The sequence below is a fragment of the Streptomyces sp. NPDC048196 genome (assembly GCF_040652715.1).
GTDB classification, from domain to species: Bacteria; Actinomycetota; Actinomycetes; order Streptomycetales; family Streptomycetaceae; genus Streptomyces; species Streptomyces siderophoricus.
Window position 1 is genome coordinate 57,672 of the sequence record NZ_JBEZMM010000016.1, and the last position, 57,671, is coordinate 115,342.

Annotated in this window: 45 protein-coding genes (2 of these 45 cut by a window edge); 31 read left to right on the forward strand and 14 right to left on the reverse strand. The window is 71.2% G+C overall.

The features are described from left to right. The 7 genes from AB0E02_RS18270 to AB0E02_RS18300 form a co-directional block, all read left to right on the forward strand. Positions 1–1,368 carry the end of a putative T7SS-secreted protein gene (locus tag AB0E02_RS18270; RefSeq protein ID WP_362140495.1) on the forward strand. 3,393 nt of this gene lie to the left of the window's left edge, so 1,368 of the gene's 4,761 nt are visible here — the last part of the coding sequence; its start codon lies off the left edge, out of view; its stop codon occupies positions 1,366–1,368. A 113-nt stretch (positions 1,369–1,481) separates the two neighbouring features. Next, positions 1,482–1,832: a barstar family protein gene (locus AB0E02_RS18275; RefSeq protein WP_362140498.1), complete on the forward strand. Its 351-nt coding sequence runs from the start codon at positions 1,482–1,484 to the stop codon at positions 1,830–1,832. 507 nt (positions 1,833–2,339) lie between these two features. Further along, the gene (locus tag AB0E02_RS18280; protein ID WP_362140500.1) at positions 2,340–4,619 is read left to right on the forward strand and encodes an MMPL family transporter; all 2,280 of its coding nucleotides are present in this window, start codon (positions 2,340–2,342) and stop codon (positions 4,617–4,619) included. 72 nt (positions 4,620–4,691) lie between these two features. Further along, complete coding sequence (locus AB0E02_RS18285) at positions 4,692–5,348, forward strand: hypothetical protein (protein WP_362140503.1); 657 nt, start codon at positions 4,692–4,694, stop codon at positions 5,346–5,348. Between the two features lie 285 nt (positions 5,349–5,633). Further along, positions 5,634–5,840, forward strand: a complete 207-nt coding sequence (locus AB0E02_RS18290) for a hypothetical protein (RefSeq protein WP_362140506.1) — start codon at positions 5,634–5,636, stop codon at positions 5,838–5,840. A gap of 124 nt (positions 5,841–5,964) precedes the next feature. Then, positions 5,965–9,051 (forward strand): AAA family ATPase, encoded by a 3,087-nt coding sequence (locus AB0E02_RS18295; RefSeq protein WP_362140654.1) that lies wholly within the window; start codon positions 5,965–5,967, stop codon positions 9,049–9,051. 109 nt (positions 9,052–9,160) lie between these two features. Beyond that, the gene (locus AB0E02_RS18300) at positions 9,161–9,622 is read left to right on the forward strand and encodes a hypothetical protein (protein WP_362140509.1); all 462 of its coding nucleotides are present in this window, start codon (positions 9,161–9,163) and stop codon (positions 9,620–9,622) included. Here the strand turns inward: AB0E02_RS18300 and AB0E02_RS18305 are convergent. From AB0E02_RS18305 to AB0E02_RS18315, 3 genes are all read right to left on the reverse strand, one after another. Beyond that, a complete protein-coding gene (locus AB0E02_RS18305; RefSeq protein WP_362140512.1) occupies positions 9,615–9,794 on the reverse strand; it encodes a DUF6191 domain-containing protein in 180 nt (59 codons plus the stop codon). The genes AB0E02_RS18300 and AB0E02_RS18305 overlap by 8 nt on opposite strands. A gap of 86 nt (positions 9,795–9,880) precedes the next feature. Further along, positions 9,881–11,065: a PQQ-dependent sugar dehydrogenase gene (locus AB0E02_RS18310; RefSeq protein WP_362140514.1), complete on the reverse strand. Its 1,185-nt coding sequence runs from the start codon at positions 11,063–11,065 to the stop codon at positions 9,881–9,883. Positions 11,066–11,217: 152 nt separating this feature from the next. Further along, on the reverse strand, positions 11,218–12,249 hold the full coding sequence (locus AB0E02_RS18315; protein ID WP_362140517.1) for an aldo/keto reductase: 1,032 nt from the start codon (positions 12,247–12,249) through the stop codon (positions 11,218–11,220). A gap of 89 nt (positions 12,250–12,338) precedes the next feature. On the opposite strand from AB0E02_RS18315, the gene AB0E02_RS18320 reads away from it, so the two are divergent. The 8 genes from AB0E02_RS18320 (at position 12,339) to AB0E02_RS18355 (ending at position 23,914) form a co-directional block, all read left to right on the forward strand. Beyond that, positions 12,339–13,301, forward strand: coding sequence for a 2-hydroxyacid dehydrogenase (locus AB0E02_RS18320; RefSeq protein WP_362140520.1), 963 nt, complete (start codon positions 12,339–12,341; stop codon positions 13,299–13,301). Between the two features lie 323 nt (positions 13,302–13,624). Further along, positions 13,625–16,522, forward strand: a complete 2,898-nt coding sequence (locus AB0E02_RS18325; protein ID WP_362140657.1) for an EAL domain-containing protein — start codon at positions 13,625–13,627, stop codon at positions 16,520–16,522. 208 nt (positions 16,523–16,730) lie between these two features. Beyond that, positions 16,731–18,599, forward strand: a complete 1,869-nt coding sequence (locus AB0E02_RS18330) for an acetolactate synthase large subunit (protein ID WP_362140523.1) — start codon at positions 16,731–16,733, stop codon at positions 18,597–18,599. 28 nt (positions 18,600–18,627) lie between these two features. Then, positions 18,628–19,152, forward strand: a complete 525-nt coding sequence (ilvN, locus tag AB0E02_RS18335) for an acetolactate synthase small subunit (RefSeq protein WP_006602925.1) — start codon at positions 18,628–18,630, stop codon at positions 19,150–19,152. A gap of 111 nt (positions 19,153–19,263) precedes the next feature. Then, entirely contained in the window at positions 19,264–20,262 is a 999-nt protein-coding gene (ilvC, locus tag AB0E02_RS18340; protein WP_362140527.1) for a ketol-acid reductoisomerase, read from the forward strand. 269 nt (positions 20,263–20,531) lie between these two features. Then, positions 20,532–22,124, forward strand: coding sequence for a phosphoglycerate dehydrogenase (gene serA, locus AB0E02_RS18345; protein WP_362140529.1), 1,593 nt, complete (start codon positions 20,532–20,534; stop codon positions 22,122–22,124). A gap of 299 nt (positions 22,125–22,423) precedes the next feature. Further along, positions 22,424–23,074 carry a PRC-barrel domain-containing protein gene (locus AB0E02_RS18350; protein WP_362140533.1) on the forward strand — a complete coding sequence of 217 codons (651 nt, stop codon included), beginning with the start codon at positions 22,424–22,426 and terminating at the stop codon, positions 23,072–23,074. A 252-nt stretch (positions 23,075–23,326) separates the two neighbouring features. Continuing rightward, positions 23,327–23,914: a TetR/AcrR family transcriptional regulator gene (locus tag AB0E02_RS18355; protein WP_362140536.1), complete on the forward strand. Its 588-nt coding sequence runs from the start codon at positions 23,327–23,329 to the stop codon at positions 23,912–23,914. 96 nt (positions 23,915–24,010) lie between these two features. On the opposite strand, the gene AB0E02_RS18360 is transcribed toward AB0E02_RS18355, so the two are convergent. Beyond that, positions 24,011–25,285 (reverse strand): helix-turn-helix domain-containing protein, encoded by a 1,275-nt coding sequence (locus tag AB0E02_RS18360; protein ID WP_362140539.1) that lies wholly within the window; start codon positions 25,283–25,285, stop codon positions 24,011–24,013. A gap of 205 nt (positions 25,286–25,490) precedes the next feature. On the opposite strand from AB0E02_RS18360, the gene AB0E02_RS18365 reads away from it, so the two are divergent. The 5 genes from AB0E02_RS18365 to AB0E02_RS18385 all read left to right on the forward strand — a co-directional run bounded on the left by AB0E02_RS18365 (position 25,491) and on the right by AB0E02_RS18385 (position 31,235). After that, complete coding sequence (locus tag AB0E02_RS18365; RefSeq protein ID WP_030802314.1) at positions 25,491–26,417, forward strand: proline dehydrogenase family protein; 927 nt, start codon at positions 25,491–25,493, stop codon at positions 26,415–26,417. Between the two features lie 72 nt (positions 26,418–26,489). Beyond that, complete coding sequence (pruA, locus tag AB0E02_RS18370; RefSeq protein WP_362140542.1) at positions 26,490–28,121, forward strand: L-glutamate gamma-semialdehyde dehydrogenase; 1,632 nt, start codon at positions 26,490–26,492, stop codon at positions 28,119–28,121. Between the two features lie 359 nt (positions 28,122–28,480). Further along, entirely contained in the window at positions 28,481–28,612 is a 132-nt protein-coding gene (locus AB0E02_RS18375; RefSeq protein WP_261955507.1) for a hypothetical protein, read from the forward strand. A 184-nt stretch (positions 28,613–28,796) separates the two neighbouring features. Continuing rightward, entirely contained in the window at positions 28,797–29,837 is a 1,041-nt protein-coding gene (locus AB0E02_RS18380; RefSeq protein ID WP_362140545.1) for a 3-isopropylmalate dehydrogenase, read from the forward strand. A gap of 309 nt (positions 29,838–30,146) precedes the next feature. Then, positions 30,147–31,235 (forward strand): branched-chain amino acid aminotransferase, encoded by a 1,089-nt coding sequence (locus AB0E02_RS18385; protein ID WP_362140548.1) that lies wholly within the window; start codon positions 30,147–30,149, stop codon positions 31,233–31,235. Positions 31,236–31,335: 100 nt separating this feature from the next. Here the strand turns inward: AB0E02_RS18385 and AB0E02_RS18390 are convergent, their stop codons facing one another. Then, a complete protein-coding gene (locus tag AB0E02_RS18390) occupies positions 31,336–32,790 on the reverse strand; it encodes a cytosine permease (RefSeq protein ID WP_362140551.1) in 1,455 nt (484 codons plus the stop codon). A 276-nt stretch (positions 32,791–33,066) separates the two neighbouring features. Between AB0E02_RS18390 and ureA the strand changes: the two genes are divergently transcribed. The 7 genes from ureA (at position 33,067) to cimA (ending at position 40,915) form a co-directional block, all read left to right on the forward strand. Beyond that, a complete protein-coding gene (ureA, locus tag AB0E02_RS18395; protein WP_362140553.1) occupies positions 33,067–33,771 on the forward strand; it encodes an urease subunit gamma in 705 nt (234 codons plus the stop codon). Continuing rightward, positions 33,768–35,456 carry an urease subunit alpha gene (locus tag AB0E02_RS18400; protein WP_362140556.1) on the forward strand — a complete coding sequence of 563 codons (1,689 nt, stop codon included), beginning with the start codon at positions 33,768–33,770 and terminating at the stop codon, positions 35,454–35,456. The genes ureA and AB0E02_RS18400 overlap by 4 nt, the downstream gene beginning before the upstream one ends. Positions 35,457–35,520: 64 nt before the next feature. Next, the gene (locus AB0E02_RS18405; protein WP_362140559.1) at positions 35,521–36,561 is read left to right on the forward strand and encodes an agmatine deiminase family protein; all 1,041 of its coding nucleotides are present in this window, start codon (positions 35,521–35,523) and stop codon (positions 36,559–36,561) included. A 36-nt stretch (positions 36,562–36,597) separates the two neighbouring features. Continuing rightward, positions 36,598–37,215: a TetR/AcrR family transcriptional regulator gene (locus tag AB0E02_RS18410; RefSeq protein WP_362140562.1), complete on the forward strand. Its 618-nt coding sequence runs from the start codon at positions 36,598–36,600 to the stop codon at positions 37,213–37,215. 104 nt (positions 37,216–37,319) lie between these two features. Beyond that, positions 37,320–38,648: an MFS transporter gene (locus tag AB0E02_RS18415; RefSeq protein ID WP_362140565.1), complete on the forward strand. Its 1,329-nt coding sequence runs from the start codon at positions 37,320–37,322 to the stop codon at positions 38,646–38,648. Positions 38,649–38,746: 98 nt separating this feature from the next. Next, positions 38,747–38,989 (forward strand): hypothetical protein, encoded by a 243-nt coding sequence (locus tag AB0E02_RS18420; RefSeq protein WP_362140568.1) that lies wholly within the window; start codon positions 38,747–38,749, stop codon positions 38,987–38,989. Positions 38,990–39,274: 285 nt separating this feature from the next. Further along, complete coding sequence (gene cimA, locus AB0E02_RS18425; RefSeq protein WP_362140571.1) at positions 39,275–40,915, forward strand: citramalate synthase; 1,641 nt, start codon at positions 39,275–39,277, stop codon at positions 40,913–40,915. 95 nt (positions 40,916–41,010) lie between these two features. Here the strand turns inward: cimA and AB0E02_RS18430 are convergent, their stop codons facing one another. Further along, complete coding sequence (locus AB0E02_RS18430) at positions 41,011–41,619, reverse strand: YceI family protein (protein ID WP_362140574.1); 609 nt, start codon at positions 41,617–41,619, stop codon at positions 41,011–41,013. A 261-nt stretch (positions 41,620–41,880) separates the two neighbouring features. On the opposite strand from AB0E02_RS18430, the gene AB0E02_RS18435 reads away from it, so the two are divergent. The 4 genes from AB0E02_RS18435 (at position 41,881) to AB0E02_RS18450 (ending at position 47,348) form a co-directional block, all read left to right on the forward strand. Beyond that, a complete protein-coding gene (locus AB0E02_RS18435; protein WP_362140577.1) occupies positions 41,881–44,304 on the forward strand; it encodes a polysaccharide lyase 8 family protein in 2,424 nt (807 codons plus the stop codon). 253 nt (positions 44,305–44,557) lie between these two features. Further along, positions 44,558–46,141 carry an acyl-CoA carboxylase subunit beta gene (locus AB0E02_RS18440; RefSeq protein ID WP_362140579.1) on the forward strand — a complete coding sequence of 528 codons (1,584 nt, stop codon included), beginning with the start codon at positions 44,558–44,560 and terminating at the stop codon, positions 46,139–46,141. A gap of 54 nt (positions 46,142–46,195) precedes the next feature. Next, the gene (locus tag AB0E02_RS18445; RefSeq protein ID WP_030416120.1) at positions 46,196–46,402 is read left to right on the forward strand and encodes an acyl-CoA carboxylase epsilon subunit; all 207 of its coding nucleotides are present in this window, start codon (positions 46,196–46,198) and stop codon (positions 46,400–46,402) included. A gap of 289 nt (positions 46,403–46,691) precedes the next feature. Next, positions 46,692–47,348 carry a DUF4360 domain-containing protein gene (locus AB0E02_RS18450; RefSeq protein WP_362140583.1) on the forward strand — a complete coding sequence of 219 codons (657 nt, stop codon included), beginning with the start codon at positions 46,692–46,694 and terminating at the stop codon, positions 47,346–47,348. Positions 47,349–47,456: 108 nt separating this feature from the next. Here the strand turns inward: AB0E02_RS18450 and AB0E02_RS18455 are convergent, their stop codons facing one another. From AB0E02_RS18455 to AB0E02_RS18490, 8 genes are all read right to left on the reverse strand, one after another. Beyond that, positions 47,457–48,035, reverse strand: a complete 579-nt coding sequence (locus tag AB0E02_RS18455; RefSeq protein WP_073447656.1) for an ATP/GTP-binding protein — start codon at positions 48,033–48,035, stop codon at positions 47,457–47,459. Then, the gene (locus AB0E02_RS18460; protein WP_030416118.1) at positions 48,016–48,555 is read right to left on the reverse strand and encodes a DUF742 domain-containing protein; all 540 of its coding nucleotides are present in this window, start codon (positions 48,553–48,555) and stop codon (positions 48,016–48,018) included. Before AB0E02_RS18460 ends, AB0E02_RS18455 begins: the two co-directional genes overlap by 20 nt. A 138-nt stretch (positions 48,556–48,693) precedes the next feature. Then, complete coding sequence (locus AB0E02_RS18465) at positions 48,694–49,107, reverse strand: roadblock/LC7 domain-containing protein (RefSeq protein ID WP_018087204.1); 414 nt, start codon at positions 49,105–49,107, stop codon at positions 48,694–48,696. Between the two features lie 10 nt (positions 49,108–49,117). Beyond that, on the reverse strand, positions 49,118–52,207 hold the full coding sequence (locus AB0E02_RS18470) for a nitrate- and nitrite sensing domain-containing protein (RefSeq protein WP_362140587.1): 3,090 nt from the start codon (positions 52,205–52,207) through the stop codon (positions 49,118–49,120). A gap of 403 nt (positions 52,208–52,610) precedes the next feature. Further along, positions 52,611–53,204, reverse strand: a complete 594-nt coding sequence (locus AB0E02_RS18475) for an ATP/GTP-binding protein (protein WP_310724004.1) — start codon at positions 53,202–53,204, stop codon at positions 52,611–52,613. Then, a complete protein-coding gene (locus AB0E02_RS18480; protein WP_030416114.1) occupies positions 53,185–53,595 on the reverse strand; it encodes a DUF742 domain-containing protein in 411 nt (136 codons plus the stop codon). Before AB0E02_RS18480 ends, AB0E02_RS18475 begins: the two co-directional genes overlap by 20 nt. 104 nt (positions 53,596–53,699) lie before the next feature. Further along, positions 53,700–54,113: a roadblock/LC7 domain-containing protein gene (locus AB0E02_RS18485; protein ID WP_018087204.1), complete on the reverse strand. Its 414-nt coding sequence runs from the start codon at positions 54,111–54,113 to the stop codon at positions 53,700–53,702. Positions 54,114–54,122: 9 nt separating this feature from the next. Then, positions 54,123–57,671, reverse strand: the 3' portion of a protein-coding gene (locus tag AB0E02_RS18490; protein WP_362140590.1) for a nitrate- and nitrite sensing domain-containing protein. 72 nt of this gene lie beyond the right edge of the window; only the last 3,549 of its 3,621 coding nucleotides appear in the window; the start codon falls outside the window, past its right edge; it ends in the stop codon at positions 54,123–54,125.

Genomic DNA, 57,671 nt, shown 5'->3' on the forward strand with positions numbered 1-57,671 from the left:
CCCCACACCGCCGCCGCAGAGGTGGAACAGGTCCTCTCCCGCTCCTACACCTACCGCCCCGACGGCCACCTCACCGCGATCGACGACTCCCACACCGGCCGCCGCACCTTCGACCTCGACCGCGCCGGCCGCGTCACCGCCGTCCACGCCACCGACTGGACCGAGACCTACGCCTACGACGCCGCCGGCAACCAAACCCACGCCACCTGGCCCGACCGCCACCCCAACCCCTCAGCCCGAGGCGAAAGGTCCTACCAGGGCACCAACATCATCCGCGCGGGCCGCATCCGCTACGAACATGACGAACTGGGGCGGGTCACCCTCCGCCAGAAGACGCGCGTCTCCCGGAAACCGGATACGTGGCGTTACACCTGGAACGTCGAAGACCAGCTCGAGTCAGTCATCACCCCGAATGGCAGTGTTTGGAACTACTGGTATGACCCGCTCGGTCGTCGGATAGCTAAGCAGCGAAGTTCTCCAGAGAAGTGTGTTCAGGAAACCGTGGAATTTTCCTGGGACGGCACAAATCTCGCCGAACAAACCACGAGAGTAATTGGTTCCCGTGCTTTCGTCACGCTTAGCTGGGATCACGAAGCCCTACGCCCTGTCAGTCAGACCGAGCGGAAGATGTCAGTCGATGGAGCTCAGGGAGAGCTCGATCGCCGCTTTTTCTCAATTATTGTCGATATTGTTGGCGCCCCCACTGAGCTTGTTGATGAGTCCGGCAGCGCGGCTTGGCGGTCCCGCATGAGTCTTTGGGGTAGTGCTACCTGGGCACGTACGAGTATCGCCTGCACCCCCTTGAGATTTCCTGGTCAATACTTCGACCCTGAAACATCCCTCTTTTACAACCTTCATCGTATATATGATCCTACGACGGCCCGCTATATTACTCCCGACCCCGTTGGCCTCAGTGCTGCACCCAATGCCGTCACATACGTTCCTAACCCTCATATGTACGTTGACCCTCTTGGATTGTCTGGGTGTACGGTACCTAAGCCGGGAACTCACCTAGGTGATCCAAGTAAGCTGGGGGGCTGGGTTCCCGCAAAAGTCCCCGAGGAGGCTATGGAGGCCATTAGTGACGTAAAGAAGTACGGGCGTGACGCTACAGGCTGGGGAGCGCAGTGGCATGGGCCGAATCTAAGCATGGAGACATTCCACAATACGGGAAGGAATGGTGCGCATATGCTTCCCTCGGTCACCCCTTCGGGGGAGCCTATACGCTACAGCGAATATGGAGCCCCTGCGGCGCGAGACAATCCTAAGCCTGGCGGAGAAAGGATTGTCTTTGGGAGTGACGGATCCATCTACTACTCGCCTACTCATTATCAGACCTATATTGTTGTGGAGAGTCCAAATTGGTGAACGCGGGAGACTCCTGGTTTCAGGTCAGGCCGTGGCTTCATTTGGTAACCCCAGAATCGGGGGTCGCTGTGAGGGAGATTCTCCCGTTGCCGGGTACCACGTTCGCGGCATGGATGAACGGCGGCGACATGGGGGACTCAGACGCACTGTTTGAACAATTTTGGAACGGTTTCAAGTTGCCCGATTACTTCGGATGGAATTTTCCTGCCTTGAATGACTGTCTTCGTGATTTGCGATGGCTGTCTGCGGATCAGTACCTCCTCCTGATTGGAGATGCGGGAAAGATCCTCTCTGAAGATTTTGAAGCAAAAATCGAATTTTTTCGCGTACTGCTGCGGGTTGGCGAGAAGTGGGGGATTGTGAAGGCTGCTGAGAATGTTGAAAGGCCTAGGTTTCGAGTGATCCTTGAATGTGGCGAGCGGGAATTCGCAGGCGTGCGCTCAGCCTTTCACGAAGTGATTTAGTTGCGAGCGCATATCAATTTTTGAGGAATGTTGGTTAGCTCTGCGGGCTGTCGGGGCGCGTAACCCAGCCGATGCGAGCGTGAACTGATGAGAAAATGACGGTCTATGATCTACCGGCATTAGGTCTCGTACCGGTAGAGTGCTTGTTGCAGGGGTGTTTGACTTACACGAAGCTTGGCTTTGCCTTGCATGGGGAGCGACGGGGGAAGCTTTAGCTGTCGCGGCCCGATTGTGGAAGCGGTTTTTCAGGCGTCCTCACAAGTGGCTCGGAGCGGCCGGGCTCGAAGAGGCGGGCCGTGAAAGTGCCGGGTCGGGCTCGCATCCAATGGTCATCTGTGAGGAGCCCCACAAACACCTCAAACGATCTTTTCCGGGTGTCACTCTGCTCTGATGGGGCCCGGTGGCGTGCCAAACAGGCGCGTGGAGGCTCTACGTCCCCGTTCATCGCGCTCGGCACCACCCGTACCCGGGAGATTTCGACGCACAACCCGGGAAGCGATCAACGTCGTGACCGCTCTGGCTCGGTGGTGTCTCAGGCGCCGCATCGTGGTGATCGTTCTTTGGCTTGCCGTGTTTGTGGGCGTGGGTGTGGCCGCGGGGGTGTGTGGGACCGCGTACTCCACTGACTACGAGGTGCCGGGGACCGAGTCCGGGCGGGCGACCGCGCTGATGGAGAAGGCGTTCCCTGGAGAGACCGGCGACAGCGACACCATCGTGTGGCACACCGATCACGGCACCGTGCGGGCCGGTGCGGTGGAGAAGACCATGCGGCAGACCCTGGAGAGGGTCGACGGGTTGCCCGGGGTCGCGGAGGTGCACGGTCCGTACGGCAAGGCCGCCCGGGAAGCGCACGGGTCCCGCGGCGCGCGGCAGATCAGTGGGGATGGGCGGACCGCCTACGCCGCGCTCGTGTTCGCGCGGTCGACCGATGATCTGGACGCCGGGCAGGTCCGGAAGGTCGTCGAGGTCGCCCGGTCCGCTGCCGGCAACGGCCTTCAGGTGGAGCTCGGCGGGGCCGGGATCGCGGTGACCGAGGCGCCGAGGGCCCAGTTGCCGGAGCTCATCGGGCTCGGGGCGGCGGCCGTGGTGCTGTTCCTCGCGTTCGGGTCCCTGGCGGCGACCGCCCTGCCCATCGTCACCGCGGTGGCCGCCGTGGGCACCGCCTCGGCCGGGATCGCGTTGCTCAGTCATGCCATGATCGTGGCCGACTTCGCGCCGATGCTCGGGAGCCTGATCGGGCTCGGGGTGGGGATCGATTACGCGTTGTTCATCGTGACGCGGCATCGGAAGGGGTTGAGGGCCGGACTGCCGGTCCGAGAAGCCGCTGAGCGGGCTGTGGCGTCGTCCGGGCGGGCGGTGGTGTTCGCCGGGGCGACCGTGTGTATCGCGTTGCTCGGCATGCTCATCCTGCGGCTCAGCTTCCTGAACGGGGTGGCGTTGGCTGCCTCGCTCACCGTCGTGCTGACCGTGGCCGCGTCCGTGACCCTGTTGCCGGCCCTGCTGGGGCTGATCGGGATGCGGGCGCTCGGGCGGCGGGAGCGGCGGAGGCTGGCCGGGGAAGGGGTACGGGACGAGCGGCGCGCCGGGATCGCCGCCCGGTGGTCCGGGTTCGTCGAGCGGCACCCCAAGCTGCTGGGCACGGTCGCGGCCGCCGTCATGCTCACCCTCGCGCTGCCCACGTTCGGACTCCATCTCGGGACCTCCGACCAGGGCAACAATCCGGCCACCTCGACGACCCGTAAGGCGTACGACCTGATGGCGCGGGGAGGGTCTGGTGACGGGCCCGGGGGTGGCTTCGGGCCAGGAGCCAATGGGCCATTGACGCTGGTCGGCACGCTCGACGGCGCCAAGGACCGGATCGCGTTCGACACGCTGCCGCGGCAGCTGCGCGGCATCCCCGGGGTGGCGCAGGTCAGCGGGCCGGAATTCGACGGGAGCCGCAGCACCGGGGTGCTGACCGTCGTCCCGGACAGTTCGCCGCAGTCCCGGCAGACCTCCGACCTGGTGGAACGGCTGCGGACCGAGGTGCTGCCGACGGCCGAGCGCGGCACCACGATGCGGGTGGCGGTCGGCGGGGTCACTGCCGGCTACGACGACTTCGCGTCCGTGATCGTCGGCAAGTTGCCGCTGTTCATCGGCGTCGTCATCGCGCTCGGGTCGGTGCTGTTGCTGCTCGCCTTCCGGTCGCTTGCGGTGCCGCTCAAGGCCGCGCTGATGAACGTGGCCGCGGTCGCCGCGTCGTTCGGGGTCGTGGTTGCGATCTTCCAGTGGGGGTGGGGGAGCGAGCAGCTGGGGCTGGGCAGCGCGGGGCCGATCGAGCCGTTCCTGCCGGTGATCATGGTGTCGGTGCTCTTCGGGCTGTCCATGGACTACCAGGTGTTCCTGGTGTCGCGGATGTACGAGGAGTGGCAGCTGACCGGGGACAACCGCCGGGCCGTGCGGGTGGGCCTGGCGGAGACCAGCCGGGTGATCAACTCGGCGGCGGTCATCATGATCGCGGTGTTCGCGGCCTTCGTGCTGAGCGGCGACCGGACGATCGCGATGTTCGGGATCGGGTTGGCCTCCGCCGTCGCCCTGGACGCGTTCGTGCTGCGTACGCTGCTGGTGCCGGCACTGATGCACATGCTGGGCGGCGCCAACTGGTGGCTGCCGTCCTGGCTGGCGCGGTGGCTGCCGCGGATCAGCATCGAACCACCTGTGGGGCAGGAGGGCGAGATGCCCGAGTTGTTCGACATGTCGGGCCCGCCCGGTCCCCGGGACGGCGACCGGCCGCTGGTGGGGGCGTAGGGGAGGCCCTCGGCCTGCCCGCCCGCCGCCGTTCTCATCTCGTTCTCAGACGCGGCACCTACGGTCGCGCCCATGGGTACGACCAGGACGACCGACACGACCGACACGACCGCCACGACCGCCACGACCGATACGAGCGCCACGACCGCCACCGCCGAGAAGCGAATCGACGACGAGACCGTGCCGGCGCAGGCCGTCGCCACGGAGGGAGGGACGGACGCCGAGGCGGCCCCGGAGGACGCGACGGCCGCCGATGAGGCGACTGCGGACAGGGCCGCGCACGAGGCCGAGGACACCGAGCCGGCCGACGAGGATGTCGACGCTGCCGCTCCGCCCGCCACCGGCATCGCCGCCGGTGCCGGTGCGGTCGTCGCCGCCGGGCTCGGCCTCGCCTCCGTCACCGGCACCTGGCTCGGCACGCTGATGGCCGAGCGGCAGACGTTGATGGGGCAGATCAACCTCCAGGCCGGTAAGGCCACCGACCAGATCTCCGCCATGTACGGCACCCCCTGGCACACGACCGCCCTGGTCAACGGCGTCTTCGCGGTGCTGGCTGCACTGGTCGCCGCGGTGGTGCTGACCCGGCCGCGCGCCGCCACCTGGGTGCGGGCCGTCGCCTGGGGCGGGCTGGCCCTCGGGGTGCTCGGGCTGCTGATCTCCGCGGGCATGTACCTCGACCTGTTCGCGAGCATGCCCACAATTCCCAAGGGCACCCGACCCGGCGCCTGAGGCCCGGCCGGCTGTCCGGCACCGCTAAGGCCCCTGTGCCTTAGGCACCCGCCCCGGTGTCTAAGGCACAGGGGCCTTAGCGCTGTCCGGGGTAGGGACGGGTGGTGCCCTGCGCGCCGCCCGTACGCCGTTTCCCGGGCGCGGGCCGTATTTCCTAAGCACCCCCGCGCCCGAAGATCGGGCAGTCTCCCGATGTGGCGGGGCCCCCTTGGAGACGAGGCTTGAGCACGTCAACGAGCCCGCACCACCGGGGCTCAACCGGCCCACACCACAAGGGAGAACGAGATGCACAGCTTCGAACTGGAGCTCCGGGTCCGTCAGGACGAGCTGCGCCGCGAGGCCGCCCGGCAGCGTCTGGCGCGCGAGGCGATCGAGGGGCGCCGGGCCGCGCGTGCGGCCGCCGCCCACTCCGGGAGCGACGAACCCGAGGGGCGGGTGAGTAGCAGCCGGACCTGGGCCCGCCGGTGGCGGGTACGCCGTGCCGCCGCCTGAGCCGGCCGGGCGGGGCGGGTACGCCGTGCCACTGCTGGAGTCGGCCGGCACCCGGCCCCCCTCCGCCCCACCCGCCGTCCAGCACCTGATCACACCCCCTGCCGCAATGTCGGACCCCTGTGCGATGCTCAAGCGCGTGGAGACCAGGTCCGTCAGTCCCGTGTTCGTCGGTCGAGCGCCCGAGCTCGCCGCGCTCGATGACGCGCTCGCCCGCGTCGCGGCGTCCGGCGAGCCGCAGGCCCTGCTGATCGGGGGCGAGGCCGGGGTCGGAAAGACCCGGCTGATCGAGGAGTTCGGCGAGGCCGCGCGAGCCCGGGGCGCGCTGGTCGCGCTCGGCGGCTGTATCGAGATCGGCTCGGAGGGGCTGCCCTTCGCGCCGTTCTCCGCGATCCTGCGCACCCTCAACTGGCATCTGCGGGACGAGCTCGCCGCCGCGGTCGCCGGTCAGGAGGGCGAACTCTCCCGCATCCTGCCCGAATTGGGAGAAACGCCCGGCGAGAATCACGGGGAGGAGATCGGCCGGGCCCGGCTCTTCGAGCTGACCGCCCGCCTCCTGGAGCGCCTCGCCGCGGAGCGCACCCTCGTCATCGTCATCGAGGACCTCCACTGGGCCGACCGCTCCACCCGCGAACTCCTCGCCTACCTCCTGCGGGCGCTGCACGACGCCGGCGTCCTGCTGGTGGCGACGTACCGCTCCGACGACATCCACCGCCGCCACCCGTTGCGCCCGTTCCTCGCCGAGATCGACCGGATGCGCACGGTCCGGCGGGTCGAGCTGGACCGCTTCAACCGCGAGGAGGTCCGCTCCCAGCTCGCCGGCATCAACGGCAGCGCACCTGAGGAGGACACCCTCGACCGGGTCTTCAAGCGCTCGGAGGGCAACGCCTTCTTCGTCGAGGAGCTGGCCCGCAGCCTCACCGACGGCTGTCTGCACGGCCTCAGCGACCCGCTGCGCGATCTGCTGCTGGTGCGCGTCGAGGCGCTGCCCGAGGACGCCCAGCGGGTGGTCCGTACGGCCGCCGAGGGCGGCTCCACGGTCGAACACGAACTCCTCTCCGCCGTCTGCCAGATGCCCGAGGACGACCTCATCGAGGCGCTGCGGGCCGCCGTCGGCAGCAACACCCTCGTCCCCACCGACGACGGCACGGGCTACCGCTTCCGGCACGCCCTGGTCCGCGAGGCCGTCGTCGACGACCTGCTGCCCGGCGAGCGCACCCGCCTCAACCGCCGCTACGCCCAGGCCCTGGAGGCCAACCCCTCCCTGGTCCGCGCCGATGCCTGCGCGACCCGGCTGGCCAGCTACTGGTACAAGGCCCATGACGCCGCCAAGGCGCTGCCCGCCGTCCTCGCCGCCTCCGTGCAGGCCCGCCGCCGCCATGCCTACGCCGAGCAACTGCGGCTGCTGGACCGGGCCCTGGAGCTGTGGGACGACGCCCCGCCCGAGGTCCGTCAGGGAGTGCGCCCGGTGGACTACGCCGAGGCGTACCCGGCCTGCGGCTGCGACGACGATTCGCTGCGCTTCCTGGACCTGCTCGCCGAGATCGCGGTGGCCGCCCGGCTGTCCGGCGACAGCGAACGCGCCTTCACGATCACCAAGCGCGCCCTGCGCTCCCTCCGCGAGGAGAACGACCCCCTGCGCACGGCATGGTTCCTGGTGCAGCGTTCCCGGCTCTGCCAGGGCACCGGCCGCGGCAACGGCTGGGAGGACCTCGGCCGGGCCCAGGAGCTGATGCGCGGCCTGCCGCCGTCGTCCGTGCACGCCGAGGTGACGGCCGCCGTCGCCAGCTGGGCGGTGCTGCACGAACCGGGCCCGGGCACCTTCGCCACCGCCGAACGCGCCGTGGAACTCGCCCAGTTGGTCGGCGACGAAGAGGCCGAGCTGAATTCCCGGCTGACCCTGGCCGGGCTGCGGACCGACTCCGGCGAGGTCGACGAGGGCCTCGCCGACCTCCGGGCCGCCCTCGACCGCGCCGTCGACCGCGGCTACTTCACCGCCATCGGCCGCGGCCACGTCAACCTCCCCTCCTTCCTGGAGGGCGTCGGCCGCTCCCGGGAGGCCGTAGAGGTCACCGAGCAGGGCATCGAACTCACCACCCGCTACGGCCTCAAGGACAAGGCCTGCTGGGTGATGGCCAACCGCGCCGAATCGCTCCAGTCGCTGGGCCGCTGGGAAGAGGCGCTCCAGGCCGCGGCCGACTCCCGCCGGCTCGCCCAGAACGCCCGCTCGATCGCCCTGGCCGCCAACCGCCGCACGGACCTCGCCCTCGGCACGGGCGACTTCGACGTCGCCGAGCGCGAACTGGCCCTCGCCCGCGAGTACTACGGCACCCACGACCCCCAGCCGCAGCACGCCATCCCGCTCGCCCAGCACGCCCTGCGGATCGCCGCCCACCAGGGCCGCATCCTGGACGCCCGGGCCATCCTCACCGAAACCCTGGACGCCGGACTGCCGCCCGGTATCCAGCGCTACGCCTGGCCCCTGCTGTGGTGGGCCACCGCCGCCGAATCGGACGCCCGCGGACTGCCGGCCGCCGGGCCCGGCCGGGCCGCCGTCCTCGCCCGCATCCGCGACGCCGCCAAGAAGCTGGCCCGCGCCTGCCCGATATGGGAGGCGTACGCGATCGCCGTCGAGGCCGAACTCCGCCGCGCCGAGGGCCGCGAGACCCCCGACCACTGGGCGGCGGCGGTCGCCGCCCTCAAGCCGCTGGAGCGCCCGTACGAGCTCGCCCGGGCCTGCTACCGCTGGGCGGAGTCACTGCTGCACGGCACCGAGCGGGCCACCGCCGGGCTGGACGGCCGCACCCCGCGTGAGGCCGCCGTCCTGCTGCTCGGCCAGGCGCACACCGCCGCCACGGCCATGGGCGCCCGCCCGCTCGCCGAAGAACTCGCCCTGCTCGCCCAGCGCGCCCGCATCCCGCTGCCCGGCCTGATACCGGCGGCGGACACAGCGGCCGCCGGCGCCGGGCACGGGGCACCCGCCGACCCCGCGCCCGCCGAATCCCTCGGCCTGACCCCGCGCGAACGCGACGTCCTGCGCCTGGTCGCCGAGGGCCGCAGCAACCGCCAGATAGCCGACGCGCTGTTCATCTCGCCCAAGACGGCCAGCGTCCATGTCTCCAACATCCTCGCCAAGCTGGGCGTCTCCGGCCGCGGCGAGGCCGGCGCGGTGGCCCACCGGCTGCGCCTGTTCGGCGAGCCGGCGGCGTCCTGACCCGCCCGGCAGCCGTGCCGGGCCCCTCGGCACGGGCCCGGAGCCCCCGCTGGGATACTCCGGGTGCGGATGCCGGCAGGCGGCGGCGCGTTCGGGATACGGGGACGGTATGAGGAAGTCACGCGCCGTGCTGCGGCGGGGGCTTGTGTTCGGGCTGCGGGCCGGGGCGATCCCGTCGGGCGTCTGCGCCGTGTTGTGGGCGGTCACCATGGTGATGCGGTACCTCTACGGCTCGGGTGGCAGCACGCTGGAGGACCCGGCACTGGCCGCGGTCGCCGTGCTGGGCTCGCTCGCCGTGGGCGCCCTGATCGGCGCGGCCATCGGTCTGCTACTGGCCTACGCCCCGCTCCGGCTGGTCGCCTCCGGGCCGCTGCGGGCGCTGGTGTGCTTCGTGCTCGGCGGCACGCTCTCCTCCGGAGAGGTCGTGGTGATGACCGAGGCGACCGACGGCGGCTACGGGCCGATCTTCGTGGCCCTGCTCGCCATGCCGGTGGTCGGTGCGGTCGCCGCGGCCCGCAGCCGGGACATCGCCGCGGCCCGGATCGGCGCCGCGGGCAGGCCCCTCACGTAGCGCGGTCGCCGCCCCGTCCCGTCCGGATGACGACGGTCCCCGAGGAAAGGTCTATCGGGCCCTTCCCCGGGTCGCCGTCACCGATGTCGTCGACGACCAGCGACATCTTCTGCCGCTCCTCGTCGGTGTGCTTACGGCCCGGCGCGAACAGTTCTTCCACGATGTTGAACACGGTGCCTGTCCCCTCTTCGGTGTGACGCGCACCCGTCCCCTGCCACCCGAGTCTAGGCAGGACACGCGAAAAGGGGACCAGAAGGATCAGCTCACCTTGAGGCGGAGAATCCGGTCATCTCCCTTACGGGGCGTGCCGCGGCCATCGGTGTTGCTGGTGACCAGCCACAACGTGCCGTCACCGGCCGCCACCACGGTCCGCAGCCGCCCGTAGGTGCCCTTGAGGAACGCCTGCGGGGCCGCCACCGGCTTCGTCCCGTTCAGCGGGATGCGCCACAGCCGCTCACCGCGCAGCGACGCCATCCAGATGGAGCCCTTGGCGTAGGCGATGCCACTGGGCGAGGCGTCGTCGGTCTTCCACACCTCGACCGGATCGACGTAATCCGGGCCGCCCTGGCCGGACTTGGCCTTGCCCTCGATCTCCGGCCAGCCGTAGTTCTTCCCCGGCTCGATGAGATTGAGCTCGTCCCAGGCGTGCTGCCCGAACTCCGAGGCCCACAGCCGGTGGTCGGAATCCCACGCCAGCCCCTGCACATTGCGGTGGCCGTAGTCGTACACCACCGAATCGGCCGAGGGGTTGCCGTGCGCCGGCTCGCCGTCCGGCGTCATCCGCAGGATTTTGCCGCCCAGCGAGCTCTTGTCCTGCGCCAGCCCGGTGTCGCCGGTCTCGCCGGTGCCGGCGTAGAGCATCTTGTCCGGGCCGAACGCGATCCGCCCGCCGTTGTGGATCTCGCCCTTGGGGATGCCCCGCAGGGTCGTGTCGGGCGCGCCCAGCTGGTCGCCCGGCGGGCGCTTGTCGTCGTAGATCATGCGGGCGATCCGGTTGTCGGACGCGGTGGTGAAGTACGCGTAGACCTGGTGGTCGGTGCCGAAGTCCGAGGACACCGCGAGGCCGAGCAGCCCGCCCTCACCGCCCGGGGCCACGCCCGGCACCGAACCCAGCTCGGTGGTCTTCCCGCTGTCCACGGCGATCCGGACGATCTTGCCGGTGTCCCGCGAGCCCACGAGCAGGTCCCCGCCCGGCAGCACCGCCACGCCCCACGGGGACTTCAGCCCGGTGGTCAGCGTCTTCGTCACCTTCACCGAGCCCTTGGCGGGCGGCGCGACGGGTGACGGGGTGGCGCCCGGCGAGGTGGCGCGGGCCGAGGCGCCGGGACTCTTCGCCGTGGCGGGGGCACCCCCGCCGGGGGGCTGCGCGCCACCGTTCGAACAGCCCGCTGCCAGAAGCAGCGAAGCGGCGGCCAACACGGCGGTCTGGGAACGGCGTTGCACGGCAGGGGTCCTCTCGTCGTCCGGGCGAGCACAAGAACACCACATCGGGCCGCCGGACGCGGCGAACCGGCCCGTACCCGTACGCCCGGCGGACCGGCCCGTACGCCCGGTGGACCGCCCCGTACGCCCGGCGGACCGGGCCTGCCGGCGGGCTACCAGGACTGCCGGGCCGGCGGCAGCGCGGCGATCTCCGCCAGGTCCTCGCGGCCGAGCACCAGAGCGGCCGCCTTGGCGTTCTGCGCGGCCCAGCGCTCCTTCTTCGTACCGGGCACGGGGACGACATGCCGGCCCTGGGCCAGCACCCACGCCAGGGCCACCTGCCCCGGCGTCGCGCCGTACCGGGCACCGACCCGCCGTAGCCCGGCCACCAGCGGCTGGTTGGCGGCCATCATCTCGGCCGTGAAGCGCGGATGGCGGGCCCGCAGGTCCTCCCGTTCGAAGCCCTGCCCCGGAGTGAGCGTGCCGGTCAGATAGCCGTTGCCCAGCGGCATCGCCGCCAGGAAGCCCACCCCCCGCGACTCGCACCACGGCAGCAGCGCCTCCAGCGCCTGGCGCGACCACACCGACAGCTCGGCCTGCACACTGCTGACCGGGAACACCTGCTGGATGCGCTCCAGTTGGGCCAGCGTGCCGTCGTACGTCCGGGACCGCGGCCGGGCCCCGGCCGGCCGCCGCTCCGCACGGACCGCACGCGGCTGCCGCACCGCCCGCGCGCCCACCGCGCACAGCCCCAGCGACCGCACCTTCCCGGCCGCGACCAGCTCCGCCATCGCCCCCCAGGTCTCCTCGACGGGCACCTCGGGGTCGGCCCGGTGCAGCTGGTAGAGGTCGATCCGGTCCGTCTGCAGCCGGCGCAGCGAGGCGTCACAGGCGCGTTTGACGTAACCGGGCCGCCCGTTGGCGACGATGTGCTGCTCGCCCACGAGCAGCCCGACCTTGGTCGAGACGAACGCGTCCTGGCGGCGCTCCTTCAAAGCCCGTCCCACCAACAGCTCGTTGGTGAACGGTCCGTACATGTCGGCGGTGTCCAGCAGGCTGCAACCACGGTCCAGCGCGGTGTGCACGGCCCGCAGGGACCCCTCCCCGTTGCGCTGCGACTCGGTGTACCCCCAGCTCATCGGCATACAGCCGAGACCCACGGCGCCCACTTCCAGAGCCGCCGCACCGATTGTCCTGCGCTCCACCTGGTTGTGCCTCCGTCCCCTCGCCCCCGATCAAGGGCACGGACCAAACTAACGTCTGAGCAGAACATCCCTTCGCATAGCCTCGGGCCATGGCAACCGCAGACCAGCGCACCGAACCGAACGACGTCTGGCTCCCGATCCCGCCCGACGAGATCGAGGGCCTGCCCGGCGGCCTCCACTACGTCCACTGGGACGCCGGCCCCGAGTACCCGGCCGATCCGGCCCGGTGCGTCTTCTACGCCGTCCCCTACATGAAGGGCGCGGAGGTCAGCCTGCGGCCGCTGGCCCGCATGAGCCGGGTGCGGGTGGTGCAGACCCTCACCGCCGGTATCGAGCACATGCTGCCCGGGCTGCCGCAGATGCCGGCCGGGGCCCAGCTGTGCAACGCCCGCGGACTGCACGACGCCAGCACCGCCGAACTCGCGCTCACCCTGATACTGGCGGCGCTGCGCGACGTCCCCGGCTTCGTCCGGGCCCAGGACGCGGGGGAGTGGCGGCCGGGCTTCCGGCCCGCCCTCGCCGACAAGTCGGTCCTCATTGTGGGCTATGGTTCGATCGGCAGTGCCATCGAGGACCGGCTCACGCCTTTCGAATGTGCGCGGGTGGTGCGCGTCGCACGCACCGCGCGTGACACTGTGCGCGGCCCCGTGCACCCACTCTCCGACCTGTCCGCCCTCCTGCCCGACGCGGACGTCGTCGTCCTCGCCACTCCGCTCACCGACGAGACGCGTGGCCTGGTCGGACGCGATTTCCTGGCGCGGATGAAGGAGGGCGCACTCCTCGTGAACATCGCGCGCGGGGCCGTCGTCGACACCGAGGCACTGCTCGCCGAGCTCGAATCCGGACGGCTGTGCGCGGCGCTCGACGTCACCGATCCGGAACCCCTGCCCGCCGGGCATCCGCTGTGGCACGCTCCGGGCGTGCTCATCACTCCACACGTCGGTGGTCCCAGCTCTGCCTTCCTGCCCCGCGCGAAGCGGCTGCTGCGGGACCAGTTGGCGCTTTTCGCGGCCGGCGAACCCCTGCGGAACGTCGTCGCGACCGCCGACTGAAACGGGGCGCGGATGGCGCTACGGGGCCGTACGACTGCGGTGGGTATTCACCACCCCGCACGCCGTCACGCTCCGTAGATACCCTATGTCGCTGAGTGACGGAACTGGTGTATCGTCCGAGCGGGGACGGCGCCGGGACAGCCGCGGCGCGATGCAAGATCCGGAACGCAAGGGGGGCGACGGGCGATGTACGGACGATGGACGATCCGCGAGAGGCGGGATCCACGAGCGCCCGCGGGGACGCGGCGGGGCCACCGGCCGCCCCGCGCGAGGCGCCGTCCGGCGCGGGACCACGGGAGAGTGCGGTGAGCGCCCCCGGGGCGATGCTCTCCAGGCCACCGACGCCGGCCGGCGGTCCACCGAGCCCGGTGCCGCAGGTCGTCCTGGCCGTGGTCTGCGGCGGCTACGCCCTCGGAGCCGCCTTCGGCTGGGGATCCACCGAAGTCGCCCTGTTCATGGGGGACTTCGGACTCAGCTTCGCGGCCCTGGTCGCGGCCGTCTCCTGCGGTCTGTACGCCCGCCGGCGCCGCAGCCGGCTCCGGCCGGCCTGGATGCTGTTCGCCGCCTCCTCGGGAATGGCCGGCATCGGCAACGGCGTATGGGGCTGGTACGAGGTCATCCTGGGCACGACCGTGCCCAGCCCCTCGCCGGCCGACTTCTGCTTCCTGCTGTTCGCGCCACCGGCCATCGTCGGCCTGCTGGTGCTCGCCAAGCGCCCGGTGAGCCGGGCCGGCTGGGTCTGCCTGGGCCTGGACTCCTGGCTGATCGCCGGCTCGCTGCTCACCCTCTCCTGGAGCCTCGCACTCGCGCACACCGCCCACTTCCAGGGCCGCAGCGTGGCGCAGAGCGCCCTGTCACTGGCCTATCCACTGCTGGACATCGTGCTCGTCAGCATGGTCCTGGTCCTGCACTTCCGGCGTTCCTCGGTGCACCGCTCGGCCGTCAACACCGCCATCGCCGCGCTCGCGCTCACGGTGCTGTGCGACGCCCTGTTCAGCTCCCCGCTGCTGCGCGAGCACTACCGCTCCGGGCAGATCCTGGACGCCGGGTGGTTCGCCGGTTCGATGCTGCTCGCGTATGCGCCCTGGGTCGCCCGCCGGGCCGAGGAGGAGGAGCCGGACGAGGCGGCCGAGCCCGCCGCCGTCCGCGTCCCGCACGGCAGCCGTCCGCTCGCCGGCTCGCTCGCCGCGCTCACCCCGTACCTCGCCGCCGCCGTCTGCACCCTGGGCATCCTCACCAACGTTCTCGACGGGCGGCGGATCGACCGCGTGGTGCTCTTCACCGGCTGCACGGTCGTGCTCGCCCTGGTCGTCCGCCAGGGCATCATGCTGCTCGACAACATCACCCTGACCCATGAACTCGCCCAGAAGGAGAACCACTTCCGCTCCCTGGTGCAGGGCTCCAGCGACGTCATCATGATTGCCGCGCCGTCCGGCGTGCTGCGCTACGTCAGCCCGGCCGCCGCCGGCGTCTACGGCCGCGACGCGGAGGAACTGATCGGTTCCGAACTCGCCACGCTGATCCACCCCGAGGACCTCGGACGGGTGGTGCACGAGGTCCGCCGGTTCCTCGCCGCCGATCCGCAGGACGAGCCGACCACCCGCATCGAATGCCGCTTCCGGGCCGGCGGCCAGCGCTCCGGCGTCGACGGCTGGCTGAACGTCGAGTCCACGGTCAACCGCCACCACGGCGGCCTGATCTTCAACTCCCGCGACGTCACCGAACGCGTCCGGCTCCAGGCTCAGCTCCAGCACAACGCCTCGCACGACACGCTCACCGACCTGCCCAACCGCGCGCTGTTCACCGAACGCGTCACCCAGGCCGTCACCGGCCGGCGGGCCAGCGACCACGACACCGCCGTGCTCTACATCGACCTCGACGGCTTCAAGCAGGTCAACGACACCATCGGCCACCAGGCCGGCGACGAACTGCTGATCCAGGCCGCCCGCCGGCTCGCCGAATCGGTTCGCGCCGGCGACATAGCGGCCCGGCTGGGCGGCGACGAGTTCGCCGCGCTGATCACCGGCGACGGCACCCGCGACCGCGCGGCCCGCGAGTTCCGCATCCACGAGATCGCCGACCGGCTGCGCATCAAGCTCTCCGAGCCGTACCGCATCGACGGCCGGGACGTCCGCGTGGCGGCCAGCATCGGCGTCGCCTTCGCCGAACCGGGCGTCACCCCCGCCGGTCTGCTCCGCAACGCCGACCTCGCCATGTACCGCGCCAAGCAGGCCGGCAAGGGCCGGGTCGAGCTCTACGCCCCCCAGATGCAGGACGAGGTCGCGCACCGCGCCGAGCTCGCCTCCAAACTCCGTACGGCCCTCGACGAAGGCGAGTTCGCGCTGCTGCACCAGCCCGTCGTCGACCTGGCCACCGGGCGGGTCACCGCGGTCGCCGCGCACGCCCGCTGGCGCTCGGCCGAGGGCATCCTGTTCACCCCCGCCGAATTCCTCCGGGTCGGCGACCGCGGCCGGTACACCGACGACGGCGACCGCGCAGCGGAACTCGACCGCTGGCAGCTGGAGGAGGCCGTCCGGCAGGCCGCCGCGCGCCACCGCGCCGGCCACCAGATCCCGGTCGCGGTCCGGCTCTCCGCCCGCCGGCTGCTCGACCGCGCGCTGTCCCCCAAGGGCGTCGAAGCACTCCTCACCCGGCACGGCCTGCCCGCCCGGGAGCTCGTCCTGGAACTGTCCGAAAGCGACTCCCGGATCGCGCTGGACGACCTGGAGCGCCGGCTGGTCGCGCTGCGCCGGCTCGGCGTACGGATCGCCCTCGACGGCTTCGGCAGCGGGTACGCCGCGATCACCGCACTGCGCCGGCTGCCCGTCGACGTCCTGCGGCTGGACCGCGGCCTGGTCGACGGCGTGGTGGAGTCCTCCCGGCTGCACAAGATCACTGCCGGGCTGCTGCGGATCGCCGGCGACCTGGGCATGCAGACCGTCGCGGACGGCGTCGACCTGCCCGAACAGGTCCTGGCGTTGCGCTCCATGGGCTGCACGCACGGCATGGGCCTGGCCTTCTCCGGCCCGCTCGACGAACACCGGCTGCGCCGGGCACTCACCCGTACCGGCTACCCCGTTCCCGACCACCCGGGCCAGGGGCGCGCGGTGGTGCTCAGCGGCAGCGGAGTGCCGGCCCGACGTGGGGGTCTGGCCGGTCCGGAGACCATGGCGCATCCCCCATTGCGCTCAAATAGTGAGACCTCCGTCCCACCCACTTGACACTCGGTGCACGAGAGGGGGAGGGTCAGTGCCATGCGCACCCGAATTCTCGTACTTGGAAAGCGCGTCGGCTGAAGCTGGGCCCCAACGCCGCCCGGCAGACCGCACCGACGCGCTCCCCTCGCTTGCCACTCGGCACGAGGGGTTTTTTGTTGCACAGCAACCTCACAAATCCCGTCAAAACCCTCAGCTTCGAGAAGAGACGCAGATGACCGAGCAGGCCTCCGGGGCCCACCATCCGCAGCCGCGGGCCCGTAACGCCGGCGGACCGCAGCCGTCCGCCACCGTCGAGCACGTCACGGGCGCGCAGTCCCTCATCCGTGCGCTGGAGGAGGTCGGGGCCGACACCGTGTTCGGCATCCCCGGCGGTGCGATCCTGCCGGCGTACGACCCGATGATGGACTCCTCGAAGGTCCGGCACATCCTCGTCCGCCACGAGCAGGGCGCCGGGCACGCCGCCACGGGATACGCGCAGGCCACCGGCAAGGTCGGGGTCTGCATGGCCACCTCGGGCCCGGGTGCCACCAACCTCGTCACCCCCATCGCGGACGCCCACATGGACTCCGTTCCGCTGGTCGCGATCACCGGTCAGGTCGCGTCGAAGGCGATCGGCACGGACGCCTTCCAGGAGGCGGACATCTGCGGCATCACGATGCCGATCACCAAGCACAACTTCCTGGTCACCGACCCGGCCGAGATCCCCAAGACGATCGCCGAGGCGTTCCACATCGCGTCCACCGGCCGTCCCGGCCCGGTCCTGGTCGACATCGCCAAGGACGCCCTGCAGGCGCAGACCACGTTCAGCTGGCCGCCGCACACCGACCTGCCCGGCTACCGCCCGGTGACCAAGCCGCATGCCAAGCAGATCCGCGAGGCCGCCCGGCTGATCGCCGAGTCCAAGCGCCCGGTGCTCTACGTCGGCGGCGGCGTCCTCAAGGCCGGTGCCACCGCCGAGCTGAAGGTGCTCGCCGAGCTGACCGGCGCCCCGGTCACCACCACCCTGATGGCACTGGGCGCCTTCCCCGACAGCCACCCGCAGCACGTCGGCATGCCCGGCATGCACGGCTCGGTCACCGCGGTCACCGCCCTGCAGAAGGCCGACCTGCTGATCACCCTCGGCGCCCGCTTCGACGACCGGGTCACCGGAAAGCTGGACTCCTTCGCGCCGTACGCCAAGGTCGTGCACGCCGACATCGACCCGGCGGAGATCGGCAAGAACCGCGCCGCCGACGTGCCGATCGTCGGTGACGCCCGCGAGGTCATCGCCGACCTGATCGTCGCCGTCCAGGCCGAGCACGAGGCCGGCCACAAGGGTGACTACAGCGCCTGGTGGAAGGACCTCAACCGCTGGCGGGAGACCTACCCGCTGGGCTACGAGCAGCCGGACGACGGCAGCCTGTCCCCGCAGCAGGTCATCGAGCGGATCGGCCGGCTCGCCCCCGCCGACACCATCTACGCCGCCGGCGTCGGCCAGCACCAGATGTGGGCCGCCCACTTCATCAACTACGAGCAGCCCGCCACCTGGCTCAACTCCGGCGGCGCCGGGACCATGGGCTACGCCGTGCCCGCCGCGATGGGCGCCAAGGCCGGCCGGCCGGACCGCACGGTCTGGGCGATCGACGGCGACGGCTGCTTCCAGATGACCAACCAGGAACTGGTCACCTGCGCGCTGAACAACATCCCGATCAAGGTCGCCATCATCAACAACGGCGCGCTGGGCATGGTCCGCCAGTGGCAGACCCTCTTCTACAACCAGCGCTACTCCAACACCGTGCTGCACAGCGGCCCCGACGAGCTGACCAGCGGCTCCGGCAAGCCCTCGGCGGGCACCCGCATCCCGGACTTCGTCAAGCTCTCCGAGGCCATGGGCTGCGTGGCGCTGCGCTGCGAGGACCCGGCCGACCTCGACAAGGTCATCGAAGAGGCCAATGCCATCAACGACCGCCCGGTCGTGATCGACTTCATCGTCCACGAGGACGCCCAGGTGTGGCCGATGGTCGCCGCCGGCACCTCCAACGACGAGGTCATGGCCGCCCGCGGCGTGCGTCCCGACTTCGGCGACAACGAAGACGACTGAGACGACGAAGAGCGAAAGAGAGAAGACCATGTCCAAGCACACGCTCTCCGTCCTGGTGGAGAACACCCCCGGCATCCTCGCCCGGATCGCCGCGCTGTTCTCCCGCCGCGGCTTCAACATCGACTCGCTCGCCGTCGGGGTCACCGAGCACCCCGACATCTCCCGCATCACCATCGTGGTCAGCGTCGAGTCGCTGCCCCTGGAGCAGGTCACCAAGCAGCTCAACAAGCTCGTCAACGTCCTGAAGATCGTCGAGCTGGAGCCCGGCTCCGCGATCCAGCGCGAACTGGTCCTGGTGAAGGTCCGCGCGGACAACGAGACCCGCTCGCAGATCGTCGAGATCGTCCAGCTCTTCCGCGCCAAGACCGTCGACGTCTCGCCCGAGGCCGTCACCATCGAGGCCACCGGATCCAGTGAAAAGCTGGAGGCGATGCTGAAGATGCTGGAGCCGTTCGGCATCAAGGAACTGGTGCAGTCCGGCACGATCGCCATAGGCCGCGGCGCCCGCTCCATCACGGACCGCTCGCTGCGCGCGCTGGACCGTTCGGCCTGACCCGCCCGTCCGCCGCGGCCCGACCGGACCGTATGGCGAGACCCACCGACCTTCCTCACCCCGCCCGACGTACTGTGTGGGCACCCCGCTAGATCCAAGGAGAGACCCCAAGTGGCCGAGCTGTTCTACGACGACGACGCCGACCTGTCCATCATCCAGAACCGCAAGGTCGCGGTGATCGGCTACGGAAGCCAGGGCCACGCCCACGCGCTGTCCCTGCGCGACTCGGGCGTCGACGTGCGCGTCGGTCTGCACGAGGGCTCCAAGTCCAAGGCCAAGGCCGAGGAGCAGGGCCTGCGCGTGGTCACCCCGGCCGAGGCGGCGGCCGAGGCCGACGTCATCATGATCCTCATCCCGGACCCGATCCAGGCGAAGGTCTACGAGGAGTCCATCAAGGACAACCTCAACGACGGTGACGCGCTGTTCTTCGCCCACGGCTTCAACATCCGCTTCGGGTTCATCAAGGTCCCGGCCGGCGTGGACGTCGCCCTGGTCGCCCCCAAGGGCCCGGGTCACCTGGTGCGCCGCCAGTACGAGGAGGGCCGTGGAGTTCCCGCGATCGCGGCCGTCGAGCAGGACGCGTCGGGCAACGCGTTCGCGCTGGCGCTGTCGTACGCCAAGGCCATCGGCGGCACCCGCGCCGGCGTCATCAAGACCACCTTCACCGAGGAGACCGAGACCGACCTGTTCGGTGAGCAGGCGGTGCTCTGCGGTGGCGCCTCGGCGCTGGTCAAGGCCGGCTTCGAGACCCTGGTCGAGGCGGGCTACCAGCCGGAGATCGCGTACTTCGAGTGCCTGCACGAGCTGAAGCTCATCGTGGACCTCATGTACGAGGGCGGCCTGGAGAAGATGCGCTGGTCGGTCTCCGAGACCGCCGAGTGGGGCGACTACGTCACCGGCCCGCGGGTCGTCACCGACGCCACCAAGGCCGAGATGAAGAAGGTCCTCGCCGAGATCCAGGACGGCACCTTCGCCAACAACTGGATGGCGGAGTACCAGGCCGGTCTGCCGAAGTACAACGAGTACAAGAAGGCCGACGAGGACCACCTGCTGGAGACCACCGGTAAGAAGCTGCGGAAGCTGATGAGCTGGGTCGACGACCAGGCGTGAGCCCGGTGGACAGGGGGTCGCGAACACTCGCGGCCCCCTCGTCCGTAGGACCGGCCGCGCACCGCGCGGCGCCTTGTCCACCGCGTAGAACCACGCACGGGTGATCCTTCCGCAACGGCACAGGACGCGCCCCCCACCGCCACTACACTGCCCATCACAAGCGCGTTCAGGCTCACAACGTCGTGCGTCTTCCACGCGGCTTTCCCCCTTCACCGCCTTCGGCCGTCGGGACGGCCGTCCGCGAAGGACTAGTGAGGACTGAAGACCACGTGAGCTCGAAACCTGTCGTACTGATCGCCGAAGAGCTGTCGCCCGCCACCGTCGACGCCCTCGGCCCGGACTTCGAGATCCGGCACTGCAACGGCGCGGACCGTGCCGAGCTGCTCCCCGCCATCGTCGACGTCGACGCCGTCCTGGTGCGCAGCGCCACGAAGGTGGACGCCGAGGCGATCGCCGCCGCCAAGAAGCTGAAGGTCGTCGCCCGCGCCGGCGTGGGCCTGGACAACGTCGACGTCTCCGCCGCCACCAAGGCCGGCGTGATGGTCGTCAACGCCCCGACCTCCAACATCGTCACCGCCGCCGAGCTCGCCTGCGGTCTGCTGGTCGCCACCGCGCGGAACATCCCGCAGGCCAACACCGCGCTCAAGAACGGCGAGTGGAAGCGCAGCAAGTACACCGGCGTCGAGCTCAGCGAGAAGACCCTCGGCGTGGTCGGCCTCGGCCGGATCGGCGTCCTGGTCGCCCAGCGGATGTCGGCGTTCGGCATGAAGGTCGTCGCCTACGACCCGTACGTCCAGCCGGCCCGCGCCGCGCAGATGGGCGTCAAGCTGCTGACCCTGGACGAGCTGCTGGAGGTCTCCGACTTCATCACCGTCCACCTCCCCAAGACGCCGGAGACCATCGGTCTGATCGGCGACGAGGCGCTGCACAAGGTCAAGCCGTCGGTCCGGATCGTGAACGCCGCGCGCGGCGGGATCGTCGACGAGGCGGCGCTGGCCACCGCCCTCAAGGAGGGCCGGGTCGCCGGCGCGGGCCTGGACGTGTACGCCGTCGAGCCCTGCACCGACTCCCCGCTGTTCGAGTACGACCAGGTCGTGTGCACCCCGCACCTGGGCGCCTCGACGGGCGAGGCGCAGGAGAAGGCCGGTATCGCGGTCGCCAAGTCGGTGCGGCTGGCGCTGGCCGGCGAGCTCGTGCCGGACGCGGTCAACGTCCAGGGCGGTGTGATCGCCGAGGACGTCAAGCCCGGGCTGCCGCTGGCCGAGCGGCTCGGCCGGATCTTCACCGCGCTGGCCGGCGAGGTGGCGATGCGGCTCGACGTCGAGGTGTACGGCGAGATCACCCAGCACGACGTCAAGGTGCTCGAACTCTCCGCGCTCAAGGGCGTGTTCGAGGACGTGGTGGACGAGACGGTGAGCTACGTCAACGCCCCGCTGTTCGCGCAGGAGCGCGGCGTCGAGGTGCGGCTGACGACCAGCAGCGAGTCGCCCGAGCACCGGAACGTGGTCACCGTGCGCGGCACGCTCGCCGGCGGCGAGGAGGTGTCGATCTCCGGCACGCTCGCCGGCCACAAGAACGTGCAGAAGATCGTGGCGGTCGGTGAGCACTCGATCGACCTCACGCTCGCCGACCACATGGCGTTCATGCGCTACACCGACCGCCCCGGCGTCGTCGGCACGGTCGGCCGCATCCTGGGCGAGGCGGGCATCAACATCGGCGGCATGCAGGTCTCCCGAGCCGACGTTGGCGGTGAGGCGCTGGTCGTGCTGACCGTGGATGACACCATTCCGGCGAACGTGCTCAACGAGATCTCGGAGGAGATCGGCGCGACGTCCGTGCGCGCGGTGAACCTCGGTCACTGACCGGACGGTTTTCGCAGGTCAACGGGCCCGGCTCCCGCTTCGGCGGGGGCCGGGCCCGTTCGCGTGCCGGCACCGTACGGACGCCGTGCGGCCGCGGACCGTGCGGCTGACCGGGCCGAGCATTCCCCAGCATTCACCCGAATGGCGTAGCGAGGGTGGGCCCGCGGGAGCCGCGAGGGGGCTCCTGGGGCCCGCCCGGCCCGGCACCCCCCGAGCCTCCCGAGTCGCAACCCGGAAGCGGGCGTCGCGCAATGGGAACTGTGCGTGCCGCACCGGCGCGTGCGGAAGGAGCAGGACCCATGAACGCACCTCTGGGAGACACCCCGCAGACGCTGACCGGCCTGCACGTGGTCGACGCGAACGGCGCGAAGGTGGGCACGGTGCAGCAGGTCTACCGGGACGACGCCACCAACGAGCCCGAGTGGATCACCGTGCGCACCGGTCTGTTCGGCATGAAGGAGTCCTTCGTCCCGCTCGCCGGGGCCCGCCGGACCGGCGACGAACTGCACGTTCCGCACACCAAGGAGACGATCAAGAAGGCCCCGCGGATCGACGCCGACGCCCACCTCGACCCGTCCGAGGAGACCGAGCTGTACCGCTACTACGGGCTGATCCGGCCGGTCGGCGCGGAGCCCGCGGCCCGACCGGACACGGACGTCACGGGCAGCCAGGGCGCACCGGAGACCGCCCGCGGCGAGCCGGGTGGCCCGGATGCGGTGCGGCCCGCCGTGCCGCCCTCCGGGGCGGAGCCCGGCGGCCCGGCACGGACGCCCGCCGAGCGCAACAAACTCTTCGACCGGCCGATGGCCGGCGCCGGAGCCGGGGACCGCACCCGCGAAGCCCGTCCGGACGCCGACACCCGACGCGACACCGAGCAGACGCCCGAGGCCACGCCGCCTGAGGAGCGGAAGCGGAGGGGCACGGAGGGGCCGGGCACGGAGGGGCGCTGACCTGCGCTGACACGCGCCTGGGGGCCGGGGCCGGGGCCGGGGTCCGCCCGCCCCCATGGGCCTGCGCCCGGGGACCTGCACCCCGGACCCGGGGCCGGGGCCCGCGCCCGGGGGACCTGCGCACGGGGACCCGCCCCCGGGTGACCTGCGCGTCGCGTTGCACGTAGACGCCCGCGCATCGGGTGCTGCGCGTGAACGTACGTATAAGACACCTGTCTGGTACGGCTGTATGCCGGCGATTAGGCTGCCGTCATGGGACACCGTGAAGATCTTCTGGAAGGCGCCAAGCGCTGCCTGCTGGAGAAGGGGTACGCGCGCACCACCGCCCGCGACATCGTGGCCGCCTCCGGCGCCAACCTCGCCTCCATCGGCTACCACTACGGCTCCAAGGACGCCCTGATGCGCCAGGCGGTGATCGCGTCCAGCGAGGAGTGGGGCATGAGCATGGCCGAGGCGCCGTCCGCCGCGGAGGGCGCCCCGACCTCCGCGGATCCGCTGGAGCGGTTCGCCGAGACCTGGGACCGGGTGCTCCAACACATCGCCACGGAACCGGAGTTCATCGCCGCCCAGGTCGAGGTGCTGGGGCTGCTCCCGCGCGACGAGGGCCTGCGAGAGGCGATCGGGGCCGTACTGCCGGAGGGCGGCGAGGGCCTGGTCGCGCTCTTCGAGGGCGTCCCCGACACGGAGGTCGACGCGGAGACGGCCCGCATCGTCGGCTCCTTCTACCAGGCGCTCCTCACGGGCCTGATGGTCCAGTCCCTGGTCACGCCCGACACGCTTCCCACGGGACACGACTTGGCAGCGGCGCTGCGGCGGGTCACGACGGGCAAGGTTCTCTGACCCCACGTAGCCGTCTCTCCCGCAACGGCGAGACGCCCCGCGGCGGGACAGCCAGGTACGTATGCGGCGCCGCAAAGCGCAGCGGAACGTGTGGGGCTACAAACGCGCCGCCTTGAGGGCCATATGGAGAAGCAACCGATGCTCGCCGTCATCCAGGTCGAGACCCGTCAGCTTTTCGACGCGGCCGAGGCGGTAGTAGAGGGTCTGGCGGTGGATGCCCAGGACCTGGGCCGTCCGGCTTGCCTGGCCCGCGCAGTCGAGGAACACCTCGGTGGTGCGGGCGAGTTCGGCGTGGGCGGGGGTGAGCAGGGGGCCGATCGCGGGGTCGGGGTCGGTGACCGGCAGGGCGGTCAGCATGCGGTACGAACCGATGGTGTCCCACGGGGCGACCGGGCCCAGCCGGGGTTCCGCGCGGGCCGCGCGGGCCGCGGCGAGGGCCTCCTGCCACGAGGTGGGGAGTTCGGCCGGCTCCCGGGTGGCGGTGCCGATGCCGGCCGCGCCCGGGCGGGGCGGGGCGGAGCGATCGGCGGAACGGGACCGCCCGGGGCCGGCCGGAGCCGCGGCGGCCGGGGCGCTCCCCGCCCGTGGGGAGCGCAGCAGGTGTTCCGCCACCGTACGGGCGGGGGCCGATCCGCCCGTCGCCCGCAGCCGGACCAGCGCGGCCAGCGTGGGCGGGCCCGGGGCGCCCGCCGGACCGCCGGGGGAGCGCAGTGCGCACGCCGCGAGCAGACCGGGCAGGCTCGGCAGCGGGGCCGCGTCGGTGTCCGAGGTGTCCCAGGGCGTCACCGCGACCAGGGTGAGCGGCAGGCCGGGGGTGAAGCGCAGGGTGTCGCGGAGCGCGTCGCGCAGCGCGGTCGCCGCGGCCGGCCGGCCGGTGGCCGGGCCGGTCAGCAACTCCCGTAGCAGATCGCCGAGTTCGGACCCGGCGCGGGCCTCCTCGGCCAGCAGTGCGCCGATCCGGGCGGCGGTCTCCATCGCCTGGGCGATCCGCGGGTCGGGCGGGGTGCCGTGGCCGCCCAGGGCCAGGTCGGTGAGGTGCCCGTCGTCGAGCAGCCAGACGTAGCCGTGCACCACGCCCCGGTGGCGTACGGGGAGGCAGATCCGGCCGCGGAAGACGCCGGCGGCCGGGTCCGGCGGGATCCGCAGCGGCGTCGTGGCCCGGGCGATGCCGAACGCCTCGAACCAGGCCCGGACCGCGGCCGAGGAGCGGCGCTGCAGGATCGACCGGGTCCGCACCGGGTCCATGACCTCGTCGTCCTCGCCCTCGTGCGCGCCGAAGGCGATCAGCCCGAAGTCCCGGTCCTCCAGCGTCGCCGGTGCGCCGAGTGCCGCCGAGATCTCGTCCACGAGCTGCTGGTAGTCGCCCCGCATCCGCCGTTCGGCTCCTCTCCTGTCGCAGTGGTCGTCCCTGTTCCCATTCTCATACATCTGTCTGAGATCCCGGCCACGAAGGCGTGACAGCTGTCGATGGCCGCGAAGTGGCGGGATCCTTAAGTTTCAGGTGGCTCAATCTTGCCGACGCGTCAGCCCTGCACGGCGCGCCCGGTACTTGTCACCCTGAATGTGGAGGTGCCCCATGCTGGGTCCCGTGCTCCTCGCCGCAGCGCGCAGCGACAGCATCCGGCGCGTCGTCGCGGCCGCTCCGGTCACCCGCCCCGTGGTGGAACGGTTCGTCGCCGGCGAGCGTCTGGACGAGGCCATGGCCGCGGTGCGGAATCTGGCCGCGCGCGGACTGGAGGTCACGCTCGACCACCTCGGCGAGGACATCACGGACCCGGCGGAGGCGCTGCGCAACCGCGACGCCTACCTCCGGCTGGCCGAGGCCCTCAAGGAGCACGGGCTCGGCGTGAAGGCCGAGATGTCGGTGAAGCTGTCCGCTTTCGGCCAGGCGCTGCCGGGCGGCCACGAGCTGGCCCTGCAGAACGTCACTCCGGTGGTCGAGGCGGCCGCCGAGGCCGGGACGACCGTCACCCTCGACATGGAGGACCACACCACGGTCGACTCGACCCTGGCGATCCTCGCCGAGCTGCGTGCGCGGTTCCCCCAGACGGGCGCGGTGCTGCAGTCCTACCTCTTCCGCACCGAGGACGACTGCCGGGCGCTCGCCGGGGAAGGCTCCCGGGTGCGACTGGTCAAGGGCGCGTACAAGGAGCCCGCGACCGTCGCCTTCCAGGACAAGCGGGAGGTCGACCGGGCCTATGTGCGCTGCTTGAAGATCCTCATGGCCGGCCGGGGCTACCCCATGATCGGGTCGCACGACCCGCGGATGGTGGCCATCGCCCAGGAGCTGGCGCACCGCAACGGCCGTAAGCCGGCGGACTACGAATTCCAGATGCTGTACGGCATCCGCGAGGCGGAGCAGCGGCGCCTGGTCGCCGAGGGGAACCGTATGCGGGTGTACATCCCGTACGGCACCGATTGGTACGGATACTTCATGCGCCGGCTCGCCGAGCGCCCCGCGAACCTGGCGTTCTTCCTGCGGTCGCTCGCGACCCGGGGATGACGGCGACCCGGGGCTGACCCCCCGGCCCCTTTACGTACGTACGAACCGACCACCGAAGGAGAAACGGCCGCCATGGACGCTGTGACCCAGGTCCCCGTGCCGGTGAACGAGCCGGTCCACACCTACGCCCCCGGCAGCGCCGAGCGTTCCCGTCTGGAGGCCAAGCTCAAGGAGCTGGCCGGCAACCCGCGGGAGCTGCCGATGACCATCGGCGGCGAGCGCCGGATGGGCGGCGGCGAGCGCTTCGACGTCGTCCAGCCGCACAACCACGGAGCCCGGCTCGGCACGTACGGCAACGCCACGGTCAAGGACGCCCAGGACGCGGTGGACGCCGCGCTGGCCGCCGCCCCCGCCTGGCGCGCGATGTCCTTCGACGACCGTGCCGCGATCATCCTCAGGGCCGCCGAGCTGCTCTCCGGCCCCTGGCGCGAGACGCTGGCCGCAGCCACCATGCTGGGCCAGTCCAAGACCGCCCAGCAGGCCGAGATCGACACCCCCTGCGAGCTGATCGACTTCTGGCGCTTCAACGTGCACTTCGCGCGCCAGATCCTCGCCGAGCAGCCCCCGGCGAACTCCCCGGGCGTCTGGAACCGCTCGGACCACCGGCCTCTCGAGGGCTTCGTCTACGCGATCACGCCGTTCAACTTCACCGCGATCGCCGGCAACCTCCCGACCGCCCCCGCCCTCATGGGCAACGTGGTCGTCTGGAAGCCCTCGCCGACCCAGACCTTCGCGGCCGTGCTGCTGATGGAGCTGCTGGAGGAGGCCGGGCTGCCCAAGGGCGTGATCAACCTGGTCACCGGTGACGGCAAGGACGTCTCCGAGGTCGCGCTGGCCCACCCGGACCTCGCGGGCATCCACTTCACCGGGTCGACCAAGACCTTCCAGTACCTGTGGAAGACGGTCGGCGCGAACATCGAGAACTACAAGACCTACCCGCGGCTGGTCGGCGAGACCGGCGGCAAGGACTTCATCGTCGCCCACCCCTCGGCCGACCGCGCCGTGCTGAAGACCGCCATGACCCGTGGCGCCTTCGAGTTCCAGGGCCAGAAGTGTTCCGCGGCCTCCCGCGCGTACGTCCCGGCCTCCCTCTGGAACGCCGGCTTCAAGGAGGAGTTCGCCGCCGAGGTCGAGTCGCTCGCCATGGGTGACGTCACCGACCTGTCGAACTTCATCGGTGCCGTCATCGACGAGCGGTCCTTCGCCAAGAACAAGGCGGCGATCGACCGTGCCAAGGCCGACCCCACCATCGAGGTCGTGGCCGGCGGCACGTACGACGACAGTGAGGGCTACTTCGTCCGTCCGACGGTCCTGGTCTCCACCGACGCGGACAACGAGATCTTCAGGGACGAGTACTTCGGCCCGATCCTCGGCGTCTTCGTCTACGACGACGCGGACTACGACGAGATGCTCACCCAGATGGAGTCCGCCTCGGCGTACGGCCTGACCGGCTGCGTCATCGCCCAGGACCGCGCCGCGGCCGCCGCCACCTGCGAGAAGCTCCGCTTCGCCGCGGGCAACTTCTACATCAACGACAAGCCCACCGGCGCCGTCGTCGGCCAGCAGCCCTTCGGCGGCGGCCGCGCCTCCGGCACCAACGACAAGGCCGGCGCCAAGCAGAACCTGATGCGCTGGACCTCCACCCGCTCCATCAAGGAAACCCTGGTCCCCCCGACGGACTACCGCTACCCGCACATGGGCTGACCGCCCCGGGACACGACGGCGGCCCGGCACCCCTCACAAGGGGGTGCCGGGCCGTCGTCGTCGGCTCGTACACGCCGTACGGCACGCGTTGCGCAACGGCGTGGAGGGCCTCGTCGGAGACGGGTAACAGGGAATCCGTCTCAGATAGTAGGAAGCCCAAGTAATTGTGCAGACATCACGGCCCGGCTGTCCTAGCTTTGTAGGAGCCGAACGTAACGCTCCATCGAGCGACTGCGGATGTGGCCCGGTGCGTATGCGCAGGTGACCCCTGTTGCGCCGGAGCCCCCGCCCTTTCCGGCCCGCTTCTGGATCGACGTATCCCATCCGTTCTCGGGGCTTTGGCATTGGAGACGTGAATCATGGCCGAGACCGCTGTCCGCAGGACCCGCCACTCCGCGCGTACGACCAACGACGCCGACCGCAGGAACGCCGCGGCCGCCCTCCAGCGCGCCCTCGACCGCCGGGACAACGGCGGCTCCACCGGGCACTGAGATGTTCCGCGCACATGGTGGGGCCCGGGCGTCGGTACCGTGCCGCTGCTGGTGGCGGATCCGGTGCTCCGCCGCCCGGCTGATCTGTCACTGAGGCGTCGGGCCGCCCGTGGACGTGGTCCTGGGCGTGTCCGCATGGCGGACGTTACGTGTCAATGAATGGGACGAAGAGTAGGGTCCAACCATGTCTCGCAGCATTCGCCTCGCAGTGATCCCCGGTGACGGTATCGGCCAGGAAGTCGTGGCCCAGGGCCTCAAGGTCCTGACCGCCGTCCTGCCGCAGGACGTCAAGCTGGAAACCAAGGAGTACGACCTCGGGGCCCGGCGCTGGCACGCCACCGGCGAGACCCTGCCGGACGCGGAGCTGGAGGCGCTCAAGCAGCACGACGCGATCCTGCTCGGCGCGATCGGCGACCCGTCCGTGCCCTCCGGCGTGCTGGAGCGCGGCCTGCTGCTCAAACTCCGCTTCGCCTTCGACCACTTCGTCAACCTGCGCCCGTCGAAGCTCTTCCCGAACACGGCCACGCCGCTGGCCGGCCGTCCGGACATCGACTTCGTCGTCGTCCGCGAGGGCACCGAGGGCCCGTACACCGGCAACGGCGGCAGCCTGCGCACCGGCACCCCCGCCGAGGTCGCCACCGAGGTCAGCGTGAATACCGCCTACGGTGTCGAGCGCGTGGTCCGGGACGCGTACGAGCGGGCCAACGCCCGTCCCCGCAAGAAGCTGACGCTGGTCCACAAGAACAACGTGCTGGTCTACGCCGGCCACATGTGGAAGAACATCTTCGACAAGGTCGGCCGGGAGTACCCCGAGGTCACCACCGACTACCTGCACGTCGACGCGGCGACGATCTTCTTCGTCACCCAGCCCGAGCGGTTCGACGTGATCGTCACCGACAACCTCTTCGGCGACATCCTCACCGACCTCGCCGCGGCCGTGACCGGCGGCATCGGCCTGGCCGCCTCCGGCAACATCAACCCGACCGGTGAGTTCCCCTCGATGTTCGAGCCGGTGCACGGCTCCGCGCCGGACATCGCCGGCACCGGCAAGGCCGACCCGACCGCCACGATCCTCTCCGTCGCACTGCTGCTGCGTCACCTCGGTCACGAGGCCGAGGCCGCCCGCATCGAGACGGCCGTCGCGACCGACCTGGAGGCCCGGGACGGCACCGCCCGCAGCACGGACGAGATCGGCGACGCGCTCGCCGCACGAGTAGCGGGCTGAGGCCCGCAGCGCACGCAGAAACGCACCGACAGCGCCGGGCCCCCAACGGGGTTCCGGCGCTGTCCGCATTCCCGGCCGCAGGCCGCCCGCCGGTCGACCCTGTGCTAACGCCGGGCGGGATGCGACCATCGGACCCGGAGACCGCATACGCGCGTACGGCGGCGGACACCCCCGAGCGATAATCGGAAGAGGGGCCGCCGTCCGCGGGGAAACTCGGACGTCCCAGTAACGACCGGTACGCCAAGATCCCGTCGTACGCGGCAACCGCCAACCGCCCGGCGCGGACCACGCAGTGAAGGACATGCATACATGACGACGCCCACGATCGAGCTCAAGCCCTCCTCGCACCCGCTGTCCGACGCGGAGCGGGAGCAGATCCTGGCCGCCCCGGGCTTCGGCCGCCACTTCACCGACCACATGGTGACGATCAGGTGGACCGAGGGCCGCGGCTGGCACGACGGCCAGCTCGTGCCGTACGGGCCGCTCTCCCTCGACCCGGCGACCAACGTCCTGCACTACGCGCAGGAGATCTTCGAGGGGCTCAAGGCGTACCGTCAGCCCGACGGCTCCGTCGCGACCTTCCGCCCGGACGCCAACGCCCGCCGCTTCCAGGCGTCGGCGCGCCGGCTGGCCATGCCGGAGCTGCCGGTCGAGACCTTCATCGAGGCCTGTGACCTGCTCGTCCAGCAGGACAAGGACTGGGTGCCGGCGCACGGCGGCGAGGAGTCGCTCTACCTGCGCCCGTTCATGATCGCGACCGAGGTCGGGCTGGGCGTGAAGCCGGCCAACGAGTACCTCTTCGTCGTCATCGCCTCGCCGGCCGGCGCCTACTTCCCCGGTGGCGTCAAGCCGGTCTCCATCTGGCTCTCCGAGGACCGGGTGCGCGCGGTGCCCGGCGGTATGGGCGACGCCAAGACCGGCGGCAACTACGCCGCTTCGCTGCTGGCCCAGGCCGAGGCCGCGGTGCACGGCTGCGACCAGGTCGCCTACCTCGACGCCGTGGAGCACAAGTGGGTCGAGGAACTCGGCGGGATGAACCTGTACTTCGTCTACGGGGACAAGATCGTCACCCCCACGCTCACCGGTTCGCTGCTCGCCGGCATCACCCGTGACTCGCTGCTGGCCGTCGCCCGCGACCTGGGCTTCGAGGCGGAGGAGGCCCGGGTCTCCATCGACCAGTGGCAGGCCGACACCGCGAACGGCACCCTCACCGAGGTCTTCGCCTGCGGTACCGCCGCGGTGATCACCCCGGTCGGCACGGTCAAGCGGAACGGCGCCGAGTGGACCCAGTCCGACGGCGAGCCCGGCAAGGTCACGCTGAAGCTGCGCGAGGCGCTGCTGGACATCCAGCGCGGTGTCGCCGAGGACACCCACGGCTGGATGCACCGCCTGGGCTGAGCCCGCCGGCGGGACCGGCGACGGCCGGCGCCCGCCCGGACACCACCGAGGCCGCCCCCGACGAAACCGTCGGGGGCGGCCTCGGCCGTACCGGGCGGGGTCAGCCGATCTCCGCCGGGGCCTCCGGTGCGGCGGCCGGCGAGGGAGTGGCGACGCTGCGCAGCGCGGGGACCGGCCGCGGCCGGCGGGCGGTGAGCAGCAGGTAGGCGAGCCCGGCGACGGCCGCGGCCAGCAGGAAGCTGAGGTCGATCCCGCCGGTGTGGGGCAGCAGCGGGCCCTGGTAGAACGGCGTGTCCACGCCCAGCAGGCCGACGGCCGAGCCGAGCGCCCAGGCGGCGGTGGCCTGGACGTTCCAGCCGGCCTTGTACCAGTACACGCCGCCGCGGGTGCCGCGGTTGTAGACCTGCAGCGAGTCGGCGTCGTAATTGCCGCGGCAGCGCGCGAAGCCCATGACCGTGATGACCGCCCAGGGGGTGCCGATCGCGGTCATCAGCAGCACGAAGGACGTCATGGCGTCCTGTGCCGCCCACAGGAAGTGGCCGGCGTAGACCAGCGCGGTCGAGACGCCCGCGACCACGTACGTGGCCTGGGTGCGGGTCGCCCGCGGCAGGATCGCGTCGAGGTCGAGACCCATGCTGTAGAGCATCAGACCGGAGTTGCCCACCGAGCCGGCGGACGCGTTGAGCAGCAGGAAGACCAGGTACCAGACCGGGGCGCCGGCCACCAGCGGGCCCGCGTAGTCGTCGCCGGCGCCGACCGCCAGCGCACTGAAGGTACCGAAGAGCTGCGGCACCAGCAGACCGGTCACCAGGCCGAGGTAGGTGGCGGTGAAGACCTTCTTCGAGGAGTGGCGGCGCGGCGAGATGTAGCGGCTGTAGTCGCCGAGCAGGGTGATGAAGGCGATCGGGCCGCTCAGACCGGCGGAGACCGCGGAGAGCAGCCAGGTCTGCCAGTAGCCGCCGAGCGCGTACGGGACGCCGTGCACCGGGCCGGTGGTGAAGTGGTGCGCGTAGGCGAGGACGCCGACCACGAGCAGGATCGTCAGGCCGATGGAGAGCACCTTGCTCATCCGCAGCAGGACCTTGTAGCCGTAGACCGCGCCGACGGCGGTACAGCCCGCCAGGACGGCGTAGACGACGGCGTAGGACGCGCCGTCGGCCGGCAGGCCCAGCAGGCGGTGCAGACAGCCGACCATCGCGTCGCCGCCCACCCACAGGGTGAGTGCGGTGTAGCCGAGCGAGAGCAGCAGGCCGATGACCGAGCCGATCAGCCGGCCGCGCACGCCGAAGTGGGCGCCGCTGCTGGTGGAGAGGTTGGTCGCACTGCGCAGCGAGACCAGGGCGAGCGGCGCGGTCAGCACGGCGCCGACCAGGGTGCCGGCGGCCAGCGAGCTGACCGAGCCCCAGAAGCCGAGGCCGAACGAGACCGGGAGCCAGCCGAAGATCACCACGCCGAGGGCGAGGTTCGATCCGAGCAGGATCGAGATGAGGTCCCGGGGACCGCTGGTGCGCTCCTCGTCCGGGATGGTGTCGACTCCGCGTTGTTCGATCGGCATGGGGGCTCCCCTGAGAGGCCGGACAGCAGTGTGCGAGCAGTGCTCCGCGTGCAGTGCTCCGTGGTGTGGACAGTGCTCGTGAGCGAGCAGTGCTCATGAGTGAGCGAGGAATCGCGCTGCGGGACCGCCGCGAGATCGTTTAGAGCGGCGCTCTATCCACCGCTTATTTAGAACAGCGCTCAATGTGACTCATCCCCATGCCACAGGTCAATGCTTTCGCGTTGACTAATTTCATGGTTAGAGTGGTGCTCTAACCGAGCTGGAAGGTGGGACGGGATGCGGTTGACCCCGACGGAACGCGACCGGCTGCTGCTGTTCGGCGCAGCCGAGCTGGCGCGGACGCGCCGGGCCCGCGGACTGAAGCTGAATGTGCCCGAGGCGACCGCGTTGATCGCGGACACAGTCTGCGAGGCGGCGCGGGACGGGCGCCGCCTCGCTCAAGCCATCGAGGCGGCACGCAGCGCGCTCGGACCGGACGACGTCCTCCCGGGCGTGGCCGACGTGGTCACCGAGGTGCACGTGGAGGCCGTCTTCGACGACGGCTCCCGGCTCGCGGTGGTCACCGACCCGATCGGCGCCGCGTCGGGGGAGCGCGACGAGACCGCGGCCCTGGCGCCCGGCGCGGTGCTCCCCGGCCCGGCCGACCCGGAGCCGGCGCCCGCGGTGGTGCTGACCGTGCGCAACACCGCGGTGGTCCCGATCAGCGTCACGTCCCACTTCCACTTCTTCGAGGCCAACCCCCGCCTGGAGTTCGACCGCGCGGCCGGGTACGGCATGCGGCTGTGCGTGCCGGCCGGCTCGTCGGTGCGGTTCGACCCCGGCGGCACCTCGGAGGTCGGTCTGGTGCCGATCGGCGGCGACCGGATCGCGGTCGGCTTCGCCGGTCTCGTCGACGGCCCGCTGGACGCACCGGGCGCGAAGGAAGAAGCGCTGCGGCGGGCCGCCGCCTGCGGCTACCTGGGAGCGGAGGAGCAGGCATGAGCATCGATCCCCACGAGTACGCGTCGGTGCACGGCCCGCGCGCCGGCGACCGGGTCGTCCTCGGCGACTCGGGCCTGGTCGTCCGGGTCGAGTCGGACGCCCAGAAGCCCGGCGACGAGTTCCTGGCCGGCTTCGGCAAGACCGCCCGGGACGGGCTGCTGCTCAAGGCCGCCGCGGTCCGCGAGACCTGCGACGTGGTGATCAGCAACGTCCTGGTCATCGATGCGGTCCAGGGCATCCGCAAGGTGTCCATCGGCATCCGCGAGGGCCGCATCCACGCCATCGGCCGGGCCGGCAACCCCGACACCCTCGACGGGGTCGACGTCGTCGTCGGCACCGGCACCTCGATCGTCTCCGGCGAGGGCATGATCGCCACCGCCGGCGCCGTGGACACCCACGTCCACCTGCTCTCGCCGCGCGTCATGGAGGCCTCGCTGGCCTCCGGCGTGACCACGATCATCGGCCAGGAATTCGGCCCAGTGTGGGGCGTCGGCGTCAACTCCCCCTGGGCACTGGGCCATGCGTTCAACGCCTTCGACGCCTGGCCGGTCAACATCGGCTTCCTCGGCCGCGGTTCCTCCTCCGGCGACGCCCCGCTCGTCGAGGCGCTCGCCGAGGGCGGCGCCTGCGGCTTCAAGGTGCACGAGGACATGGGCGCGCACGCCCGCGCCCTGGACACCGCGCTGCGGGTCGCCGAGGACCATGACGTCCAGGTCGCCCTGCACAGCGACGGCCTGAACGAATGCCTCACCGTCGAGGACACCCTGCGGGTCCTGGACGGCCGCACCATCCACGCCTTCCACATCGAGGGCTGCGGCGGCGGGCACGTGCCCAACGTCCTGAAGATGGCCGGCGTCCCCAACGTCATCGGCTCCTCGACCAACCCCACCCTCCCCTTCGGGCGGGACGCGGTCGCCGAGCACTACGGCATGATCGTCTCGGTCCACGACCTGAAGACCGACCTGCCCGGCGACGCCGCCATGGCCCGCGACCGCATCCGCGCCGGGACCATGGGCGCGGAGGACGTCCTGCACGACCTCGGCGCGATCGGCATCACCTCCTCCGACGCCCAGGGCATGGGCCGGGCCGGCGAGACCGTACGCCGCACCTTCGCGATGGCCGGCAAGATGAAGGCCGAGCTGGGCCCGATGGAGGGCGACGGCCCGCACGACGACAACGCCCGCGTGCTGCGCTACATCGCCAAGCTCACCATCAACCCCGCCATCGCCCACGGCCTCTCGCACGAGATCGGGTCGATCGAGGTCGGCAAGATGGCCGACATCGTGCTCTGGACGCCGCAGTTCTTCGGCGCCAAGCCGCAGCTGGTGCTGAAGTCCGGCTTCCCGGCCTACGGCGTCACCGGCGACCCCAACGCCGCCACCGACACCTGCGAACCGCTCGTGCTGGGCCCGCAGTTCGGGGCACACGGCGCGACGCCCGCCGAGATCTCCGTCGCCTTCGTCGCCCGCGCCGCGGTCGAGCAGGGCAACGACGGCATGCCCACCCGCCGCCGCCGGGTCGCGGTCCGCGGCACCCGCGGCATCGGGCCCGGAAGCCTCGTCCACAACTCCCGGGTCGGACAGGTCCAGGTCGACGCCCGCAGCGGACTGGTCACCCTCGACGGCGACCCGATGCGCTCCGAGCCGGCCGACACCGTCTCGTTGTCGCGCTTGTACTTCCTCTGACCCACCGCCTTCCCGACCGCACCGGTGTCCGCTGACCGCACCGGCTCCCTCCCAAGGACCCCACATGAACACTCCCGCCGCCGACGGCTTCGCCATGCCCCCGGAGTGGGCACCGCACGAGCGCACCTGGATGGCCTGGCCCGGCCCCAACTTCACCTTCGGTGCGGAGGGCGGCGAGACGCTGGCCGAGGCCCGCCGGGCCTGGGCCGCGGTCGCCCGCGCGGTGCGGCAGTACGAGCCGGTGACCGTCGTCGCCGGACCGGGCCAGCTGGCCGGCGCCCGCGAGCTGCTCGGCGACGGCATCGAGCTGGTCGAACGGCCGCTGAACGACGCCTGGATGCGCGACATCGGCCCGACCTTCCTCACCGACGGCAAGGGCAACCTCGCCGCCACCGACTGGGTCTTCAACGGCTGGGGCGCCCAGGAGTGGGCCCGCTGGGACCTCGACGAGAAGATCGCCGAGCAGGTCGGCGCGCTGGCCGGGGCCCGCCGCTACGCCACCGGCCTGGTCAACGAGGGCGGCGGCATCCACGTCGACGGCGAGGGCACGGTCCTGCTCACCGAGACCGTCCAGCTCGACCCGGGCCGCAACCCCGACCGCACCAAGGAAGAGATCGAGGCGGAGATCCACGCCCACCTCGGCACCACCAAGGCGATCTGGCTGCCGCGCGGACTCGCCGCCGACTACGGCCAGTTCGGCACCCGCGGCCATGTCGACATCGTCGCCGCCTTCGCCCGCCCCGGCGTCGTCATGGTCCACACCCAGCCGAACCCGGACCACCCCGACCACGCCATCTGCAACGAGATCGTCAAGCTGCTGGGCGACGCCACCGACGCCAAGGGCCGCCGGCTGGAGGTCGTGGAGATCCCCGCGCCCACCGTCGTCGAGGAGGACGGCGAGCTGGTGGACTACTCGTACATCAACCACCTGCAGTGCAACGACGGCATCGTGCTGTGCGCCTTCGACGACCCGCGGGACGAGGAGGCGGCCGCGATCTTCCGCCGGCTGTTCCCCGGGCGGACCGTGACGCTGGTGGACGCCCGTACGATCTTCGCAGCGGGTGGCGGTATCCACTGCATCACCCAGCAGCAGCCGAGGGTCTGACGAGAAGGCCCCGTCCAGCCGACCCGGAGGTTTCCCGTGCCCGGTCCCGTGCGCCGTCCCCGGCGCCGGCTCAACCAGCCCCGCGAGCAGGTCCTGGCCGCGGCGATGGCCACCATCGCCGCGGAGGGCCTGGACCGGCTGACCATGGCGGGCCTGGGCCGCGAGGTCGGCATGAGCAGCGGCCACATCCTGTACTACTTCGGGACCAAGGACGAGCTGCTGCTGCAGACCCTCCAGTGGAGCGAGGAGCAGCTCGGCGCCGAGCGCCGGGCCGCCCTCTCCCGCCGCGTCCCGGCCCGCGAGCGGCTGGAGGCGCTGATCGACCTCTACCTCCCCCAGGGCCACCGCGACCCGCGCTGGACCCTCTGGCTGGAGGTCTGGAACCGCTCCCAGAACGCCGACGACGAGACCCGCGAACGCCAGCTGGAACTCGAACTCGCCTGGCACCGCGACCTGGTCGCCCTCCTCGTCGAGGGCGCGTCCAAGGGCGAGTTCCGCCCCGTCGACGCCGAACGCTTCGCCACCCGCACCCGCGCCCTCCTCGACGGCTTCGGCACCCACCTCGTCGTCGGCCTCCCCGGCACCGACCGCGAACAGGTCCGTGACCACATACGGGACTTCCTGGACGAATCCCTCAGCATCCCGCGCCCGTAGCCGACGGCGCACCCGGTCGCGCGACCACAACGCACGTAAGTACGCCCGATCGTTGCCGTGCTCTCCCTTGCCGAAGGCCGACCGGTCCGCGACCGTGATCGGCTATGGGACGAGAGCAGTGGAAGAAGATCTGGGTCGGCTCGGCCGGCAACATGGTCGAGTGGTTCGACTGGTTCGTGTACGCCAGCTTCGCGGTGTACTTCGCGGACGCGTTCTTCCCCAAGGGGAATGACACGGCCAACCTCATGAACACCATGGGGATCTTCGCCGTCGGCTTCTTCATGCGGCCGGTGGGCGGCTGGCTGCTCGGCCGGATCGGCGACCGCAAGGGCCGCAAGGCCGCGCTGACCCTCACCGTCACCCTGATGTCCGCCTCGGCCGTCCTGATCGCGATCGCGCCCACGTACGCCGTCGCCGGCTACGGCGGGGTCGCCGTACTGCTCCTCGCCCGGATGCTGCAGGGCCTCTCGGTCGGCGGGGAGTACGCGGCCAGCGCCACCTACCTGACCGAGGCGTCCGCCGAAGGGCAGCGCGGTTTCGCCTCCAGCTTCCAGTACGTGTCGATGACCGCGGGCCAGCTGCTGGGCCTCGGGCTGCAGATCGTGCTCCAGCGCACCCTGTCCGAGGACGCGCTGCACAGCTGGGCCTGGCGGGTCCCCTTCATCGTCGGCGCGCTGGGCGCCGGGATCGTCTTCTACCTGCGGCGCAACATGCTGGAGACGGAGGTCTACGCCCACGACGAGGGCGCCCAGGCCGACCCGGAGCGCGGCACGATCAAGGCGCTGCTGGCCCACAAGCGCGAGGCGTTCCTGGTCATCGCGCTCACCATGGGCGGCACCGTCGCCTACTACACGTACACGACCTACCTGACCAAGTACCTCTCGCAGAGCGCCGGGCTGGCCAAGCCGACCGCCTCGCTGGTCAGCTTCTGCGCGCTGTTCCTCTTCATGTGCCTGCAGCCGTTCGCCGGCAAGCTCTCGGACCGGATCGGGCGGCGGCCGCTGCTGATCACCTTCGCGGTCGGCTCGACCTTCCTGACCGTGCCGATCATGATGCTGCTCCGGCACGCCGGCAGCTTCTGGCCGGCGCTCGGGCTGTCGCTGCTGGCACTGGTCGTGGTCACCGGCTACACCTCGATCAACGCCTGTGTGAAGGCCGAGCTGTTCCCCACCGGCATCCGCGCACTGGGCGTCGCACTGCCCTACGCGATCGCCAACGCGCTGTTCGGCGGCACCGCCGAATACGTCGCCCTGTGGTTCAAGAACGGCGGCATCGAGTCCGGCTACTACTGGTACGTGGCGGGCTGCGCGGCGGTCTCGCTGATCGTCTACATCACCATGCGGGAGACCCGGACCATCGATCTGCACCGGGTCGGCACCGAGGCACCCGCCGATCCCGCCCGGACCCCGGGCCGGGAGCCGGTCGCCGACTGACCCGCCTACCCGCTCCGGCCACGGCCTCCCCCGCCCGGGGAGGCCGTTCCCCGTTCCCGGGGATCCGCGGCCGGCCGCGGGCGGCTTCGCTGGACGGCATGACGAGGACCAGGCGTCCACTCGTACCGCTGCTGCTGACCGGCCTGCTCGCGGCAGGGCTCGCGGCCCCGCCCGCGGCGACGGCCCGGCCCGGTCCGGTCCGGTACGCCCGGCCGCCGAGCCCTCTTGTGGCGCCCGGCGCCGGCCACGCCACGACCCGGGCCCGGCCGGCGGGCCGGGACCGCGCCCGGGCCACCGCCGCGCTCCGCCGCTGGGCCGCGGTGGACACGCCGCCCGCATAGTGAGACCGCCGGGTGCGCGGTGCGCCCGATATGGCACACTGCGGACCGTGCTCTCGTTCGCCATGATTATTGGCAGCAGGCGCGCCGGTCCGCAGTGACCGCCCCGTACGACCCGAGTACGGCGCGGCCACCGTCGTCCCAGACCCGCGCGCAGACCTCTCGCACCCGCGAGAGGTTTTTTCGTTTCCGGCCCACACCCCACCGGAGGCGGAGCGCGAGGGAGCATGGAGGGGCGGTGGCACCGGTTATTCCGGTAGACCGAGAACCCGACAGGAGCCAGACCGCATGACGGACGCACCCCAAGCCTCCCCGTCGCCCGCCCCCCGTCCCGCCGGCGCGGTGCCCGACGACTTCCACGTCTTCGACACCACCCTCCGCGACGGTGCGCAGCGCGAGGGCATCAACCTCACCGTCGCCGACAAGCTGACCATCGCGCGGCACCTCGACGAGTACGGCGTCGGCTTCATCGAGGGCGGCTGGCCCGGCGCCAACCCCCGGGACACCGAGTTCTTCCAGCGCGCCCGCGAGGAGATCGACTTCCGGCACGCCCAGCTGGTCGCGTTCGGCGCCACCCGCAAGGCCGGCGTCCGCGTCGAGGACGACCCCCAGGTCGCCGCCCTGCTGGCCTCCGGGGCCCCGATCATCACGCTGGTCGCCAAGTCCCACGTCGGACACGTCGAACTGGCGTTGCGCACCACCCCGGAGGAGAACCTCGCGATGGTCCGGGACACCGTCGCCCACCTCCGCTCCCAGGGCCGCCGGGTCTTCCTGGACTGCGAGCACTTCTTCGACGGCTACGCGCTGGACCCGGTCTACGCCAAGCAGGTCGTCCGCACGGCCGGCGAGGCCGGTGCGGATGTCGTGGTGCTCTGCGACACCAACGGCGGGATGCTTCCCGCGCAGGTCACCGCGGTCGTCCGGACCGTCCTCGCGGACACCGGCGTCCGGTTGGGCATCCACGCCCAGGACGACACCGGCTGCGCCGTCGCCAACACCCTCGCCGCGGTGGACGCCGGCGCCACCCACGTGCAGTGCACCGCCAACGGCTACGGCGAGCGGGTCGGCAACTCCAACCTCTTCCCGGTCGTCGCCGCGCTGGAGCTCAAGTACGGCCGGCGGGTGCTGCCCGAGGGCAAGCTCGCCGAGACCACCCGGATCTCGCACGCCATCGCCGAGGTCGTCAACCTCACCCCCTCCACCCACCAGCCCTACGTCGGCGTCTCCGCCTTCGCCCACAAGGCCGGTCTGCACGCCTCCGCGATCAAGGTCGACCCGGACCTCTACCAGCACATCGACCCGGCGCTGGTCGGCAACACGATGCGGATGCTGGTCTCCGACATGGCCGGCCGCGCCTCCATCGAGCTCAAGGGCAAGGAACTGGGCATCGACCTGGGCGGCGAGCGCGAGCTGGTCGGCCGGGTCGTGGAGCGCGTCAAGGAACGCGAACTGGCCGGCTACACCTACGAGGCGGCCGACGCCTCCTTCGAGCTGCTGCTGCGCGAGGAGGTCCGCGGCAAGGCCCTGCGCTACTTCACCGTCGAGTCCTGGCGGGCGATCGTCGAGGACCGCCCCGACGGCACGCACGCCAACGAGGCGACCGTGAAGCTGTGGGCCAAGGGCGAGCGGATCGTCGCCACCGCGGAGGGCAACGGACCGGTCAACGCGCTCGACCGCGCGCTGCGGGTGGGCCTGGAGCGGATCTATCCGCAGCTCGCCCACATGGAGCTCGTCGACTACAAGGTCCGCATCCTGGAGGGCGCCCTCGGCACCGGCTCCATCACCCGCGTCCTGGTCTCCACCAGCGACGGCCGCGGCGAGTGGTCCACGGTCGGCGTGGCGGAGAACGTCATCGCGGCGTCCTGGCAGGCATTGGACGACGCTTACGCGTACGGGCTGCTGCGGGCCGGGGTCGAGCCCCAGGCGTAGTGCTTCCCACGTCGTGGTGCTTGCCACGAAAACGTGGGTGGGGGCGGGCGTGAAGGATCACGCCCGCCCCCATGGCCACCGCGGGCAACCGACGGCTACGCCTTGACCGCCGAGATGTCGAAGCTGAGCTTGACCTTGTCGCTGACCATGACGCCGCCGGCCTCCAGCGCCGCGTTCCAGGTCAGGCCCCAGTCGGAGCGGAGGATCTCGGCGCTGCCCTCGAAGCCGACCCGCTCGGCGCCGTAGACGTCGGTGGCCGAGCCGTGGAACTCCAGGTCGATGGTGAGCGGCTTGGTGACGCCCCGGAGGGTGAGGTCGCCGGTGAGGCGGTAGCGGTCGCCGGCCACGCGCTCGGCGGCGGTGCTGCGGAAGGTCATCCGCGGGAAGTTCTCGGCGTCGAAGAAGTCCGCGCTGCGCAGATGGGCGTCGCGGTCCGCGATGCCGGTGTCGATGCTCGCGATCTCGACGTCGAGGGAGGCGGCGGACCGGGACGGGTCGGTGCCGTCCAGGGCGAGCGTGCCCTCGTAGGCGCCGAACGTGCCGCGGACATTGGTGACCATGGCGTGCCGGACGGTGAAGCCGATGCTGCTGTGGGCCGGGTCGATGGTGTAGTCGCCGGTCAGCGCGGCGAGCGCGGGGTCCGCCTCGAGGACGGCGGCGGGGGCGGCGGTCTCGGCGGTGCGCTTGCGGGTGAACAGAGCCATGGCTCCTCCTCAGGACGGGTGCTGCGGACAGCAGAGTGGTTTAACGTTCAACGACAGTGCCATCGTAGCGGTATTTAGTTCAATGTTCAACCTCTCGGCGATGGGCTGAACCTCCCGGAGGGGGTGCCGGGCTCGGCCGTACGGGTGGTGGGCGGCGTTGCGACGCGGTCATTGCCGTGCCGCGAGGGGCCGTGCTAGACCATCGGGAACTCCCAAGTGCGCAGCGCCACACCCCAGTTGACGCCATGGAGAGGACCGACCGTGCCGACCGAGCCCGCCCCGTCCGTCTGGTCACGCCGAGGATTTCTCACCGTCTCCACCGCGAGCGCGCTCGCCCTCGCCGCCGCCCACCCCGCGTCCGCCGCGCCCCTGTCTCCTGGGGGCGACGCCTATGACACCCTCCGCAGTCGCTGGTGCACGCTCACCCTCGGCGCGGGCTTCGACGCCACCGCGCCGCCGTACGCCGCCGTCCTGAAGGAGACCGGCGACCTCGCGGCCACCTTCCGGGCGGGCATGCGGCCGGCCGCCGGCTCGTTGTGGCCGGACTGCCCGTACGACCCGCCCTCCGGCATCACCCAGAGCTACGGCCGGCTGAACACCATGGCCCAGGCGTACGCCCAGCCCGGCACCGGCCGAACCGGCGACCCCGGCCTCGCCGACGCCGTCCGCACCGGCCTCGACCACCTCGAAGCCACTGTCTACAACACCGGCACCAGCCGCTACGGCAACTGGTGGGAGTGGCAGATCGGCAGTCCCAGACTCCTCCTCGACACCCTCGCGATCCTGGACGAGCACCTGCCCGACGGCGGCGGCCTGCCCGGTGACCTGCGCACCCGCTGTCTCGCCGCCGTCGACCACTTCGTGCCGGACACGATGCTCGGCGACTACACCGGCACCAGCACCGGAGCCAACCGCGTCGACCTGTGCCGGGTGGTCGCCCTGCGCGGAATCCTCGGCCGGACGCCCGCCAAGATCGCACTGGCCCGGGACGCCCTCTCGCCGGTCTTCCCGTACGTCAGCGAGGGCGACGGGCTCTACGCCGACGGCTCGTTCGTGCAGCACACCTGGGTCGCCTACTCCGGTACCTACGGCTACGTCCTGCTGGACGGGCTGGGGCGGCTGTTCGCGCTGCTCGGCGGGTCGGAGTGGGAGGTCACCGATCCGGGGCGGCAGGTCATCCTGGACAGCGTGGAGCATGCCTACGCGCCGCTGCTGCACAACGGATTGATGATGGACAGCGTCAACGGCCGGGCGATCAGCCGCGGTTACCTCCGCAACGACGAGCGGAGGGTGCTGCGCAGCGACCACTACCACGGCCATGCGCTGATCGCCGCCCTCGCGCTGCTCGGCGAGAGCGCGAGCGCCGCCGAGCGGGACCGCTGGCACGCGATGATCAAGGGCTGGACCGCCCGCGACCGCACCCTGCCGGTGCTCACCGACCGGCAGTACGGCGTCGCCGACCTCGCCCGGCTGCGGAAGATCGCCGATGGGCCCGGCCCGGCCGCCGCCGAGCCCGTCGGCCACCGGCTCTTCGCGGCCATGGACCGCGCCGTTCACCGCCGCCCCGGCTGGGTCGCGAACGTGGCGATGTGCTCGGACCGGATCACGTACTACGAGAACGGCAACGGGGAGAACCGGCGCGGCTGGCACACCGGTGCCGGGATGACGTACTGGTGGGGCGCGGACTTCGGCGGCGACCAGTACACGGATGCCTTCTGGCCGACCGTCGACCCGTACCGGCTGCCCGGCACGACCGTCTCCACCAAGCGGCTCGCGGACAACGAAGGCGGCGGTTGGGGTGAGCCGAAGCCCGACGCCCGGTGGGTCGGCGGTACCACCGACGGGGAGTTCGCCGCCCTCGGGCAGCAGCTGCGCGGGCTGTCCTCGACGCTGCGCGCCCGGAAGTCCTGGTTCGCGCTCGCGGACTGTGTCGTCTGTCTGGGCGCCGGGATCACCGCGCGGGACGGCGTGGCGGTCGAGACCGTCGTCGACAACCGGCGCCTGGGGGAGTACGGCACGGCCGCGCTCACCGTCGACGGCGTACGGCAGCCCGGCACGCTCGGCCGGCGCGCCGCCTTCCGCCGCGCCCGCTGGGCCCACCTCGCCGGGCACGGCGGCTATGTCTTCCCCGGCGGCGCCGCGCTGCACGCGCTGCGCGAGGCCCGCACCGGCTCCTGGCACGACATCAACACCACCTCGTCCGCGGAGCCGTTCACCCGGCGATATGTCACGTTGTGGTGCGATCACGGGGTCGATCCGTCGGATGCCTGCTATGCGTACCTCCTGATGCCGGGGGCCCGTGCGCACACCGTCGCGGCGCGGGCCGCCGACCCGCACTGGCTGACCGTGCTCGCCAACGACGCGTGCCGCCAGGCGATCGCCGTCCACCCGCTCGGCGTAACGGCCGCGAACTTCTGGCGGGCGGGGCGGGCGGGCCCCTTGCGCAGCAGCGGCCCGGTGAGCGTGCTGATCCGCGAGCGGCCGGACGGGCGGACCGCCCGGCTGTCCCTGGCGGCCCCGGCGCGGACCGGTGATCCGGTGGAGATCACCTGGTCACGGCAGGTGTGCGGGGTGCTCGACCAGGACCCGTCGATCGAGGTGCTGGAGACCGGGCGGGGCCTTCGGCTGCGGGCCCGCCCCGGTACGGTCTGCGCCACCCACCGCTGCACCGTGCGGTTGCGCTGACCTGCGCCGGGGCCCGTTCCGCCGGGCCCGCGGACCGCCGGCCGTCCGGGCCCGCGGACCACCGGTCACCACAACATCACTCGGCGGCCGTTTGTCGGGCCCATACAGAGGAAGCGGGTCCCGGCCACCCGAACGGGGGCCGGGACGCGGGCCGCGTACAGGAGGGTTCTGTACTGCCTGCCCACCAAAACGCATGTGACGTTGTACGAAACCGACATCGGTGTGCGGCGCCCCGCACACGTACCGTCGATACATGACCACTGTCGAAGATCTGCCCGCCGGCGCCAACGACGCCCGCGGGCGCGTCGCCGAGCTGCACGCCATCCGTGAGCAGGTCCGGCGCGGACCCAGCGAGCGGGCGACCGAGGCCCAGCGTGCCAAGGGCAAGCTGACGGCGCGCGAGCGGATCGAGCTGCTGCTGGACGAGGATTCGTTCAACGAGGTCGAGCCGCTGCGCCGGCACCGGGCGACGGGCTTCGGCCTGGAGGCGAAGAAGCCCTACACCGACGGTGTGATCACCGGCTGGGGCACGGTCCACGGCCGGACGGTGTTCGTCTACGCACACGACTTCCGGATCTTCGGCGGCGCGCTCGGTGAGGCGCACGCCACGAAGATCCACAAGATCATGGACATGGCCATCCAGGCCGGTGCCCCGCTGGTGTCGCTCAACGACGGCGCGGGCGCCCGCATCCAGGAGGGCGTCTCGGCGCTGGCCGGCTACGGCGGCATCTTCCAGCGCAACACCAAGGCCTCCGGGGTCATCCCGCAGATCTCGGTCATGCTCGGCCCGTGCGCGGGCGGCGCGGCCTACTCCCCGGCCCTGACGGACTTCGTCTTCATGGTCCGCGAGACCTCCCAGATGTTCATCACCGGCCCGGACGTGGTCCGTGCGGTGACCGGCGAGGAGATCACCCAGAACGGCCTGGGCGGCGCCGATGTGCACGCCGAGACCTCCGGTGTCTGCCACTTCGCCTACGACGACGAGCAGACCTGCCTGGAGGAGGTCCGCTACCTCCTCTCCCTGCTGCCGGCCAACAACCGCGAGAACCCGCCGTCGGTGCCGTGCGAGGACCCGGCCGACCGCTCCGGCGACGCGCTGCTGGACCTGGTGCCGGCCGACGGCAACCGCCCGTACGACATGCGCAAGGTCATCGAGGAGATCGTCGACGACGGCGAGTACCTGGAGGTCCACGAGCGCTGGGCCACCAACATCATCTGCGCGCTGAGCCGCTTCGACGGCAAGGTGGTCGGCATCATCGCCAACCAGCCGCAGTCGCTGGCCGGTGTGCTGGACATCGAGGCGTCCGAGAAGGCCGCCCGCTTCGTCCAGATGTGCGACGCCTTCAACATCCCGATCGTCACCCTGCTCGACGTGCCCGGCTTCCTGCCCGGCGTCGACCAGGAGCACGGCGGCATCATCCGGCACGGCGCCAAGCTGCTGTACGCGTACTGCAACGCCACCGTGCCGCGCATCTCCATCGTCCTGCGCAAGGCCTACGGCGGCGCCTACATCGTCATGGACTCGCAGTCCATCGGCGCCGACCTGACCTACGCCTGGCCGACCAACGAGATCGCGGTGATGGGCGCGGAGGGCGCGGCCAACGTCATCTTCCGCAAGCAGATCGCCGAGGCCGACGACTCCGAGGCCATGCGCACCCGCATGGTCAAGGAGTACAAGTCCGAGCTGATGCACCCGTACTACGCGGCCGAGCGTGGTCTGGTCGACGACGTCATCGACCCCGCCGACACCCGCCGGACCCTCATCCGGGCCCTGGACATGCTGCGCACCAAGCACGCCGACCTCCCGGCCCGCAAGCACGGCAACCCGCCCCAGTAGCCCCTTCAGGCACCCGCGAATCACCGACGACGCGACGACGGAGAAGAAGACACCGTGAATGCTGCCCACCGCACCGCCCCGATCCGCGTGGAGAAGGGCCAGGCCAGCGAGGAAGAGCTCGCCGCCCTGACCGCCGTCCTGCTGGCCCGCGCCGCCCACCGCCCGGCCGCCGCCCCGGCCGGCCCGCACGCCACCGCCGCCCGCTGGCGCCGTCTGGAGCGCCAGACCGGTTTCCACGGCGCGACCAGCTGGCAGCGCTGACCGAGCACGACGGAAGGGCCCCGCGGCACGCCCGCGGGGCCCTTCCCGTTCCTGTTCCCACTCATTCCCTTTTCAACTTCCTTGTGAACAAAGGTCGTTGATGTCGCATCAGTAGCCCCGCGTCCGGGTGTTCCGATTCGGTAGCCGACGTCCGAATCAAGGTGTAGGTTCGCCCCAATCCTGCGGAGCAGAGCTGGTCAAGGGGAGCTTCCCGTGCTGGCATGCGCTCGTCATCCCTACTCCTGGTGTTCCCGCGCCGCGGGCCTAGGACGACCGGAAGGAAGAGCCCATGCTCAGCACGCTCAGTGCTGGTGCCGCCGTGGCATCGTTGCTCCTCGCCGGATCGGCATCCCCCACCGCACCAGCGCGGTTCGGCGACGACCCGCCGACCGGCAAGATCACCATCACCGTCGCCACGGTCAACGGATCGGGCTGCAGACCCGGCAGCGCCGCGGTGGCCATCGCCCCCGACAACACCGCCTTCACCGTCACCTACAGCGAATACCTCGCCCAGGCGGGCGGCACCAGCAAGCCCACCGACGCCCGCAAGAACTGCCAGATCGCCCTGAACGTCCACGTCCCGCAGGGCTTCACCTACGCCATCGCCCGCGCCGACTACCGCGGTTACGCCTCGCTGGCCCCCGGCGCCAAGGGGCTGGAGCAGGCGAACTACTACTTCCAGGGCCAGCAGCAGACGGCCCGCAAGAGCCACACCTTCACCGGCCCCTACGAGACCAACTGGCAGACCTCGGACGAGACCGACGTCGACGCCCTGGTCTACGCGCCCTGCGGCGAGGAGCGCTACTTCAACATCAACACCGAGCTGAGGGTGGACGGCAAGTCGGCCGACCCCAAGGCCACCAGCTACATGGCCATGGACTCCACCGACGGCAGCATCAACACGGTGTACCACTTCGCCTGGAAGGAGTGCCCGGGTCGTAAGTAGCCGCTCGCGGCGCATCCCGCACACACGCCGAAGGCCCCCGCATCACGCGATGTGGGGGCCTTCCGGCAGGTGCGGCGTACGGGCACGGGGGGCCGGTACGCGGCGGCGCTAGCGCAGGCGCGCCATCAGGGCGTGCTCGACGAGCGTGATGAGCGCGCTCTTGGCCTCGCTGCGGTGCCGGGCGTCCGTGGTGATGATCGGGGCGTCCGGGCCGATCTGGAGGGCCTCACGCACCTCGTCGGGCGTGTAGGGCTGGTGTCCGTCGAAGCCGTTGAGGGCGATGACGAACGGCAGGCCGCTGTTCTCGAAGTAGTCGACGGCCGGGAAGCAGTCGGCCAGGCGGCGGGTGTCCACCAGGACGACGGCGCCGATGGCACCGCGGACCAGGTCGTCCCACATGAACCAGAAGCGGTCCTGGCCCGGCGTACCGAAGAGGTACAGGATCAGGTCCTGGTCCAGCGTGATCCGGCCGAAGTCCATCGCCACGGTCGTGGTCGTCTTGTCCGGCGCGTGCGTGAGGTCGTCGATCCCCGCGGAGGCGGAGGTCATCACGGCTTCGGTACGCAGCGGATTGATCTCTGAGACGGCCCCGACGAACGTGGTCTTGCCCACGCCGAAGCCGCCCGCCACCACGATCTTCGCGGAGGTGGTGGAGCGGGCTGCACCGCTAGAGCTTGCGAAGTCCACTGAGCACCCTTTCGAGCAGTGTCACATCTGGCTGTCCGCCGGCGGTCTCGTCCCCGCCGGGCTGATGGATGGCGACGAGCCCGGCCTCCGCCAGGTCGGCGACGAGGATTCGGGCGACGCCGAGGGGGATGGAGAGGAGGGCCGAGATCTCGGCCACCGATTTGATCTCGCGGCAGAGGTGGCAGATGCGCTGGTGCTCCGGCAGCTGGCCCTGCAGCTTGGCCGGGTCGGCGGTCGTGCTGACCAGCGCCTCGATGGCGAGCTGGTAGCGCGGCCGGGTCCGGCCACCGGTCATGGCGTACGGGCGCACGAGCGGGTTGTTCGCCCCGGAGGGAGCGGGCTCGGGCTTCCGCGGCGGCTGCACCGGCTGGATGCGCGGGGCCTGCGGCTGGTCGTACACCGACGGCTCGTACGGCTGGGAGTCGTACGGCCCCGGCTGCTGTGGCTGCGGCTGAAGCCGCTGCGGCCGGCGGCTCGGCGCAGACGGGAAGTTGAAGCGGTTGTGATGGGTCTCGCCCACAGGCCCGGACTCCTGCCCGGAACCGTACGGGTATCCGCTAGGGGGCGTTGCCACGTCTCCTCCTCCAACTTGCCTGTCTGACGCCGGTCGCGCCACCGAACCATAAGACGCGGCGGCGGGAAACGCACTGCCTGTTTGCTAGTTGAGAAGACTGCCCTGGAGTTCGGCGCGCAGGTCGGGCGTCAGCACCGTGCCCGCGCGGTCGACCAGCAGGGCCATCTCGTAGCCGACCAGACCGATGTCGCACTCGGGGTGCGCGAGCACGGCCAGCGACGATCCGTCGGAGACGGACATGATGAAGAGGAAGCCACGCTCCATCTCCACCACGGTCTGGTTGACGCTCCCGCCCTCGAAGATGCGGGACGCGCCGGAGGTCAGCGAGGTCAGCCCGGAGGCCACCGCCGCCAACTGGTCGGCGCGGTCACGGGGGAAGCCCTCGGACATCGCGAGAAGGAGTCCGTCCGCGGAGACCACGACCGTGTGGGACACCCCGGGGGTGTTGTCCACGAAGTTGGTGATCAACCAGTTCAGATTCTGCGCCGCCTGGCTCATCGGGCTCACACTAACGCTCCTGATCGTAGGTGCTGCCGGGGCCGAAGCCCTGTTGGTCATTCTGGGGGACCCCGGAGGGGTCCGTGCCGACGTTGCGTCCCTGCTGGACCCCGCGGCGCAGGTTGCTCAACCTGCCGCGGACGTCCTCCGGGGCGCGGGAGACCTGGGGGCCGCCCTGCGGGGTCTGCTCCGCGGAACCCTCGACCAGGTTGGCCTTGGGTACCCGGCGGGGAAGACCGGAGGCTGTGACTCCGCCTGCCTTCGGCTCGCGCAGCCGCTCCGCCCGCTCCCAGCGCTCGTCGTTCGAGCTGCGCCAGTCGGAGCCGTCCTGGCCGGTCTCCGGCGCGCTCCGCGGCTGCTGAACCTGCTGTGCCTGCTGGTCGCGGCCTCCGCGGCGCGGAAGGCCGGCGTCCGTCAGCGGGTGCGGGTCGCTCGGTGTGGGGCCCGGACGCTCGAATGGTACGCGCTCGGGCGCGTCAGCGGGAGCGGCAGTTGTATTCCGGTCAGATTCCGCTTCGGTCCCGAAGTAGCCCTCGAATGCGTGGCGTTCGGACCATTCGTCCGGCTGTACCGGTTCGTGCGAGACGTATGGCTGCTGGCCGGTGGTCTCCGGGAAGCCGGGATCGCCGAACGCCTGGCTGCCGTGCGACCGGTCGTCGTAGAGCGGTTGATCAGCTTCCGGATAGCCCGGGGCGGGGTGGCCCTGGTAACCGGTGGCGGACGTCGCCGGGTCGCGGAAGAGCGGATTGCCGGCGTCCGGCCCCTCGGCCGGGCGCTCGGTGCCGATGGCCTGCGCCTCCAGCGCGGCCCGGCGCTCCTCGCGCAGCAGCGAGCGGCCGACCATGTCCAGGTCGGTGGCGTCCGGGCGGGCGTAGCGGCTGTCGTCGAAGCCCAGCTCGGCGGCGGTGCGCTGGTGGCCCTCGTAGGCGGCCTGCTGGTGCTCGGGGACGATCCGGGAGACCGTGAAGTCGTCCTCGAACTGCTCGTCGCCGCCACCACCGTGGGTGATCGCCTCGGGCAGCATGACCAGGGACGTGGTCCCCGCCTGCTCGCCGGAGGGGCGCAGCTGCACCCGGATCCCGTGCCGGTCGGCCAGCCGGCCGACCACGAACAGGCCCATGCGCTGGGAGATCGCGGCGTCCACGCTCGGCGGGTTCGCCAGCTTGTGGTTGATGTCCGCGAAGTCCTCGGGGGTCAGCCCGATGCCCTTGTCGTGGATCTCGATCATCACCCGGCCGTCGGGCAGCCGGGTCGCGGTCACCCGCACCTTGGTCTGCGGCGAGGAGAACGTGGTGGCGTTCTCCAGCAGCTCGGAGAGCAGGTGCACGAGGTCGGTCACGGCGGTGCCGTGGATCTCGCTCTCCGGCACGCCGGTGAGGTCGATCCGCTCGTACGACTCGACCTCACTGATCGCCGCCCGCAGGACGTCGACCAGCGGCACCGGCTGGTTCCAGCGGCGGCCCGGCTCCTCGCCGGCGAGGATGAGGAGGTTCTCGCCGTTGCGGCGCATACGGGTGGCGAGGTGGTCGAGCCGGAAGAGGCTCTCCAGCTGGTCCGGGTCCGCCTCGTTGTTCTCCAGGTCGGTGATCAGCTCCAGCTGACGCTCGATCAGGCCCTGGTTGCGGCTGGAGAGGTTGGTGAAGATCGCGTTGACGTTGCCCCGCAGCAGCGCCTGCTCGGCGGCCAGCCGGACGGCCTCGCGGTGCACCTGGTCGAAGGCCCGGGCGACCTCGCCGATCTCGTCGGTGGTGGAGATCGGGATCGGGGTGACGCGGGTGTCGACCCGGCCGGGCGCGGTCCGGGAGAGCTGGTCGACCAGCATCGGCAGCCGCTGCTCGGCGATACCGAAGGCGGCGTTGCGCAGCTGGCGCATGTTGCGGCTCATCCGGCGGGCCATCAGACCGGCCACGACGAACGCGATGATCAGCGCGGCGACCGCGATCGCGGAGTCGACGAAGGTGGACCGCCTGGCGTCCGCGGAGATCTGCGCGGCCTCGTTCACGGCCTTGTCGGCCAGGTCCTTCTCGATGGACCGGTACATGTTGAACTTGCCGGTTGCGGCCGCGAAGTAGCTGTCGGAGGTGACGCCCTTCAGGCTCAGCGTCTCCGGCGCCGCGCCGGTCCCGATCCAGGTGGACATCTGGTCGATGGACGGCGGGGTGCGGAACGGCCGGTTCGCGGCCTGCGCCTGCTGCTTCGCCTGTGCGATCTTCTGCTGTGCGGCCTGCTTGAGTGCGGCGGCGTCCTTCTTCAGCCGCTCGACGTCCTCAGGGGTGCCGCCGGAGGTGTACTCGCCGATGGCGATGCCCTCCAGGTAGCGGTACGACGCGAAGGCGGTCAGCTGGAGCTTGTGCTCCTTGCCGCCCTGCGGGGTCGCCGGGTCGACCAGCAGGTGGGTGCCGATCGAGCGCTCCAGCGACTCGGCGGCCTTGGCCAGCGCGACGGCGTAGACGGTGCGGCCGTAGGAGGTGATGTTGCCGGTGCCCAGGCCGAGTTCGTTGGCGAACTCCATCAGCGGGTGCTGGACCTCGACGTAGCCCTCTTCGGTCTGCACACCGTGCAGCTTGGCGGTGTACGCGGCCTGGCGCAGCACCTGGAGCTTCGGCTCGACCTTCTCGAACGCGGCGAGCCGGCGCTTGAGGCCCGGCTTGTCCGGCATGGCCTTGGCGGCCTTGTGGAAGGCGTCGGCGGCGGCGTCGGTGGTGTCCCGGGCCTCCTGGACGACCGGGTCGTCCTTCTTGCCCTCCAGCAGCGGTGCCGCGGTGCGGTCCCGCTCGTCGTTCAGGGCGGTGCTGTAGGACAGCGCGGCGCGCACGAGCTTCGCGGTGTTCTCCGCGTCCTGCGCCTCCTGCCAGGTGGCGAACGAGGTGTTCACCCGCAGGCCGCCGAAGACCAGGGCGAGCAGCACGGGGATCAGCAGGATGGCGTTCAGCCGGGTGGCCACCCGCCAGTTGCGCGGGGAGAACTTGCTACCGCTGACCGGAGGCTTCGCGACCGTGTCCTCGGGCGCGTCGGAAGCCGGTACGCCACCTCTCGGTGGCGGCGTGAAGTTGCCCCGCCGCGGTTCCTGCGGCTCGGGGCTAGACGTGCTTCGCCTCACTCGACCAACAACCTCTCGGCGGCCGGCACTACCTGCTGTGCCGTTTCTTCTGGGCTTTCCTACTCCGGAGTTCAGCGAATTTCAGCACGTCAGGGCGGTGCGTTCCAAACACTGAGCAAAGCCTGAGCGGGCCCGGAAAGCCCTCAGATAAAAGGGGCGTTAAGGGCGAGACGCAGCAAAAGACAGGCGATCCGTGAGCGCAGCGAAGCCGGGCATGCGCGCGGTGTGTCGAAACCTCAGGGATTCACTGTCGAAACGTTATGAAGCGAATTTGTGGGCGTGTCGAAGGACACAGATCCCTTCGCGGATGGCGGGGCGCAGCCCTGGGCAGGGCGGCGCCCCCCATAAGAGTCAACTGGCGGATTGCCCACTACAGATGACGAGCCGGAGCGGCGGTCGGTTCCTACTTGAGCCGGGCCATCAGGGCGTGCTCGACGAGCGTGATGAGCGCGCTCTTGGCCTCGCTGCGGTGCCGGGCGTCGGTCGTGATGATCGGGGTGTTGGGACCGATCTGCAGCGCCTCACGGACCTCGTCGGGCGTGTAGGGCTGGTGCCCCTCGAAGCCGTTGAGGGCGACGACGAACGGCAGGCCGCTGTTCTCGAAGTAGTCGACGGCCGGGAAGCAGTCGGCCAGGCGCCGGGTGTCCACCAGCACGACCGCGCCGATGGCACCGCGGACCAGGTCGTCCCACATGAACCAGAAGCGGTCCTGGCCCGGCGTACCGAAGAGGTACAGGATCAGGTCCTGGTCCAGGGTGATCCGGCCGAAGTCCATCGCCACGGTCGTCGTGGTCTTGTCCTGCACGTGGCTGAGGTCGTCGATCCCTGCCGACGCGGAGGTCATCACGGCCTCCGTACGCAGCGGGTTGATCTCCGAGACCGCGCCGACGAACGTGGTCTTGCCCACGCCGAAGCCGCCCGCCACCACGATCTTCGCGGACGTGGTGGCGCGGGCCGGGCTCGCGGCGAAGCCGCCGTCAGAGCTTGCGAAGTCCACTGAGCACCCTCTCCAGCAAGGTCACGTCCGGCGTACCGCCGGCCTCGCCGCTGCCACCGGGCTGGTGGATCGCCACCATTCCGGCCTCTGCCAGGTCCGCGACGAGGATGCGCGCCACACCCAGCGGGATGTGCAGCAGCGCGGAGACCTCGGCGACCGACTTCACCTCACGGCACAGGTGGCAGATCCGCTGGTGCTCGGGCAGCAGCCCGGGCAGCTGGGCGGGGTCGGCGGTCGTGCTGACCAGCGCCTCGATGGCGAGCTGGTAGCGCGGCCGGGTCCGGCCTCCGGTCATGGCGTACGGGCGCACCAGCGGCTGGTCACCTTCGCTCCCGTACGGCGCTTGGCTGTAGGCGCCGTACGGGCCGGAAGTGGCAGGTGGCGGGGTCATGGGGTCCTCCGGACGGGACAGCGCGCGCTGTCGTCGGGTTGGGCCGGTGGGGGGTGCGGCACGAATGGGTGGTGGGTGCTGGACGAACGGCGCTGCGGACGCCGTCAGTTCAGCAGACTGCCCTGGAGTTCGGCGCGCAGGTCGGGCGTCAGCACCGTCCCCGCGCGGTCGACCAGCAGGGCCATCTCGTAGCCGACCAGACCGATGTCGCACTCGGGGTGCGCGAGCACGGCCAGCGACGATCCGTCGGAGACGGACATGATGAAGAGGAAGCCACGCTCCATCTCCACCACGGTCTGGTTGACGCTCCCGCCCTCGAAGATGCGGGACGCGCCGGAGGTCAGCGAGGTCAGCCCGGAGGCCACCGCCGCCAACTGGTCGGCGCGGTCACGCGGGAAGCCCTCGGACATCGCGAGGAGCAGCCCGTCCGCGGAGACCACCACCGTGTGGGACACCCCGGGGGTGTTGTCCACGAAGTTGGTGATCAACCAGTTCAGATTCTGCGCCGCCTGGCTCATCGGACTCAACTAACGCTCCTGCTGGTGAGTGGGATCGACAATGCCGTGGTTGCCGGTGGACGACGTCCCGGCCTGCCGGCCCTGCTGGATACCGCGACGGAGATTGGTCAGCCGGCCGCGCACATCGCCCGGCGCGCGGGAGACCTGCGGACCGCTCTGGGCGGGCTGCTGCTGTTGCGCGGTGCCCGCGACGAGGTTGGCGCGCGGGACCCGGCGGGGCAGCCCGGAGGTGGTGACACCGCCCGAGGCCGGCTGGCGGATCTGCTCCGCCTGCCGCCAGGTCTCGTCGTTCGGCGAACTGCGCCACTGCGCGGAGGTGTCGGCCCGCTCCGGGTTGCGTGCGCCGTTGCCCTGCGGCTCGGCGGGCGCACCCGGGGCCGCCGCGGAACCGCGGCGCGGCAGCCGCTGCGCCTCCGGCTCCTCGGTGCCCTGCGGCGGCACACCGGCGGCGGCGGACGCCGGGTGGCTGAACCAGTTGGACTCGATCGTGTCGAAGATCGGCGTACGGCCGTCACCGGGACCGGCGTCGGCGCTGCCGAGCACGTCCGGCTCCGGCGCGCGGCCGTCCTGCGGCCGGGCCACCGGGAACTGGCCGGTGCCCTGCGGATCGCCGGCGTAACCGGCCCGGTCCGCCTCCGCCTGCTGCAGATGACGGGCGTCGAGCTGACCGGTCTCGTACGGATCGGCCTCGGCGGCGGGCTGCGCGAAGCGGTCCGCCGGGTACTCGCCGGTGTCGTAGCGGTCCGCGGCGTACTCGCCGGTGTCGTAGCGGTCCGCGGGGTACTCGCCGGTGTCGTAGCGGTCCGCCGGGTACTGGCCGGTGTCGTACCGGTCCGGCTCGCGCTCCGGGGCCTTGGCCGCGGGCGGCGGGGCGTTGAAGTCGGGACGGGCGAACGCGGTGGTGTCACCGGGGCCGCCGGCCGGTGCGGGCCGCTCGAAGCTGCCGGTGTCCGGCTCCTCGTGGCCGCGCGGCCGGTCCTGCGCCTCGCGGGGCGTCAGCGGCCAGTCGTCGTTACCGCCGCGCTCGCGGCGGGCACCCCAGCTGGTACCGCCCTGTTGCTGACCGCCGAAGACGTCCTGGCCCCCGCGGCCGCCGGCCGGCGCACCGCCCGGGAGTTCGGCCGCCGGACCGCGGGCCGGCAGCTCCGGCCGCTCCTCGCGGCGGGGCGCACCGGTGGGCGGGGCAACCGTCGGCGCGGGGCCACCTGCGGGGCCGTTGTCCGCACCGCGGGTGGGCAGTGCGGGGCGCGCACCGCCGGAGCGCGGGGCGGGCGGACGGGTGTCGCCGCCCGCGGCCGGGGCGCCGGGTGCGGCGCCGGCCGGCGCGGGACGCCCGGACGGGGCGCCGAAGGCGTTCGGGGCACCACCGGGACCGCCGCGGCCGGGCAGCGCGGGACGGCCGCCGGCGCCCGGGCCGGAACCGACCTGGCCGCGCGGCTGGAGCCCGGCGAGCCGGCTGGACGGCGCACCGCCGACGTCACCGGGCGCGCCCTTGGCGGTGCTCGGAGCCGGCTTCTTGCCGCCCTGGGCGACGTCGACCGGCAGCATGACCAGTGCGGTGGTGCCGCCGGAGTCGGACGGCCGGAGCTGGATGCGGATGCCGTGCCGCAGGGACAGCCGGCCGACCACGAACAGACCCATCCGGCGGGAGACCGAGACGTCCACGGTCGGCGGACTGGCCAGCCGCTCGTTGATCGCCGAGAGGTCCTCGGGGGACAGGCCGATACCGGTGTCGTGGATCTCGACCAGGACCCGGCCGTCGGGCAGCGCGTGGCCGGTGACCTTGACCTTGGTCTGCGGGGAGGAGAACGAGGTGGCGTTCTCCAGCAGCTCGGCGAGCAGGTGCACCAGGTCGTTGACGACCCGGCCGGCGACCTCGGTCTGCGGGACGGCGTTGAGCTCGATGCGCTCGTACTGCTCCACCTCGGAGGCGGCGGCACGGAGCACGTCGACCAGCGGCACCGGACGGGTCCACCGGCGGCCCGGCTCCTCACCCGCGAGGACCAGGAGGTTCTCGCCGTTACGGCGCATACGGGTCGCGAGGTGGTCGAGCTTGAAGAGCGAGGAGAGCTGGTCCGGGTCGGCCTCGCGGGACTCCAGTTCGGAGATCAGCGAGAGCTGACGCTGGATCAGACCCTGGGAGCGGCGCGAGAGGTTGGTGAACATCGCGTTGACGTTGCCCCGCAGCAGCGCCTGCTCGGAGGCGAGGCGGACCGCCTCGCGGTGCACGTCGTCGAAGGCCGCGGCCACCCGGCCGATCTCGTCCCGGCTGTGCACACCGACCGACTCGACGGAGGTGTCCACGTCCTGCGGGTCGGACTCGGACAGCTGCTTGACCAGCTCGGGCAGCCGGTCCTGGGCGACCTTCTGCGCGGTGTCCTGCAGCCGGCGCAGCGAGCGGACCATGGAGCGGGCCACGACGAACGCGCCGACCAGCGAGACGCCGAGGACGAGGAGGATCACCGCACCGTTGATGAGGGCGTCCTGGGTGGCCTCGTCGCGGGCCTCGCGGGACTTCTGCTCCATCTCCGACAGCAGCGTGGTCTCGATCCGCGACATCTCGTCGATCTTGACGGTGTCGGAGTCGTACCAGTCGAGGTAGCGGTAGTCCTGGCTGCGGATGCCGGAGGCGCTGGCGAAGGCGCGGTGCGAGAAGGCGGACGCGGCCTTGATCTCGTCGTTGTTGCCGTCCAGGCCGCGGGTGAGCGCGCCGGCGTTGTTGGCGTAGATCAGCGAGAACCGGTCCCGGGCCGCCTTCTCGCTGATCTCGGCGTTGTGGCCGGCCTGCCGGTCGTTGGCGGACAGCTCCGGGCCGCCCTTGTGGGCGAGACCGGCACTGATCAGCGCGCGCTGGATCGACGCGTACTCCTTGGCCGACGAGAACGCCGCCAGCGCACGGGTACTGCGGATCATCTCCGGGTTGCTGGTCGCCTGCGCCATGTCCTGGGAGAGCGACAGCAGCGAGTTGATCAGCTGGTTGTAGCTGGTGACGGTCCGCGCGGTGTTGCCGTCGTCCTTGTAGGCGCTGGCGCGGATCTCGTTGAGGGTGTTGAGCTGGCGGCCGATCTCCAGGATGGTCGCCCGGACACCGGCCATCGTGGCGTCCTGGCCCTGGATGTCGCCGGTGGCCTGGTTGAAGGACAGCTTGGCGCGGTCGGTCGCCTCACGGGGGGCGACGACGTTCGCGTCGTCCTTGGCGTTGCCGCTGCCGGCCAGCGGACCGGCCGACTTGTCCCGCTCGATCTGCAGCGCGTCGGCGAGCTCGGTGGCCTGCCGGGTCATCTCGGTGAGCATCTGCATCTTGTCGAGCTGGTCGATGTTGTCCAGCTGCGTGGCGATGCGCATGCCGCCGAGCGTGGTGGCGGCGACCACGGGTAGCGCGAGCAGGGAGACCAGTCGGGTGCTGATGCGCCAGTTGCGCAGCGCTATTCGCGAACCGGGGCCGGTCGCGGCCTTGGGCGCACCGGTGTCCGCGGCATCACCGCCCGGCGCCTGGCCGCCGTGGTCGGACGACGTGAGGCCGCCCGCCGGGTTGTTGCGGTCGCGCTGGGGCGAGGA

What these genes read in the sequence shown, in the direction of transcription:
- AB0E02_RS18275 (WP_362140498.1), top strand. Translation starts at nt 1,482, where the DNA reads ATGAACGGCGGCGACATGGGGGACTCAGACGCACTGTTTGAACAATTT.
- AB0E02_RS18285 (WP_362140503.1), top strand. Translation starts at nt 4,692, where the DNA reads ATGGGTACGACCAGGACGACCGACACGACCGACACGACCGCCACGACC.
- AB0E02_RS18290 (WP_362140506.1), top strand. Translation starts at nt 5,634, where the DNA reads ATGCACAGCTTCGAACTGGAGCTCCGGGTCCGTCAGGACGAGCTGCGC.
- AB0E02_RS18295 (WP_362140654.1), top strand. Translation starts at nt 5,965, where the DNA reads ATGCTCAAGCGCGTGGAGACCAGGTCCGTCAGTCCCGTGTTCGTCGGT.
- AB0E02_RS18300 (WP_362140509.1), top strand. Translation starts at nt 9,161, where the DNA reads ATGAGGAAGTCACGCGCCGTGCTGCGGCGGGGGCTTGTGTTCGGGCTG.
- AB0E02_RS18320 (WP_362140520.1), top strand. Translation starts at nt 12,339, where the DNA reads ATGGCAACCGCAGACCAGCGCACCGAACCGAACGACGTCTGGCTCCCG.
- AB0E02_RS18325 (WP_362140657.1), top strand. Translation starts at nt 13,625, where the DNA reads ATGCTCTCCAGGCCACCGACGCCGGCCGGCGGTCCACCGAGCCCGGTG.
- AB0E02_RS18330 (WP_362140523.1), top strand. Translation starts at nt 16,731, where the DNA reads ATGACCGAGCAGGCCTCCGGGGCCCACCATCCGCAGCCGCGGGCCCGT.
- ilvN (WP_006602925.1), top strand. Translation starts at nt 18,628, where the DNA reads ATGTCCAAGCACACGCTCTCCGTCCTGGTGGAGAACACCCCCGGCATC.
- AB0E02_RS18350 (WP_362140533.1), top strand. Translation starts at nt 22,424, where the DNA reads ATGAACGCACCTCTGGGAGACACCCCGCAGACGCTGACCGGCCTGCAC.
- AB0E02_RS18355 (WP_362140536.1), top strand. Translation starts at nt 23,327, where the DNA reads ATGGGACACCGTGAAGATCTTCTGGAAGGCGCCAAGCGCTGCCTGCTG.
- AB0E02_RS18360 (WP_362140539.1), bottom strand. Translation starts at nt 25,285, where the DNA reads ATGCGGGGCGACTACCAGCAGCTCGTGGACGAGATCTCGGCGGCACTC.
- AB0E02_RS18365 (WP_030802314.1), top strand. Translation starts at nt 25,491, where the DNA reads ATGCTGGGTCCCGTGCTCCTCGCCGCAGCGCGCAGCGACAGCATCCGG.
- pruA (WP_362140542.1), top strand. Translation starts at nt 26,490, where the DNA reads ATGGACGCTGTGACCCAGGTCCCCGTGCCGGTGAACGAGCCGGTCCAC.
- AB0E02_RS18375 (WP_261955507.1), top strand. Translation starts at nt 28,481, where the DNA reads ATGGCCGAGACCGCTGTCCGCAGGACCCGCCACTCCGCGCGTACGACC.
- AB0E02_RS18380 (WP_362140545.1), top strand. Translation starts at nt 28,797, where the DNA reads ATGTCTCGCAGCATTCGCCTCGCAGTGATCCCCGGTGACGGTATCGGC.
- AB0E02_RS18385 (WP_362140548.1), top strand. Translation starts at nt 30,147, where the DNA reads ATGACGACGCCCACGATCGAGCTCAAGCCCTCCTCGCACCCGCTGTCC.
- AB0E02_RS18390 (WP_362140551.1), bottom strand. Translation starts at nt 32,790, where the DNA reads ATGCCGATCGAACAACGCGGAGTCGACACCATCCCGGACGAGGAGCGC.
- ureA (WP_362140553.1), top strand. Translation starts at nt 33,067, where the DNA reads ATGCGGTTGACCCCGACGGAACGCGACCGGCTGCTGCTGTTCGGCGCA.
- AB0E02_RS18400 (WP_362140556.1), top strand. Translation starts at nt 33,768, where the DNA reads ATGAGCATCGATCCCCACGAGTACGCGTCGGTGCACGGCCCGCGCGCC.
- AB0E02_RS18405 (WP_362140559.1), top strand. Translation starts at nt 35,521, where the DNA reads ATGAACACTCCCGCCGCCGACGGCTTCGCCATGCCCCCGGAGTGGGCA.
- AB0E02_RS18415 (WP_362140565.1), top strand. Translation starts at nt 37,320, where the DNA reads ATGGGACGAGAGCAGTGGAAGAAGATCTGGGTCGGCTCGGCCGGCAAC.
- AB0E02_RS18420 (WP_362140568.1), top strand. Translation starts at nt 38,747, where the DNA reads ATGACGAGGACCAGGCGTCCACTCGTACCGCTGCTGCTGACCGGCCTG.
- cimA (WP_362140571.1), top strand. Translation starts at nt 39,275, where the DNA reads ATGACGGACGCACCCCAAGCCTCCCCGTCGCCCGCCCCCCGTCCCGCC.
- AB0E02_RS18430 (WP_362140574.1), bottom strand. Translation starts at nt 41,619, where the DNA reads ATGGCTCTGTTCACCCGCAAGCGCACCGCCGAGACCGCCGCCCCCGCC.
- AB0E02_RS18440 (WP_362140579.1), top strand. Translation starts at nt 44,558, where the DNA reads ATGACCACTGTCGAAGATCTGCCCGCCGGCGCCAACGACGCCCGCGGG.
- AB0E02_RS18450 (WP_362140583.1), top strand. Translation starts at nt 46,692, where the DNA reads ATGCTCAGCACGCTCAGTGCTGGTGCCGCCGTGGCATCGTTGCTCCTC.
- AB0E02_RS18465 (WP_018087204.1), bottom strand. Translation starts at nt 49,107, where the DNA reads ATGAGCCAGGCGGCGCAGAATCTGAACTGGTTGATCACCAACTTCGTG.
- AB0E02_RS18480 (WP_030416114.1), bottom strand. Translation starts at nt 53,595, where the DNA reads ATGACCCCGCCACCTGCCACTTCCGGCCCGTACGGCGCCTACAGCCAA.
- AB0E02_RS18485 (WP_018087204.1), bottom strand. Translation starts at nt 54,113, where the DNA reads ATGAGCCAGGCGGCGCAGAATCTGAACTGGTTGATCACCAACTTCGTG.